The organism is Achromobacter xylosoxidans (assembly GCF_002192695.1).
In the GTDB taxonomy this organism is placed as follows: Bacteria; Pseudomonadota; Gammaproteobacteria; order Burkholderiales; family Burkholderiaceae_B; genus Achromobacter; species Achromobacter xylosoxidans_C.
The window spans coordinates 171,835-228,239 of the sequence record NZ_MTLG01000110.1; the positions used below are offsets into that span (position 1 = coordinate 171,835).

53 protein-coding genes (2 of these 53 only partly in view) are annotated in these 56,405 nt (G+C 61.6%); 25 read left to right on the plus strand and 28 right to left on the minus strand.

Annotated elements, in window-relative coordinates:
* From BRO63_RS26605 to BRO63_RS26620, 4 genes are all read right to left on the minus strand, one after another.
* Nucleotides 1-113: the 5' end (the start) of a LysR substrate-binding domain-containing protein gene (locus tag BRO63_RS26605; protein ID WP_088142653.1), read on the minus strand. Its footprint begins 856 nt before the window's first position; 113 of the gene's 969 nt are visible here — the first part of the coding sequence; its start codon is at nt 111-113; its stop codon lies off the left edge, out of view.
* Nucleotides 114-119: 6 nt separating this feature from the next.
* Nucleotides 120-575: a RidA family protein gene (locus BRO63_RS26610; RefSeq protein ID WP_013396142.1), complete on the minus strand. Its 456-nt coding sequence runs from the start codon at nt 573-575 to the stop codon at nt 120-122.
* Between the two features lie 25 nt (nt 576-600).
* Nucleotides 601-2,058, minus strand: coding sequence for a 2-hydroxymuconic semialdehyde dehydrogenase (locus tag BRO63_RS26615; protein WP_088142654.1), 1,458 nt, complete (start codon nt 2,056-2,058; stop codon nt 601-603).
* 78 nt (nt 2,059-2,136) lie between these two features.
* On the minus strand, nt 2,137-2,691 hold the full coding sequence (locus BRO63_RS26620) for a GNAT family N-acetyltransferase (protein WP_256943409.1): 555 nt from the start codon (nt 2,689-2,691) through the stop codon (nt 2,137-2,139).
* A gap of 148 nt (nt 2,692-2,839) precedes the next feature.
* Between BRO63_RS26620 and BRO63_RS26625 the strand changes: the two genes are divergently transcribed.
* Together BRO63_RS26625 and BRO63_RS26630 are read left to right on the plus strand one after the other, a co-directional pair.
* Nucleotides 2,840-3,676 carry a helix-turn-helix domain-containing protein gene (locus tag BRO63_RS26625; protein ID WP_088142655.1) on the plus strand — a complete coding sequence of 279 codons (837 nt, stop codon included), beginning with the start codon at nt 2,840-2,842 and terminating at the stop codon, nt 3,674-3,676.
* 82 nt (nt 3,677-3,758) lie between these two features.
* Nucleotides 3,759-4,256: a MarR family winged helix-turn-helix transcriptional regulator gene (locus BRO63_RS26630; RefSeq protein ID WP_088142656.1), complete on the plus strand. Its 498-nt coding sequence runs from the start codon at nt 3,759-3,761 to the stop codon at nt 4,254-4,256.
* Nucleotides 4,257-4,267: 11 nt separating this feature from the next.
* Here BRO63_RS26630 and BRO63_RS26635 read toward each other — a convergent pair whose 3' ends face one another.
* The 12 genes from BRO63_RS26635 to BRO63_RS26685 all read right to left on the minus strand — a co-directional run bounded on the left by BRO63_RS26635 (nt 4,268) and on the right by BRO63_RS26685 (nt 20,616).
* Nucleotides 4,268-5,194 carry a YihY/virulence factor BrkB family protein gene (locus BRO63_RS26635; RefSeq protein ID WP_088142657.1) on the minus strand — a complete coding sequence of 309 codons (927 nt, stop codon included), beginning with the start codon at nt 5,192-5,194 and terminating at the stop codon, nt 4,268-4,270.
* Between the two features lie 200 nt (nt 5,195-5,394).
* Nucleotides 5,395-7,035 carry a chaperonin GroEL gene (groL, locus tag BRO63_RS26640; RefSeq protein WP_013396136.1) on the minus strand — a complete coding sequence of 547 codons (1,641 nt, stop codon included), beginning with the start codon at nt 7,033-7,035 and terminating at the stop codon, nt 5,395-5,397.
* 37 nt (nt 7,036-7,072) lie between these two features.
* Complete coding sequence (groES, locus tag BRO63_RS26645) at nt 7,073-7,360, minus strand: co-chaperone GroES (RefSeq protein ID WP_006221616.1); 288 nt, start codon at nt 7,358-7,360, stop codon at nt 7,073-7,075.
* Nucleotides 7,361-8,312: 952 nt separating this feature from the next.
* A complete protein-coding gene (locus tag BRO63_RS34070) occupies nt 8,313-9,086 on the minus strand; it encodes a hypothetical protein (protein WP_143219513.1) in 774 nt (257 codons plus the stop codon).
* On the minus strand, nt 9,076-9,384 hold the full coding sequence (locus tag BRO63_RS26655; protein ID WP_143219514.1) for a hypothetical protein: 309 nt from the start codon (nt 9,382-9,384) through the stop codon (nt 9,076-9,078). The genes BRO63_RS34070 and BRO63_RS26655 overlap by 11 nt, the downstream gene beginning before the upstream one ends.
* 478 nt (nt 9,385-9,862) lie before the next feature.
* The gene (locus tag BRO63_RS26660; RefSeq protein ID WP_088142660.1) at nt 9,863-11,308 is read right to left on the minus strand and encodes a hypothetical protein; all 1,446 of its coding nucleotides are present in this window, start codon (nt 11,306-11,308) and stop codon (nt 9,863-9,865) included.
* Nucleotides 11,286-13,883 carry a hypothetical protein gene (locus BRO63_RS26665; protein WP_088142661.1) on the minus strand — a complete coding sequence of 866 codons (2,598 nt, stop codon included), beginning with the start codon at nt 13,881-13,883 and terminating at the stop codon, nt 11,286-11,288. The genes BRO63_RS26660 and BRO63_RS26665 overlap by 23 nt, the downstream gene beginning before the upstream one ends.
* 71 nt (nt 13,884-13,954) lie before the next feature.
* On the minus strand, nt 13,955-14,491 hold the full coding sequence (locus tag BRO63_RS34075; RefSeq protein ID WP_143219515.1) for a hypothetical protein: 537 nt from the start codon (nt 14,489-14,491) through the stop codon (nt 13,955-13,957).
* Nucleotides 14,492-14,557: 66 nt separating this feature from the next.
* Nucleotides 14,558-15,100 carry a hypothetical protein gene (locus tag BRO63_RS26670; protein WP_088142662.1) on the minus strand — a complete coding sequence of 181 codons (543 nt, stop codon included), beginning with the start codon at nt 15,098-15,100 and terminating at the stop codon, nt 14,558-14,560.
* A 71-nt stretch (nt 15,101-15,171) separates the two neighbouring features.
* The gene (herA, locus tag BRO63_RS26675) at nt 15,172-16,941 is read right to left on the minus strand and encodes an anti-phage-associated helicase HerA (protein WP_088142663.1); all 1,770 of its coding nucleotides are present in this window, start codon (nt 16,939-16,941) and stop codon (nt 15,172-15,174) included.
* Nucleotides 16,938-18,191: a DUF4297 family anti-phage-associated protein gene (locus BRO63_RS26680; RefSeq protein ID WP_088142664.1), complete on the minus strand. Its 1,254-nt coding sequence runs from the start codon at nt 18,189-18,191 to the stop codon at nt 16,938-16,940. Before BRO63_RS26680 ends, herA begins: the two co-directional genes overlap by 4 nt.
* Nucleotides 18,192-19,671: 1,480 nt before the next feature.
* The gene (locus BRO63_RS26685) at nt 19,672-20,616 is read right to left on the minus strand and encodes an AraC family transcriptional regulator (protein WP_179215223.1); all 945 of its coding nucleotides are present in this window, start codon (nt 20,614-20,616) and stop codon (nt 19,672-19,674) included.
* Between the two features lie 290 nt (nt 20,617-20,906).
* Here BRO63_RS26685 and BRO63_RS26690 point away from each other — a divergent pair, with 290 nt between their 5' ends.
* The 6 genes from BRO63_RS26690 (at nt 20,907) to BRO63_RS26715 (ending at nt 26,213) form a co-directional block, all read left to right on the plus strand.
* Nucleotides 20,907-22,127, plus strand: coding sequence for a cytochrome P450 (locus BRO63_RS26690; RefSeq protein ID WP_088142666.1), 1,221 nt, complete (start codon nt 20,907-20,909; stop codon nt 22,125-22,127).
* 6 nt (nt 22,128-22,133) lie between these two features.
* Nucleotides 22,134-22,367, plus strand: a complete 234-nt coding sequence (locus BRO63_RS26695; RefSeq protein WP_013394177.1) for a ferredoxin — start codon at nt 22,134-22,136, stop codon at nt 22,365-22,367.
* On the plus strand, nt 22,360-23,349 hold the full coding sequence (locus tag BRO63_RS26700; protein WP_179215224.1) for a PDR/VanB family oxidoreductase: 990 nt from the start codon (nt 22,360-22,362) through the stop codon (nt 23,347-23,349). The genes BRO63_RS26695 and BRO63_RS26700 overlap by 8 nt, the downstream gene beginning before the upstream one ends.
* 87 nt (nt 23,350-23,436) lie before the next feature.
* Nucleotides 23,437-24,315 (plus strand): fumarylacetoacetate hydrolase family protein, encoded by an 879-nt coding sequence (locus tag BRO63_RS26705; RefSeq protein WP_088142668.1) that lies wholly within the window; start codon nt 23,437-23,439, stop codon nt 24,313-24,315.
* Between the two features lie 70 nt (nt 24,316-24,385).
* Entirely contained in the window at nt 24,386-25,183 is a 798-nt protein-coding gene (locus BRO63_RS26710; RefSeq protein ID WP_088142669.1) for a polysaccharide deacetylase family protein, read from the plus strand.
* A 103-nt stretch (nt 25,184-25,286) separates the two neighbouring features.
* Nucleotides 25,287-26,213, plus strand: coding sequence for a SphA family protein (locus tag BRO63_RS26715; protein WP_088142670.1), 927 nt, complete (start codon nt 25,287-25,289; stop codon nt 26,211-26,213).
* A 293-nt stretch (nt 26,214-26,506) separates the two neighbouring features.
* Here the strand turns inward: BRO63_RS26715 and BRO63_RS26720 are convergent, their stop codons facing one another.
* On the minus strand, nt 26,507-27,403 hold the full coding sequence (locus BRO63_RS26720) for a LysR family transcriptional regulator (protein ID WP_088142671.1): 897 nt from the start codon (nt 27,401-27,403) through the stop codon (nt 26,507-26,509).
* 174 nt (nt 27,404-27,577) lie between these two features.
* Here BRO63_RS26720 and BRO63_RS26725 point away from each other — a divergent pair, with 174 nt between their 5' ends.
* From BRO63_RS26725 to BRO63_RS26735, 3 genes are all read left to right on the plus strand, one after another.
* Nucleotides 27,578-29,107: an MFS transporter gene (locus tag BRO63_RS26725; protein ID WP_088142672.1), complete on the plus strand. Its 1,530-nt coding sequence runs from the start codon at nt 27,578-27,580 to the stop codon at nt 29,105-29,107.
* A gap of 193 nt (nt 29,108-29,300) precedes the next feature.
* Nucleotides 29,301-29,657 (plus strand): hypothetical protein, encoded by a 357-nt coding sequence (locus BRO63_RS26730; RefSeq protein ID WP_088142673.1) that lies wholly within the window; start codon nt 29,301-29,303, stop codon nt 29,655-29,657.
* Nucleotides 29,658-29,965: 308 nt separating this feature from the next.
* Nucleotides 29,966-30,949: a Bug family tripartite tricarboxylate transporter substrate binding protein gene (locus BRO63_RS26735; protein WP_088142674.1), complete on the plus strand. Its 984-nt coding sequence runs from the start codon at nt 29,966-29,968 to the stop codon at nt 30,947-30,949.
* Between the two features lie 51 nt (nt 30,950-31,000).
* Here the strand turns inward: BRO63_RS26735 and BRO63_RS26740 are convergent, their stop codons facing one another.
* Nucleotides 31,001-31,426 (minus strand): RrF2 family transcriptional regulator, encoded by a 426-nt coding sequence (locus BRO63_RS26740; protein ID WP_088142675.1) that lies wholly within the window; start codon nt 31,424-31,426, stop codon nt 31,001-31,003.
* 72 nt (nt 31,427-31,498) lie between these two features.
* Here BRO63_RS26740 and BRO63_RS26745 point away from each other — a divergent pair, with 72 nt between their 5' ends.
* The 6 genes from BRO63_RS26745 (at nt 31,499) to BRO63_RS26770 (ending at nt 36,387) form a co-directional block, all read left to right on the plus strand.
* Nucleotides 31,499-32,476, plus strand: a complete 978-nt coding sequence (locus BRO63_RS26745) for an alpha/beta fold hydrolase (protein WP_088142676.1) — start codon at nt 31,499-31,501, stop codon at nt 32,474-32,476.
* Between the two features lie 143 nt (nt 32,477-32,619).
* The gene (locus BRO63_RS26750; RefSeq protein ID WP_256943410.1) at nt 32,620-33,549 is read left to right on the plus strand and encodes a DMT family transporter; all 930 of its coding nucleotides are present in this window, start codon (nt 32,620-32,622) and stop codon (nt 33,547-33,549) included.
* Between the two features lie 12 nt (nt 33,550-33,561).
* On the plus strand, nt 33,562-33,960 hold the full coding sequence (locus BRO63_RS26755; RefSeq protein ID WP_088142678.1) for a hypothetical protein: 399 nt from the start codon (nt 33,562-33,564) through the stop codon (nt 33,958-33,960).
* Nucleotides 33,961-34,036: 76 nt separating this feature from the next.
* Nucleotides 34,037-34,645 carry a hypothetical protein gene (locus BRO63_RS26760; RefSeq protein ID WP_088142679.1) on the plus strand — a complete coding sequence of 203 codons (609 nt, stop codon included), beginning with the start codon at nt 34,037-34,039 and terminating at the stop codon, nt 34,643-34,645.
* Between the two features lie 142 nt (nt 34,646-34,787).
* Nucleotides 34,788-35,369 (plus strand): SMI1/KNR4 family protein, encoded by a 582-nt coding sequence (locus tag BRO63_RS26765; protein WP_088142680.1) that lies wholly within the window; start codon nt 34,788-34,790, stop codon nt 35,367-35,369.
* A 10-nt stretch (nt 35,370-35,379) separates the two neighbouring features.
* Complete coding sequence (locus BRO63_RS26770; protein ID WP_256943411.1) at nt 35,380-36,387, plus strand: hypothetical protein; 1,008 nt, start codon at nt 35,380-35,382, stop codon at nt 36,385-36,387.
* A gap of 12 nt (nt 36,388-36,399) precedes the next feature.
* On the opposite strand, the gene BRO63_RS26775 is transcribed toward BRO63_RS26770, so the two are convergent.
* Complete coding sequence (locus tag BRO63_RS26775; RefSeq protein WP_088142682.1) at nt 36,400-37,608, minus strand: GGDEF domain-containing protein; 1,209 nt, start codon at nt 37,606-37,608, stop codon at nt 36,400-36,402.
* 331 nt (nt 37,609-37,939) lie between these two features.
* Between BRO63_RS26775 and BRO63_RS26780 the strand changes: the two genes are divergently transcribed.
* The 3 genes from BRO63_RS26780 (at nt 37,940) to BRO63_RS26790 (ending at nt 41,470) form a co-directional block, all read left to right on the plus strand.
* The gene (locus tag BRO63_RS26780; protein ID WP_088142683.1) at nt 37,940-39,121 is read left to right on the plus strand and encodes an MFS transporter; all 1,182 of its coding nucleotides are present in this window, start codon (nt 37,940-37,942) and stop codon (nt 39,119-39,121) included.
* Between the two features lie 148 nt (nt 39,122-39,269).
* A complete protein-coding gene (locus BRO63_RS26785) occupies nt 39,270-40,169 on the plus strand; it encodes an arginase family protein (RefSeq protein WP_088142684.1) in 900 nt (299 codons plus the stop codon).
* Nucleotides 40,170-40,327: 158 nt separating this feature from the next.
* Nucleotides 40,328-41,470 (plus strand): flavin-containing monooxygenase, encoded by a 1,143-nt coding sequence (locus BRO63_RS26790; RefSeq protein WP_218824116.1) that lies wholly within the window; start codon nt 40,328-40,330, stop codon nt 41,468-41,470.
* Here the strand turns inward: BRO63_RS26790 and BRO63_RS26795 are convergent.
* From BRO63_RS26795 to BRO63_RS26825, 7 genes are all read right to left on the minus strand, one after another.
* Complete coding sequence (locus tag BRO63_RS26795) at nt 41,379-42,182, minus strand: ABC transporter permease (protein WP_179215225.1); 804 nt, start codon at nt 42,180-42,182, stop codon at nt 41,379-41,381. The genes BRO63_RS26790 and BRO63_RS26795 overlap by 92 nt on opposite strands.
* Nucleotides 42,183-42,226: 44 nt before the next feature.
* Entirely contained in the window at nt 42,227-43,081 is an 855-nt protein-coding gene (locus BRO63_RS26800; RefSeq protein WP_088142686.1) for an ABC transporter permease, read from the minus strand.
* Nucleotides 43,082-43,083: 2 nt separating this feature from the next.
* Nucleotides 43,084-44,130 (minus strand): extracellular solute-binding protein, encoded by a 1,047-nt coding sequence (locus tag BRO63_RS26805; protein ID WP_088142687.1) that lies wholly within the window; start codon nt 44,128-44,130, stop codon nt 43,084-43,086.
* A gap of 11 nt (nt 44,131-44,141) precedes the next feature.
* Nucleotides 44,142-45,263, minus strand: coding sequence for an ABC transporter ATP-binding protein (locus tag BRO63_RS26810; RefSeq protein WP_088142688.1), 1,122 nt, complete (start codon nt 45,261-45,263; stop codon nt 44,142-44,144).
* A 42-nt stretch (nt 45,264-45,305) separates the two neighbouring features.
* Entirely contained in the window at nt 45,306-46,589 is a 1,284-nt protein-coding gene (locus BRO63_RS26815) for a pyridoxal phosphate-dependent decarboxylase family protein (RefSeq protein ID WP_088142689.1), read from the minus strand.
* A gap of 361 nt (nt 46,590-46,950) precedes the next feature.
* Nucleotides 46,951-48,477 (minus strand): M81 family metallopeptidase, encoded by a 1,527-nt coding sequence (locus BRO63_RS26820; protein ID WP_088142690.1) that lies wholly within the window; start codon nt 48,475-48,477, stop codon nt 46,951-46,953.
* 14 nt (nt 48,478-48,491) lie between these two features.
* Entirely contained in the window at nt 48,492-49,487 is a 996-nt protein-coding gene (locus BRO63_RS26825; protein ID WP_088142691.1) for a Bug family tripartite tricarboxylate transporter substrate binding protein, read from the minus strand.
* Nucleotides 49,488-49,674: 187 nt separating this feature from the next.
* On the opposite strand from BRO63_RS26825, the gene BRO63_RS26830 reads away from it, so the two are divergent.
* Nucleotides 49,675-50,355: a GntR family transcriptional regulator gene (locus BRO63_RS26830; RefSeq protein WP_173145667.1), complete on the plus strand. Its 681-nt coding sequence runs from the start codon at nt 49,675-49,677 to the stop codon at nt 50,353-50,355.
* A gap of 61 nt (nt 50,356-50,416) precedes the next feature.
* Here BRO63_RS26830 and BRO63_RS26835 read toward each other — a convergent pair whose 3' ends face one another.
* Both BRO63_RS26835 and BRO63_RS26840 read right to left on the minus strand, forming a co-directional pair.
* Nucleotides 50,417-51,088 (minus strand): lysozyme inhibitor LprI family protein, encoded by a 672-nt coding sequence (locus BRO63_RS26835; RefSeq protein ID WP_088142693.1) that lies wholly within the window; start codon nt 51,086-51,088, stop codon nt 50,417-50,419.
* 152 nt (nt 51,089-51,240) lie between these two features.
* Nucleotides 51,241-52,140, minus strand: a complete 900-nt coding sequence (locus BRO63_RS26840) for a LysR family transcriptional regulator (protein WP_088142694.1) — start codon at nt 52,138-52,140, stop codon at nt 51,241-51,243.
* 73 nt (nt 52,141-52,213) lie between these two features.
* On the opposite strand from BRO63_RS26840, the gene BRO63_RS26845 reads away from it, so the two are divergent.
* From BRO63_RS26845 to argE, 4 genes are all read left to right on the plus strand, one after another.
* Nucleotides 52,214-53,413, plus strand: coding sequence for a pyridoxal phosphate-dependent aminotransferase (locus BRO63_RS26845; RefSeq protein WP_088142695.1), 1,200 nt, complete (start codon nt 52,214-52,216; stop codon nt 53,411-53,413).
* Between the two features lie 66 nt (nt 53,414-53,479).
* Nucleotides 53,480-55,087 (plus strand): thiamine pyrophosphate-binding protein, encoded by a 1,608-nt coding sequence (locus BRO63_RS26850; protein WP_088142696.1) that lies wholly within the window; start codon nt 53,480-53,482, stop codon nt 55,085-55,087.
* A gap of 74 nt (nt 55,088-55,161) precedes the next feature.
* Entirely contained in the window at nt 55,162-56,130 is a 969-nt protein-coding gene (locus tag BRO63_RS26855; protein ID WP_179215226.1) for a Bug family tripartite tricarboxylate transporter substrate binding protein, read from the plus strand.
* Nucleotides 56,127-56,405, plus strand: partial view of an acetylornithine deacetylase gene (gene argE, locus BRO63_RS26860; protein ID WP_088142698.1) — the 5' end (the start) only. It continues 888 nt past the right edge of the window; 279 of the gene's 1,167 nt are visible here — the first part of the coding sequence; the start codon lies at nt 56,127-56,129; the stop codon falls past the right edge of the window. Before BRO63_RS26855 ends, argE begins: the two co-directional genes overlap by 4 nt.

Consider the following 56,405-nt stretch of genomic DNA (forward strand, 5'->3'; position numbering starts at 1 on the left):
TCGCTGGCGGCGCGCGACAGCGAACGGCATGCCAGCACGCGTTCGAAGACCTGCAGCTGGTGCAGCTTGAGCTTGCGGCTGAGCGCGTTGGGCGTGATGCGGAAGTCCGACATGCGCCGCTAGCGCGCCTGCGGCTTGTAGGCGACTGCCTTGATCTCGATCAGCAGCTGCGGGTGCGGCAGCTGATGCACGGCGACGGTGGTGCGGGCCGGGCCATCGGAGTCGAAGTATTCGCCATACACCTGGTTGTAGCCGCCGAAATCGTTCATGTTGACGAGGAAGGTACTGATTTCCACCACGTCGGCCAGCGTGGCGCCGGCCGTGGCCAGGATGTCGCGGATGTTCTCGATGACGGCGCGGGTCTGCACCCGGATGTCCAGCGTGGCGGTGCCCATCGCGTCGACCTCGGCGCCCGCAATGCGGTTGTCGGGCAGGCGCGAGCTGGTGCCGGAGACATACAGGAAATCGCCAGCGCGCTTGATGTGCGGATACTTGCCGCGCGGCGTGGCCTTGCCGGCGACGACGGTGGCGCTGACGCCGGGCTGGCCGGGTTGGCTTGTCTGGGACTGGTTCATCGCGTCCTCCTTTGCGTGGGGTGGGTCAGAGCTTAATGCAGACGTTGGTGGGTTCGGTATAGAAATGCAGCGAATGGCGTCCGCCTTCGCGGCCTATACCCGACAGGCCGCTGCCGCCGAACGGCGTGCGCAGGTCGCGCAGGAACCAGCAATTGACCCAGGCCAGGCCGACCTTCATGGCTTGCGCCACCCGGTGGCCGCGCGTGAGATTCTGGGTCCAGACGGCCGCGGCCAGGCCGTAGCGCGTGTCGTTGGCCAGGCGGATGGCTTCTTCTTCGGTATCGAAGGGCGCCACGTGGCAGACCGGGCCGAAGACTTCCTCCTTGATGCAGCGGGCGGTCTCGGGCAGGCCGGTCCAGATCGTGGGCTGCACGTAGGCGCCTTCGTCGCGCGCGTCGCCGAACACCGGCACGCCGCCGCCGGCCACCACCGTCGCGCCTTCCTCGCGCGCCAGGGCGAAGTACGACAGCACCTTTTCGCGATGCTCGCGCGACACCAGCGGTCCCATCTCGGTGGCGGGATCCATGGGCCAGCCGATGCGCAAGGCGTCGGCGCGAGCGGCCAGCGCCGCGACGAAGCGTTCGTAAATCGGGCGCTCGACATAGACGCGCTCGGTGCACAGGCAGACCTGCCCGCAATTGGCGAACACCGATTGCGTCACGCCATCCACGGCCGCATCGAAGTCGGCGTCGGCGAACACCAGCGCGGCGTTCTTGCCGCCCAGTTCGAAGGACACTGGTTTCACGCCCGGCGCCACGGCCCGCATGATGGCGGCGCCCGTGGCGGATTCGCCGGTGAAGGTGATGCCGTCGATGTCCGGGTGCGTGGTCATGAATTCGCCCGCCGAGTTCGGCCCGAAGCCATGCGCCAGGTTCAGCACGCCGGCAGGCAGTCCGGCCTCATGCGCGACCTCGGCCAGCAGCGTGGCCGTGGAGGGCGTGACTTCCGACGGCTTCATGATCACCGTATTGCCGAACGCCAGCGCTGGCGCCACCTTCCAGGTCAGCAACAGCAGCGGCAGGTTCCAGGGGGAGATCACGCCCACCACGCCCAGCGGCTTGCGGTAGGCGTAGTTCAGCGCCTGCCTGCCGTCCGGGGTGTCCGTCATATAGCTTTCCATGTCCAGCGTGCGCGCCAGTTCCGCGAAGGCGCGGAAATTGGCAGCCCCACGCGGAATGTCGATCTTGCCGGCCCAGCCCACGGGCTTGCCGGTATCGCCGATCTCGGCCTGCAGGAAATCGTCGAAGCGCCGCGTGATGCCGTCGGCCAGCGCCAGCAGATGGTCGGTGCGCGCGGCCACCGGCAGCCCCGCCCAGGCGGGCAGGGCGCGATGTGCTGCCGCTACCGCGCGGTTGACCTGGTCGCGGCCGGCTTCGTGGACCTGGGCGATCAGGCGCCCGTCCACCGGGCTGTGCTTGTCGAAGGTGGACGCGCCGTCTTCGAAACGGCCGTCGATGTAGTTGCGCAATTGTCGGATCGTCATGTGCAGGGCTCGGTCGGGATGCAAAATAAATACGTATACGTACTATATTTTGGATCATAGACAGCGCCCCGCCTCAAGTCAATGCGATTTCGAAGCCGCCAGCGTCTGCCATTCCTCCTTGCCGATGCGGCTGACATGCTCCGTCCGGTAGTCGTTCATGAACGGGTTGAATTTGTTTTCCTCGGTGTGATGGTGCTTGAAACCGCACTTTTCCTGGGCCTTGCGCGACTTCTCGTTGTCGGCGAAGTAGCCGCACCATAGCGCGTTGAAGTTCAACGTTTCAAATGCGTGGCGCATCAGTTCCTTGACGGCTTCAGGAATCAGTCCCTGACCCCAGAACGGCACGCCGATCCAGTAGGCGATTTCGGCTTCATCATCGGCAATGTCGAAATTGCTGTCCTTCCCCATGAGCAACGCCACCAGGCCTATGGCGGCGTTGTCTTCCTTCAGTGTCAAGGCATAGGCCAGCGGCCGCGAGAAAATCGTCTGGATGATTTCCTGGCTATGTTCGACGCTTGTATGCGGAGGCCAGCCCGCCGCGGGGCCGATCCGTTCGTCGCTCGCATACTCAAATAGGCTCGGCGCGTCGTCGGTGTGCCAGGGCCGCAAGACGAGGCGTTCAGTGCGCAGCATGATTTTCCTTCCTTTCAGCAATGAAAACAGCAGCTGAAATTCTAGGATCCGAGGGCGCAACTGATAATAGACAGGCTTGAGTAGATTAGGTAATTCTGAAAACAAAACTACGTAATTGACGGGAGACTAATTTAAAATTTCCGCATAAATGAAAACTCTCTCGCAGATCTCGGATACAGGCATCGAAGACCTCGCCATCGGCCTCAACAGGTTCGACGCACAGGTGGGGCACCCCTTGGCGTTGGCGTATGTGGTGGTATTGATCTGCCGCGAGGGCAGCGCCGAGTGGGAAGTGAACTTCAAGCCGCACCGGATGAAGAAAAACGATCTCCTGGTCCTGGCGGAAGACTCCATCGCGCTCATCAAACGCAAGTCGGACGACTATTCATGCGCCTGCTATTTGATGAACCGGTCCATCGCCGCGGAGGTTGCGCAGGCCCTGCCCAACAGCCTGTTCTCCTTCTTGAGCCGTTCGCCGTTCTTCGCAGCCGAACAGCTGTCGCCGCAGTATTCAAGGGCCTGGGAAGGCCAGGCCGCGCTGATCCATGAGCAGTGCGCCACCTACCAGCGGACCATGATCGTCAACCACGTCCAGAACCTGTTCTTGTGGATCTGCGAAAAGACAGACGGCCTTGGAGCCGGCATGAGGAATGACTTCAGCAGATCGGAAGCGGTCTGCTGGAAATTCTGGGAACTGATCTCGGTGCACTGCGTGCAACAGCGCGGGGTGGCATTCTATGCAGGGCTGCTGCATATCACGCCGTACTATCTGTCGCAGCTCAGCAGGAGGTTCTTCAACGACGCGCCCAAGACCCTGATCGACAGGCAGGTCGTGCTGGAGATAAAAAAGCGCCTTACCCAGCCCAGGAAATCCGTGCAGCAGATTGCGGAGGAACTGCATTTCGCCGACGCCTCCTATTTGGGCAAGTTCTTCAAGCGCCATACCGGCATGGGCTTGACCGACTACCGGAAAGGCAGGGCGTGATGAAGTCTGAAAGGGGCGTGCGCTATCTTATGGATCTGCGCAGCAATGCCATGACCGCCGACATCCATCACTTGGAAGCCCGATGACCGCTACATCCCGACGTGTCCCCGCCGACTCGGCCGCTCCCCAGGCCTTGCAGGCGTTCGACCTGACCCTGGTCGCGTCCCATCTGCTGCGCCGGGCCCATTTCCGGGCCGAAGCCCTGTTCGCCCAGGCCTTTCCCGACGAAGACCTGACCCCGCGCCAGAAGGCGTTGCTGATCACCGTCTACCAGAATCCCGGCGCGACCCAGAACCGCATCGCCGAACTGATCGCGTTGGACCGCAATTCCTTCGCCGAAATGATCGCGCGCATGACCAAGAAGGGCTATGTGCGCCGCAAGCGCTCAACCCAGGACGGACGCGCCTATGCGCTGGAGATCACGGAAGAGGGCATCGCCCTGCTGGCCCGCATCCTGCCGCAGGACGCCGCCGTGGAGGCGCAGGTGCTGGAGCCCATACCCGAGGACTTGCGACCCGTGTTCCTGAAATGCCTGCGCCTGATGGCGGGGCTGGAGCAACAGGACGATGCCGCAGCCTGACGGCGCCGGGTTCAGGCGTCCGCTGCGGGCGTCGAGTCCGCCGCGACCGGCGTGGGCGGCTTTTGCCTGCCGAAGCGCAGCGCGAACTGGCGCGTGAACACGGCGCCAAAGAAGAAGATCTGCGCCGAATAGTAGATCCACAGTAGTAGCGCGATCAGCGATCCCGCCGCGCCGTAGGCGGACACCGCCGCGCCCCGGCTGAGATAGACGCCGATGCCCCACTTGCCGACCAGGAACAGCGCCGCGGTCACGATCGCGCCGGGTATCACGTCCGGCCATGAAATCTTGGCGCTGGGCAGCAGCTTGTAGATGACCGCGAACAGCGCCACCACGATGGAGAAGGAAAACAGGCTGGAGATCCACTCCGCCACCAGGGCGAAGGACGAAGCCGTCCACAAGTCGCCGTAATAGCCGCGCGCGGCCCCCAGTGCGGCGTTCACCGTCAGCGATATCAAGAGGAACAGCGCCAGCACCAGCACCAGGCCGAACGACAGCATGCGGCTGCGGACCATGCCGTGCAGCCCGCCTTTCTGGTTCGCGGAGACTTCCCACAATTCGTCCAGGCTGGCCTTCAGTTCCGCGAAGGCCGTGGTGGCGCTGAAGATAAGCACGAAAATCGAGATCAATGCCGCGATCCAGCCCTTGCCCGATTCATGGGCGCTGGCCAGCACCGTCTGGATGACTTCAGCGCCGCGCTCGCCGGTCAGCTCGCGCAGCTGCGAGAACAATTCCGAGCGCACCGCGTCCTCGCCGAAAAAGGCACCCGCCACGGCGATCACCAGGATCAGCATGGGCGCCAGCGAAAACACCATGTACAGCGCCAGCGCCGCGCCCTTGCTCGACGCGCGATGGGTGGACCACTGCTTGGCGGAGTCCATCAGCAGCCCGCCGATTTCGGAGGGACGCAGGGCACGCAACAGGGTCGGGGGCAAACGCATGGGACTCGGCTCGTTCTAAGGGAGCCTTCATTGTAGGGACGCATGCTCTGCCGCGAAACCCGCAGATTGTGCGCAAACGTGTTCTTTGGCGAGACCGCGTTGCCTGAAAAAAGAAAAACCCCCGGGGCGAAGGACCGGGGGTTTTTCGGATACTGCATTCCCCGGCCGAAGCCGGGGAGGCCTTGCAAGGGTGGCGGGACTTAGAAGTCCATGCCGCCCATGCCGCCCATGCCGCCGGGCATGGCCGGAGCAGCGGGCTTGTCTTCGGCCAGTTCGACCACGGCAGCTTCGGCGGTCAGCAGCAGGCTGGCGACGGAAGCGGCGTTCTGCAGGGCGGTGCGGGTCACCTTGGTGGGATCCAGCACGCCTTGCTCGACCAGGTCGGTGTACTCGCCGGTCGCGGCGTTGTAGCCGTAGTTGCCCTTGCCGTTCAGCACGTTGCTGACCACGACGCTGGCTTCTTCGCCGGCGTTGGTGACGATGGTGCGCAGGGGCTCTTCCACAGCGCGCAGGATCAGCTTGATGCCGGCGTTCTGGTCAGGCGTGTCGCCCTTCAGGTCGGTGATGGCTTGCTTGGCGCGCAGCAGAGCAACGCCGCCGCCAGCCACAACGCCTTCTTCCACTGCGGCGCGGGTAGCGTGCAGGGCGTCTTCGACGCGAGCCTTCTTTTCCTTCATTTCGACTTCGGTGGCAGCGCCAACGCGAATCACGGCAACGCCGCCGGCCAGCTTGGCCACGCGTTCTTGCAGCTTTTCACGGTCGTAGTCGGACGTGGCTTCTTCGATCTGGATGCGGACTTGCTTGACGCGAGCTTCGATCGACTTGCTGTCGCCAGCGCCGTCGATGATGGTCGTGTTTTCCTTGCCCACTTCGATGCGCTTGGCTTGGCCCAGTTCAGCCAGGCCGGCCTTTTCCAGCGACATGCCGGTTTCTTCGGAGATCACCGTGCCGCCCGTCAGGATGGCGATGTCTTCCAGCATGGCCTTGCGGCGGTCGCCGAAGCCAGGAGCCTTGACGGCGGTCGTCTTCAGGATGCCGCGGATGTTGTTCACAACCAGGGTGGCCAGGGCTTCGCCTTCGACGTCTTCAGCGATGATCAGCAGCGGACGGCTCGACTTGGCAACTTGTTCCAGCACGGGCAGCAGGTCACGGATGTTGCTGATCTTCTTGTCGAAAATCAGGACAAACGGATCTTCCAGAGCGGCAACTTGCTTGTCCGGGTTGTTGATGAAGTAGGGCGACAGGTAGCCGCGGTCGAATTGCATGCCTTCGACGACGTCCAGCTCGTTTTCCAGCGACTTGCCGTCTTCGACGGTGATGACGCCTTCCTTGCCGACCTTGTCCATCGCGTCAGCGATGATCTGGCCGATGGAGGTGTCGCTGTTGGCCGAGATGGAACCGACCTGGGCGATTTCCTTGCTGGTCGTGACCGGCTTGGATTGCTTCTTCAGTTCAGCGACGGCGGCGGCGACAGCCTTGTCGATGCCGCGCTTCAGGTCGATCGGGTTGAAACCGGCGGCAACGTACTTCAGGCCTTCCTGAACGATGGCCTGGGCCAGCACGGTGGCGGTGGTGGTGCCGTCGCCGGCGTTGTCGGAGGTCTTGGAGGCAACGTCCTTGACCAGCTGAGCGCCGATGTTCTCGAACTTGTCCTTCAGTTCGATTTCCTTGGCGACGGACACGCCGTCCTTGGTCACGGTCGGGGCGCCGAACGAGCGCTCCAGCACGACGTTGCGACCCTTGGGGCCCAGGGTGGTCTTGACAGCGTTGGCGAGAACATTCACGCCGCGGACGATGCGCACGCGGGCGTCGTCACCGAACAATACTTGCTTGGCAGCCATTTCTTAGCTTCCTTCGAAAATTCGTTTGAGGCGGGGTTTACTGGACCACGGCGAGGATTTCGTCCTCGCGGATGACGAGCAGCTCTTCGCCGTCAACCTTCACGGACTGGCCGGCGTACTTGCCGAACAGCACCTTGTCGCCAGCCTTCAGGTCGACCGGCAGGATCTTGCCGTCTTCGGTCTTCTTGCCGGGGCCGACGGCCACGACTTCACCCTGATCGGGCTTTTCAGCGGCGCTGTCGGGGATAACGATGCCCGATGCAGTCTTGCGCTCGTTTTCGAGGCGTTTGACGATCACGCGATCGCCCAGGGGACGCAAGGCCATGAGGAACTCCTGTTGCAAAAAAGAGAAGGAAATGATCGGTTAGGCCCGGGAACGCTTGTTAGCACTCACCGGTGTCGAGTGCTAATTATAGGGATGATGTTCTAGGGTTCAAGGGGGAGGGGGCGGGTTGTTACATATTGGGGGGCTGGCGAGCGTCGAACCACACTGATGCCGATGTTCATGTGGAATTTCATTGAGTTGGGAATTTCTGTTGTCGAAGTTCATTCAACTTGAGATTTGGTTCACTGAAGTTGGCGTGTAACAAGTGTGTAGACTGAGGCGGCGTGCGGGTTTGCGACCGAGGAAGGCCAATTTCAGGCCAAAAGGGGCTCGGTGAGTGCTTCGCGCCTGACGAGCTTCCGGATGGACTTTTGGTTCATTGAAGCTGGGAAAATGCCGAAACGGTTCATTCAACTTGGAAACTGAACAAAAAAGTTCATCGAAGATGGGGAAGATGAGTGCCCGCGGAATTGGCGGAACTGCCTGAGCCGACACACGGTCTTCGCAAGTATGCGTCTTTGAGGCCGAAGAGGATAAATCGAGCCATACGGCGGATGGCTCACGTGCCAGTGACGATGATCGGGAAGGTAAGCCTGGATACGCCTTCCATTAAGCCATGCGATGGTCGGAGACTGACGGTCCTCTACTTGGTGCCCCTACCCTGGGGCACTGGCGGCGTTATCGTCTGACTGCTTGCGACCCAAAGCAGAAGTTCGCAGCTTTTTCGATAGTGACCGGAAAAGGCTGATTGCAGTCTTTCAAATCAGAACGACCAATGACTGCTAATTTTCAAAACAGCCAGTGAACTGGCTTCTGCAAAAGTCCGCTGTCGCCTAAAATGGACTACCCAAATTTTCGGCCTATTTACTCTTTAGCATAGAGGCCGTCCAAAAACTAAGCGCTACTAAAAGACGGGGAGACGTCGGATCAGTAATGCTTATCTCGGCAGGTATCAATCAGAGTCGTTGGGCCCGTACCTTTGTTTAAAAGCCTCAAACTGTTGTTCGTCATTGACGTTTTCTTTATGCACGGTTTTATGCGTTTGAGGATTTAGGTTGCGGCCCTTGCTAGGGTCAACGACATCTTCAGGGTTGGTATGCAACTCTTTAGGATTGACATGATGAAAAGCAAAACCAGGCTTTTTCTCTTGCCCAGTGACTTCATCGACATTGACGCCACGCTGATCGCGCAACAATGGCAGAACCTTGGAAGTCAAAGTATCAACTTTGCGCCTCATGTCCTGAGCTTGTGGCGAGTCAGCAATCACAATGAGAGTGTCACGGGAATATTGTAGTAGTGCTTGTTTGTCCGCATCCCGCACTTCTTGCGCTTTGCGATCAGCCAAGCCTACAACGGCAGAACTGTGCGCATACGCTTGTCCGTCTATGTTTCTCTTGTCATCATCAGAGATCTGATGTTCGAAGATGTACGCTGCTTTGGGCTTTGTAGTTTGAAACATTGTAGCAAAGGCATCTTCAGACACATATACAACACCATTGGTGCCGAGTTTGACAGTATCGCTCACGCACGTGTCAATTTTTTCGTATTTATCAGAATTGGTCAGCTCGTTTCTTCTTTCCGGCTTAGCGTAATTAGAGTTAATTGGCTTGAGAGTAACAGGGAGATTACTTGTGTTCTTCGGCGCGCTATTGTCGGAACTTGGTGCTGATTCGACACAGCCATCATCAGGATTGACAGCGTCGTCGATGCCATCATCATTTGGCATGCTTTTTCATCCTTGCATACATCTCATTGACTTTCGCCGTGGCTTCATCAGAAGGCAAATCCTTAAAGCGATCTGAGTGCAGCAGCTTGACCATTTGGCCACGCCATTTCTTTGCCTCAGATAATTTCTCGTACATTTCTTCTGTAATGCCGAGAAATTCAGCACGCTTTTCTTTGTCCACATAGAGCAAAACAAATATCAAATAAGCTTCTTTTGATAAGAAGAATTTTTCAAAAGAAAAATCAGCTTTTATATAGCTATTTTCATCATCAGAAATTTTCGAACTTGACTCTTCCATTAGCACCTCCAAAATTCAGCGCAAAATCCTAAAAACAATCAATCGTAATTGAAAATAGAAATAATTGTTTTTACTTATCAATACTAGTGAAAAAACGCGTTGTTGTAGCGACAGCTGGGTCACAGACTGAGCAGCCGCGAATTAATCGACCAGTAACTTCTTAAAAGGTTAAGGCTTCGCGCAACTTTCGTGAAAGACTGCTGTTTAGCCAACATCAGTCTTTCATGCAGCAAGATCCACAGGCAGCAACCGACCCAAAGTGGTCGCTTATGTGCTGCCACATAGGGAGCCATACGCGGAGGCACGCCCCTCTGAACTGGATCGTCTGGCGCGCGCAGGGCCATCGCAGATGGATGTGCCCTGGCCGACAAGGGTACCGCCCGATTGGCAAATTGAATTTTTGTATCCAAAGCAAACCGCTACTGAAAGCGAGTGGGAAGTCGGACGCTTCACGTATGGAAGCAAAACTGATGCGTTCTTAGCGCGACAACACGCTCGGCCGAGCCAGATTGCCCTGGATAACTAGCACGCAGATCGACAGGGCTCCTTGGGCCTGGGTGCGGATGTCCAGCAATGACTCGGGCGGTACGGCTGCCGTCTTCTTTTCGCTGCTGTCGAGCACGCACAAGATTGCGGTGCGCTTGGATTTGGCGACTGCATAGCTGGCGGTTTGCGCTAGGAAGGAGTCGCACTGGTCCACTGAATTGATCAGAGTGTCGATGGCTTTGAGCTCGATCGGCATACCGCGCAATGACAGATCGGTGATGCCGCCAGCAGCATGGGCGTGCTCGTCCAGATCCGCGCCGATCAATGGATAACGACGCAACTCTGCACGCACGTACCGTTGAAACGTCGCCTCGTCCCAGCGTCCCTTGAACTCAGCGTCCTGAACCGCGCGGCCGGCCAGACTACACAGCGCGGCTAGCACGAGCAGCGCATCGGCGGTTTCCGATTGCGGTACGCCCGGACGGCGACGCAGCGTGTCACGCAATTTGTACAGCGCTTGATCCAACCCTGGATAACCGCAGACCTGCAGCTTAGAGGCGTCGGCACCATCCACGATCAGCGTGCGGTGGCCGACGACTGCCACCGGTTGATCCCCGCGCTCGGGAATGAACTCGGCGGTGTATTTGAACTCGAATGGGCGTGCGAGCATGCCCTGAGGCAGCAGCAACGCGGCGCGGCCGCTCTGCCGCATGGTGTAGGGCGCGTCGCCGTCAGGCCTTTGGAATTGGAAGCAGGGGAAATCATAGGTCGATTTCGGCTCAACGGAGATCGGCGTCAGTCGTAATTCGCGCTTGTCTTGTGGCCAACGCGACACGCGAACTTCGATCTCCAGGTCGTGCACTTCCCGGGCTGCCAGCTGATGCACTTCTGCGGCTGGCAGCCCATCGAACTGGAACTTCAAGAACGCGACGGTCAGGTCGACCAACGGTTCTTCTTTCGGGCGCGTCTGTTCCGCCTGGGCAGTCCAGTCCGGTTTCACTGGCTGCACAAAGATCCCGATGGGGAGCGGCACCGCAGTGAGCGCGCGAGCGATATCGGCGATCTGTTCGGTCGATTCCAGTGTCGCCAGGCCCGAGAGGGCTTCACGCAGTTGCGCTGCGGCCTCACTTTGGTCGTAGTCGTTCAACCAAAGCCGGTAACGCTCGCGGGCGCTGCGCAAATACCGATCGGCGTCCGCCTCGGCCTCGAGCACAGCTCGGCGCCAATGCGCCAGCATGTCGACGATACGCAGAATGCCGCCGAAGGCGTTGTATGCCGTGGCTGCCGCCGCACTGGAAACGGCCGTGGATACCGCGTCTACGGCCACGGCCAGTGCTTTGAGATCGTGGGACGGCCACTGACCATGCGCGATCGTCGCCAAGGCCTCCACGGCCTGCAGTCGCGGTTGCAACGAATCAGAAGAAAGGGACTTTTTCATCGTTCTTTAACAGTTTCTCCAGTTCGTCTTCGGCTTGGATCCAGGCCCGGCCCAGCGCTAGGCCCTCGTCCAGCTGTTGCTCGCTGATCAGATATTCGAAGCGGACGCGGCGCTCGAGCTGTTGCGCCTGCAGTCGCCGAGCGCGTTGGCGCACGGTGTCGGGAAAAGCGGCCACGTGCAATGCGGCTACCTGCGTCGCGCCCTTCCATGCCTGATCGCGCGTGAGCAGTTCCACGAACGTACTGCACAGCTGGAGATTGGTAGAGTCGGTCGCCACTACCCGAAGAATCACCGAAGTATGGGGCGCACACATGCCCGGGGGAAGATCCGCCACCAACTCCAGTGCGTGCGTGAGTTCGTAGTCTTGACGGCACTGGCCAACCCAGCCCAGAACCAACGCCGCCCAACCATTGAGGTGCTGGAACTGCCTGAGGAAGTAGCGGTGTCCGCTGCGCAAGAGTACCGAGGGCCCCAGTTCCGATATGAGCGCCAACAGAACCTGACCTTGCGCCTCGGACAAGAGGCCTTCGCCACGGTAGGTAGTCATTTTCGCCTTGATGCACTCGAGCAGAAACTCCGGATCCTTCCCCCCGCGGTAGGCAACAATGAGGTTGTCCAGGGCCGCGGCCACCATACGGTAGAAGTGGGTTGGAAGCCGAAGTTGGCCCAGCGCGCGAACCCCCGCCTTGTGCACGATGACGTAGGGATCGAAGAGCATCAGGACCAGGTTATCGAGGACCAGGTCGGGCAGATCGGCGAATCGCTGGCTGCCGATGCCCTTGAGCGCGTCGGCGGCTGCCGCGCGACCTGCGGCCGAGGCGCCGACCATCGCACCGTACAGGTAGGGCAGCATGGCCTTTAGCCCGGCACTGGTCGCGAGCAATGGCGCGATCTCCTGCACGATCGCCGCCTCGAACGTATCGCCAAGCAAGCCACGTTGACTGAGAAAGGCCTCGAAGTGCGCTAAGCCCTCGGCATCGGCGAGCGCACCTAGGATGGCCAGCTCGAGCAACGCCGCACGCAGATACCACAGGTTCGAGCGGCGGTTGGACATCTCCATTTCTGCCAACGGATCGGGCGGCGTCAGGACGCCGGTCTTCGGCTGCAGGGCCTTCTGCTTAGAATCCAGGATCGCAGCGGTGCCCAGGAGTAGGTCCATCGCAGCCTTCGCAGCGGGTACGAGTGCCTCACTCGGATGTCGAAACGCGCTAAGAACCTGCTGCGCGACAGCGTCGTTGTCTGAGGTGACTGACAGCGAGGCTAGTCGTCGAATTGCCACGCCGAACGCTTGGGTGTGGTTGGGGGCGCTCTCCGGTTTGACGTCACGATCGCGATGCGCGTGACGCAACACGTGCTCATATACCTCAGCTACGCGGCCTTCGCCATCGGCCGAAGCGCTTTCGAATTGGCGCATTAACTCAGCATCGACTAAGTCAGGGGCGATCAGGAACGCACGGGCCAACGCCTCCTGTAGGTCATGGGCAATCCGTTGCAGCTCAGACTCGTGCTCGATCTCTACAAGTACGTCCAACCGGGACAGGTGGGCCGCCAGCGTACGCAGAAACGGGCGAACCCAACGCTCGTTTCGAGTAATCAGCAAACCCATGGCCCGGATGGTCACGCCCACCTGGAGCCGATCGCGACGGGTGAGCAAGGCGAGCAAGCCTCGCTCGACTGGCTCGGGAAAGCGATCCGCCAGTTGGGTCAGCGGATTCGGATCGCCGCCGTCGTAATGCGAGTGATCAAACTCCGAGCGCGGTGGCGTGGCGACGTACGCCAGACCGATAACTGCTTTAGGGATGTCGGCGGCATCGATGTGGTCCAGTCGCTGCGTCACTGTCGCAGCGGCGAGGTCAAGCGCATACCCTTGGCGCAGGCATTTCATCGCGCAGCAGACCAGGCGCCGCTGGTCCGGGGTGTCGGCTAGGATGGACAGCGCCGCCGCTTCGAGCCAGTGGTCGTCTTCTTCCAGGACCGAAAACAGATACTCGGTGAGCGCCGGCACGAGAATTTCCGGCGCTAGGCGAGCGCTCTCGATCAAGCGGGTCGCGGCTTGCTCGTTGCGTTCGGCGTCGAGACGATCCAGATCGTCCATGAAGGTTTTCGCAAGCACCGGCAAGGTCGCTCGCAACTCGGCGCGGACGACCGCACGCGCCTGCAGAGCAGCCTCCTTGCTGCGTCGCGCTTCTTGCGCACGTTTCTCCGCGTCCTGACGGTTAGCGTCGCGCTGCGCCACCAGCATGGCGAGGTTCGGCAGCGCCACAGGTGTTCGATGCGGACAGCCCACGCAATTCGCGTCATGAAAACGCACCGCAGATTCTTCCAGAAGCCAAGTCGCCATGCCCGAGGCCGGCGCGAAATCGCACACCATGGCGTGGTGTCCGATGGGAAGGCCGGTCTGTATCTCGATCAGGCCTGTGCCGCCGAACTTCTCGACGCGGGCATGACGGCACCAGTTGTGGATCAAGCGTTTGGCGTCCTGGTTGCGCTCGCCGTCTCGGATCGCGCGCTCAATATCCCGATCTCGACTCACCTCATCGCTCCTGTTACGTTTGCCCGTCTCGAAAGTGGCCATTGACGAATGATCGCTTACGGACAAAAAAGTCCGCGCGATGAAGCGGCTTGAATGACCTACTAGGGCCAAACCTAGCGCATTTTCACCGCGCGAATAGACTTTAGAAGGTTCTCGGCAAACCCCGGCATTGCTCCACACTCGACAGCCAGCTTGAAGAACTCATCTGCCGCGCGATGCGGCTCCAGGCGATTCTGACGTACACTTGACCGGCAGTACGGAGTGAGATTAATAATGTCGCTTCCGCTAAGGTGGCCGCCGGAAGCTGCACACTTAAACTTCTCAATAACTTCGGCAGGTAAGTCAGGACCACAAACAAAATACTCTAGATGTTTGAGAAAGTGCGGGTGTCTCAGTATCTCGTCACCCGATGTTCCGTTCTTCTCGAAAATTTCTTGACGCGACTTTCCCCGCCCGCTTGAGTTGAGTTTCGGATTAGTAAAATAGGCAATTCTTACCTCAGGAACCACACCGCGTTCCAGAATGCTTGACGCGAGACCCTCCATAGGCGCCAGCGAGCCCCGCAACTCCTCGTGGTTCCGCCAGTCAAAACGAATCTTTAGGAATAGAGCTTGCTCGTCGGACGTAAGTGCGATGTCCGGATTTCTCATATTTAGCCTCATAGACCTAGTCGCCGAATCCTTGGATCCGGTGAACCGTTTGCTGTGGCCGGCCAGTTACGCGGCCGGGTTGAATGAACGGACTTCTGCGAACGCTTCCATGAATAGTTCTTGCAGGTGCTTAGGGGGCACAGACAAAAAGGCACAAGCCACGGCAGCAAAACCTTCGATCACCTCAATCTGTGATTCGAATTTTACGTTAGGTCTGGCATGCCTCAAGACCTCATAGATTGCGCTCAGATTGTGATTCTCGACTGAGTGATCAATCTTGTGGCCGAATTTATTTCGAATCGTATTCAACTGAATGATTCCAGGCCTTACAAATGCCGCACTGGAGCGTCTCGATGGAAGCAGCTTCGCCTTCTGCGCGAATGTAAGTCGCAGATCATCGAATTCCTCTATTTGGTAGAAACTCGTCAGGAACTGGTCGAGGAAATTTTCGATCACCAGGTGCGCACGAAGAATCCGTCCGATGGGTTCATGATCGATGGCCAGCAACTTAAGGAATCGTTCGTTATGGGAGTTGAAATCAGCCTCAATTTCCCGCCAATATGGTTGAAGTGTGGCAACAGCTTTTTCGATTCCTTCAATGTCATTCATAACGCATGCCTCATGCCATCCATGTTCACTTAGAGCTCACAACCGAAAATGTTTTAGATGGGGCCAGAGGCTCACTCCTTTAGCCAGGTCTTCTTAATTCCGGAGAAATCAAGACTCTTCCATTCCTCTTTCCAAAGCTGATAATAAGGAATGTCGGTAGACGACGGGGCAGGGCTGCAGCGAGCAACCTTGACAAGCGACGGCATAACCACGGCTTCACCAATGAGTAAAGCCTCTCCTGCTCCCAGGGTAGGAAGCTTGTCGCAAAGATTGCCGAGAGTGTCGGGAAGCAGGCGCGAAACGTAACTCTGGTCGCTGGGATTGGTAAGCCGCATCGCTAAAAAGTTACTACATTGAGAAAAGATAGTCTCGGATATCTCGGACGGCCGCTGACTTGAAAGCAGCAAAGTAACTCCGTATTTTCGACCCTCTTTGGCGATGCGCTCAATCGAGAATTTCGCGGAGCGGAACCGCGCAAGGTCGCTATTGGGCACGTACTTGTGAGCTTCCTCGTAGACGAGGAGGAGCGGCACATCAGTGTTGATCGTCTCCTTCGCCCGGGTTCTCATCACCTTATAGTGATACGCGTACTCGAACAGGATGCGCGAGATCAGCGACACGGTAATGCTGAGCACTTCGAACGGCACGCCACTTAGGTCCACGATGGTGACGTTCGACTGCTTGTCGCCGTAACCGATAAGGCTTTTGAGGGTGCTCTCGAGTGTGGCCGTGTCCGCGGCCGGGCCGAAGAGGAATTCGAGCCTGTCCTGCCCTACCTTCGATTCGAATCGCGTGAAGAACTTGTCAAGCGACTTGTCGGCGTAGCTGCCGGCGGTGATGTTCTGGTTTTTTGTAGGATGGAATTCGAGTCGACCTGCAAAGTACTTGTCGAGCCTCTGGTCCGCACTTAATTGCAGCCCGTGGGATGGTTCCGTCTTGCCATCGGAGGGCAGGACGTAACTGGGGTCCACCACCATATACCGCGACTCGTTCTTCGAATTTACCGTCTCGTTCTTGACGTTGTATAGCGCGTTCAGGACCTCATGGATATCGAATTTCAACGGACTGTCATAGAAAACGAATTTTGAAGTGGGATTGTGCCGCTTCTTGTTCTCCGTGACGAGTTGGCGAAAAACGGCCGATTGATTGTAGTTGTCGCGCTCACCCGTATCCAGCAGCACTTCCTCCAACTCCTCGCTGTTGAGCAGCCAGTAGGGTAGGGTTAGTGTGCTCGCGTCCAGAAAGTTCGCATCGGGAAACGCGGTCCTGTACTCGGAATGGATATCAAAGATGACGACGTGAGAATTGTTCAGGGAATACTCGGCATTCTTCGAGCCAATCGCTGTTTGAATAATCTTCGCGATTGTGTGGGACTTGCCGGCGCCCGTGGATCCAACTACGGCGATGTGCTTGTTGAAGAAGCGGTCTCCGTCAACCGGCACGTTGATCTCTTCATTGGACACCAGCGCGCTGAAGACAAACTTTTGGGACGGTACGACGGAGTCTTCAAATATCTTCTTAATATCGTCTTCCGTCGCCGGCATCACGCCGGTTGGAGGAATAGTCAGCGTGTCGCCGCCTCGGATAAATTTGCCGTCCGCGATGATCCCCAACGGCATCGCTTCGATGACGTGGCGACGCTCGGCCTTGTCGTTCACCTCGATACAGAAGTTCTCAATGATTGCAATGAGCGCGCAATCCTCGCTGTCGGTAATGCGCAGATAGGAACCCACCTTGAGACTCTTCTCATTGGAGAACGAGGCGATATTGCCTACGGAGACTTTCACCTTGTCTGGAAAGACCGCAATAACTTCTGCCTTGATGTCGTTGGAGTCGCTCATGCCTGCATAACCTCCTGAAGCATATAGGAATTACTACACTTGATCGCATGGGCGATCTTGTTTTTGGGGATGTTCGCGCTGTCCAGCGGCGTCGTCTTGTAGAAATCGTATATCTCGACGACAGAACAGCCGACAGCCGCTATGGTGAATGCCAACTGATCTTCACTGGGCACAAATTTGATCCGCCAGAGTTGTTCCCTAGTGGGATCCAACGCAAGTGTTGTAGCCGAGAAATCCGCGCCAAGGAACTTATACCCGTCGTTAAAGTCGACTCCTTGGCCCGAAAGGCTCCTTTTGAGTTCCGCTAGTTCGGCAGTCGTTACCCCCCGTAGCAACACGTAGGGGCAGAACCGGTCCGTCGATGGGGTCCTCACGAGTTCCTTGTGGGAGAAGAAGTTGCCCATTCGAACCAGCATCTCCGTGGCCTTGTTGACGTCGTATTCGTCAAACAGATCAATAATGAAGAATCTGGAAGCCTTCGGAATTTTCGTTCGACCGAAATGGAAGTGCTTTCGCCGTATCGATCGTGCATAGTGTACGGAGCCAAACTTTTGCAGCAGCCAGGCGTTGAACACAACATCCTTGCGATTGACCTCCCGGAGGAACCGTTCCTTATCGATCTTTCGCTTCGACTCGTCGGCCTGAATCGCGAGACCTTGGATCACATTGATCGCGCTCGGATAGTAGAAGACCAGTGCATCGACGTCGCTGCATCCAGGGATGGCCGATTTCAGCAACTCAAGCAGCTTTGTTTGCTGGTCATCGTATGAGAGCGCATTTACATCAATATCAAGCAGTGTTAGAAAGGCTGCGAGCTGTGGCCCAGTGACCCCGAGTTCGTCGTGGACCTTGTATTCCACCTTGCCCCGATCGTCCTTGCCGTCCTTCTTGTACGTTAAGAAATTCGCCTTTAGAAAGTCTTCAGTGAAGGGGAGCGTAAGCTTGTTTTGACCGCTCTTATAGTGCCCGTAGAGCCGATATTTGAAGGCCTGACCACTAGGACATCCAGCTGCGTGGTAATGCCGCAGCATGTGAATTACCGCCTCCTTGATCAGGGAGTGGTTGTATTCCGATCCTTCGTAATACTTGCACTGGACGTAGGCACTATCATTCCCATCGTCAAGATCGATATCTTCGATCCCCTCCACTGTCACACTCGCGTGCTTCGAGCCTTCCAACAATCGCGTGATCGTCTGGTCGAACTGGTAGAAATAACCCTTGATGGTCGCTGTGGCGCTGCGGTCGATCATGGTGAATCCTTGACACTTATTGAAGCGGTGAGCACGGCAGGGTCCATTGGGTCGGGTTGCTTATGACGGCCCTACGGCTTGGCAAAACCTGCGCATGGCGACTGACGATGGGAATTCGTTGCCGCATCGTGGCGTCTTAGGGTAAGCGCCTCGTCGGATCGCGACACTTCATTTCGTGGCGTGGTCCGGGCCGAAAAACGTGAGCTTCCGACCTCCTTAAGTGCCTTGCCATATGGCCTGCCGTCGCGGCCCAGTGGAGATTGACGTGAGTATACTTGTAACATTTTGAATTATTGAGGTTGCTCACGCCGTCTGGGAAAGCATCGGTTCAAGAACCAGGTCGATAGCGACATTTAGGTTCCCACCTAACGATCGATCCTATGTGAACCCGCTGAGGGAGCGACCAGCGCGCGATGAGAACACGATCTCAGCCTCTGGGACTTCATCGTAATCCGAGAGAAAATCCGTTCTTGGCCGAAAGATGCGGCGGCTCATCGCTCGGCTTGTGGATGACCGAAAGGTCAGTAGTCTTGGGGCGCTTTGGATGTGAAGAAACAATGTGGCGTCTAAGTTCAATGAACTTTCTGGGGAAAACAACTAAGTTCAATGAACCAGGAACACCATAGCGAATGAACCAAATCCTGCTAAGTCTTTGATTTGGTAGGCCATCAGTGTTTGCCTTTCAATGAACTTCGACATCTGTCATTGAGTTTGGAACTCAATGTGCCTCAAGAGCCAACACAGGTGTGCGTTTGGACATATAAGCATCGCACTCATATGTGGCACTCCGAGTTCAGCTAAGGGGGGCTCGACGTGGGGCACGGTCTTCGAAGACCTGGCGAATTTGAAGCTGGAGAGGTTGAGTCTGGCGAGCGGCCGTGACCGTCCTTAGAAAGAGGGCATGGGTACACCGTGGAGTAAGCGCTCCGGCGCTTGCCGGAAGATGGCCGGAGACTGATGGTCTTCCACACCCCACCCCTCGGATGACGGCGCTTACGTCTGGCCGCTTGCGACCCAAAGCGGCCATTTACCTTGCGCGCGAAAATCTCCTTCAGAGCTGAAGCTACCTGCTGCGGGGATAGAGCTGATGCCTAACGTGCTGCCCCAGCGAGCCGCGCGTCGGACGCTCGGTGCCCGCGAGGGCATGGAGGCGGCGAATGCGGCTAAGCCGCGCGCGACAAGCGGCAGTACGTCCATCCACAGGGCCGACGGCGCCAGCGGTAGCAGGGAAGTTGGCGGCGCAGGATTGCGTCGGTCTCAGCAGCCGGACGTGGCAAGGGCCGTTCAAGTCGACCAAGCTGACGGTCACTGAGATTACGCTGCTGCAGGCGAGTACGTGGGAATTGAACACCACTTTTAGCTCGACTGGCGCGCCGCTCTGAGCCTGGCTGATGGAAAGCTCAGGGCGGGCCAGATGAAGCGGAGCTGAGCGAGCTGAGAGGTCAGCTTGGCGCACAAATCTTGTGCAGTTAGCATCGGTCTACCGTAGCGCGAACGGCCGTCGGTCGCCTGCACGGAACTGCCTCGGTTGCTCGCCGCTGTAGCGCTTGAACGCGATCGAGAACGCCGCTTCAGATTGGTAGCCCACCTGCCAGGCAATCCGGCCCACCGACATCGAAGTGTCCACAAGCAGGCGCGCGGCTTCCTGCATTCGGATGCGAGTCATGTAATTGAAAATGCCCGCGCCCAGCTCCCGTTGCGCCGCGGCGATCAGCCGCGAGCGCGAGGTTCCGGCAGCGCTGGCCAGCATTTCCAACGTCCAAGGCCGGGAAATGTCGCGGTGGAACTCGCGCAGCGCAAGCGCCACCCTTGAATCGTCGGGCAGCGCTATCCATGCCGGCAGTAACGCCGTGTGCGCAGCGATGTAGTGCCGGATCAAGTGGATCACGACCAACTCGGCCTGGCGCAACGCCACGGCGCGAAAACCTGGGCGCTGCGAAGTCAGTTCGTCGCGGATGGATTCGGTCGCGCGGCACAGCCACAGCGGCAGTTCGTCGAAGTCCAGTTGCAGCACGTCGGGCAACGCGTCGAACAGCGCCGTGCTCGTGCCCTTGGCCGGCGCCATGCCGGCGTAGAACGTCGACGTGACGCCCGTATCAGGCGACTCGCCGAACGTGAGCGTACGGAAGCGGTCGGCATTGGCGGGATTGCGCAGATCAACGGGTTGGTTGGGAGAGGTGTGCAACGCATCCTGGACGATATGTTCCTGGGCGCGCAGGATCAGGCACACGGTCTTGTCGCGCACCGCGTTCTTCTGCCCCGAACGGGTCATGAGCAGGTTGCAGCCCGCGCCGGTGAACACATATAGCGACACCGGCCAGACGCCGCCGGGCATGTGCACGGCCCATGGGCTGCTTGATTCAGCCTGGCCCGCCTCGATCTCGGCGAGGCGGCAAGCGTCAAGCGCGGCGCTTATCGGGTCCATCTGTGTCTTCCATCCATTTCGACCCTCCGGGGAGGGGCATGTGGCACCAATTTTTGCTCGAGGGGCCATGCCGGAAGGTAAACACTGTCGGACGGCCGCGCAATCCGTGAATCCCCGAGCATCCGGACAGCCCCCGCCGGTGGCGCTTTTGCAAAAGGAAACGGGTCCCTTGCACGGCGGCGCGAAACCATACTCCCACCAGACCAACGCGCAGACGTTCCGAGCACAGGAGACACTAGGCTGGACTCAAGACGCGCGGCGGATCGTTCACCCATTTCAAGAAGAATGCGATGCGCTCTACCGACCTCCCCGATCTCAAGTCCGCGGCTTTCCTCGCCGACCGATATCCGACCTATCGCCGCCTGCAAAGCGACTTTCCTCATTTCGAGATGGACATCAATGGCGAAGAGTGCATCGTCCTGACGCGTTACAGCGATGTGGACGAAGTGCTGCGCAATCCGCTGGCGACCGTGCAGCAGGCACCCGGCGTGTTTCCCGAGCGCATCGGCCAGGGCGCGGGGGCACGCTTCTATCGGGAGTCGCTACCGAACATCGATGCGCCCGACCACACCCGCATCCGCCGCATCGTCACCCCTGCGTTCAATCCCAAGACCGTCGCCAACATGCGCGGCTGGGTGGAAAAGGTCATCGTCGAGCATTTGGACAGGCTCGAGGGCCAGGATGAAATCGACTTCGTGTCTTCGTTTGCCGACCCGGTGCCCGCGGAAATTGCCTGTCGGTTACTGCACGTGCCAGTGTCCGACGCCCCAGAGTTGTTCGCGCGCCAGCATGGCCTGAATGCGGTATTGAGCGTATCGGACATCACGCCGGAACGTCTGGCCGAGGCTGATGCCTCGGCAGCCTTCTACTACGAGTACATGGATGACGTGCTGGACACGCTCAAGGGCAAACTGCCCGAGGACGACTTCGTCGGCGCACTGATGGCAGCCGAGGGCGGGGACAACGGCCTGACGCGCTCCGAGCTGGTGACCACGCTGATCGGTTTCCTGGTGGCCAGCTACCACACCACCAAGGTGGCGATGACCAACACGGTACTGACCCTGCTGAACCACGATGGCGAACGGGCGCGGCTGGTGGCTCAGCCCGACCTGGCTCGCAACGCCTGGGAAGAGTCGCTGCGCTATGACTCGCCGGTGCATTTCGTGCACCGCTACGCGTCCGAGCCGCTCACGATCGGCGGCCAGCCCGTCGCGCAGGGCAAGCGGCTATTGCTGGGGCTGCATGCGGCGAGCCGGGACGAGAACCGCTTCGCGCAGGCCGATCACTACCTTATCGACCGTCCCGACAACCGCCATCTGGCGTTCGCGGGCGGCGGCCATTTCTGCCTGGGGTCTCAGCTGTCCCGGCTGGAAGGCGACGTGCTGCTGCGCACGATCTTCCAGCGATTTCCCGCCATGCGGCTGACGGAAACGCGCTTCGAGCGCGTGCCGGACCTGACCTTCCCGATGCTCCTGCGCATGACGGTCTCGCTCCGCGCCGGGCAAGGTTGAACGGCCATGAGTCAAATCACTGTCCAGATCCTGAACGGCATGTGTTGCGGCTTCGGCAACTGCGCGGCGCTGTGCCCCCAGGTCTTCGCGCTCGACTACGACACGAACCGGACGCGAATCGTGCCTGACGCGCCGCTGGCCGACTATGCGGCGGCGATCTCGCAGGCCGCCAGCGAGTGTCCGACACAGGCCATTTTCTTCAGCGCGTCCGACGATCCAGCGCGGGCTTCGCATGGTTGAGCACGCTCCGGGCCGCGAGACCGCGGATTGGCGGCCAATGCTGCTGGCGGGGCGCCAGCGGATCGCCGAAAACATCTATGCGGTGACGCTGGCCTGCGCACAGGGCGCGCCGCTGCCCGACATCGCGCCGGGCGACCACATCGAAGTGCAGGTGCCGGGCGGCACGCGCGCCTACTCACTGTGCAATCCACCCGACGCGCGGGATGGCTACCACTTGGCCATCCATTGCGCGTCCGCGCACGGCGTAGCGCATTATCTGTGCGAGACGCATGCCATCGGCGCGCCCCTGCTGGTGCGAGGGCCGCGCAATCTTTTCGCGCTGTCGCCCCGACATCGTCGGGTTGTGCTGGTCGCGGGGGGCATCGGCATCACTCCCATCATCGCGATGGCGGAATACCTGGCGCGGCGCGGCCTGGACTTCGCGATGCACTACTGCGCGCGCCGCCGCGCCGCCGCCGCGTTCCTGGACCGGCTCGATGCCGGCGCCTGCCGGCACCAGGTGCGATACCACTTCGATGACGAGCCCGAGGACGGGCGGTTGGACCTGGACAGCCTGTTTGCCGACCTGGACGCGGACCAGCACGTGTATCTATGCGGTCCGAACGCGATGCTGGCCGACGCCGTGGCTTCGGCCGAGCGGCATGGCCTGGCCGGCCGCCTGCATTACGAGCGCTTCGGCGCGAGCCGGCCGCCAGCGGCACAGGCGGCGGCAGAGGGAGCATTCGAAGTGGTGGCGGCGCGCAGTGGCCGGCGCGTCGACGTGCCGCCGGACTGCTCGATCGCCACCGCGCTGGCCCGCGCCGGCGTGGAGGTACCGCTGTCCTGCGAGCAGGGCGTGTGCGGCATGTGCATGACGCGGGTCCTCGACGGCATCCCCGACCATCGCGATGACGTGCTGTCGGAGGCCGAGCGCGCGTCGAACAACCTCATCTTGCCCTGCGTTTCGCGCGCAAAGTCGGCGTCGCTCACGCTGGACCTTTGAGTCGGCGCGCGGGGGCAATCGAACATCACTTGCACCCGTCATCCGGTTCGCTGGCGGTCGGGCGCCACAACATGCCTAGGAGATAGGATGAAACTTGCCATGTTCCACGAGGGCGGCCGAGACCGCCTGGGCGTCGTCGAGGCGGACGCGATCATCGACGTGACCGCGGACCTACCGGCGTTGTCGCCCGATCTTGCCGACTGGCTGCCAGGGCAGGGCACGTCGTGGCGGCTGCTTGCGCTGCTGGCGCGCGAGTCCAGAGCGCGCCTGCCGCTGTCCGCCGTGCGGCTGCTGCCGCCGCTGCGGCGGCCGTCAGCGTTTCTGGCCATCGGCGGCAACTATGCCTCGCATCTGCGGGAGATCGCCCGTTTGAACGTCAGCGTGGGAGAGCACCAGATCTGGTTCAACAAGCAGGCCTCCTGCATCACCGGGCCGTTCGATGACCTGATCATTCCCCCGGGCATGTCGACGCTGGACTACGAAGTGGAACTGGCGGTGGTTATCGGCCGGCGTTGCCGCAACGTGCGAGCCCGCGACGCCATCCACTACATCGCCGGATACACCGTCTGCAACGACGCCAGCATCCGCGAACGCCATCACCGCAGTCCGACCATCACGCTGGCCAAGTCATTCGATTCGCTGGGCCCGCTGGGACCGTGGCTGGTCACGGCCGACGAGATCGCCGACCCGCACGCGCTCCAGGTCCGCACCTGGGTCAATGGCGAACTGCGGCAAGACGGCAACACGGCGGAGATGCGCTTCAACATCTTCGATCAGATCGAGGAGCTGAGCAGCGCCATGACACTGGAGCCCGGCGATGTGTTGGCCACGGGCACGCCGGCGGGCATCGGCGCCGCGCGCCAACCGCCGTTGTTCCTCGCGCCGGGCGACGTCGTTCGCATGCATATCGAAGGCATCGGCGACATCAGGAACCGCGTCGTGGCCGCACCGTCCGCGCAGGCCTGAACGGCGGCGTCACATCCGGCACCACCGTCTTGATGGTGGCGCCCGCACCTTCCAACCAGGACTTCCGATCATGCTATGCATCACGTTTGACAACTTCGGTAGCGCGGCCGGCGACGCGCTGCCCTGGCCTTGCCCCGCCAGCATTCCCGCCGCCGAATGGGCGGCCTACAACCAAATCGGCCTGGAGTTGGGCCATCCGCGCATCCTCCAGCTGTTGGATGAATTACAGATCCGCTGCACCTACTTCGCCGAGGGCTATGCAGCCCTGCGGTATCCGGATGAGTTGCTGGCCTGGCATGCGGCGGGGCATGAGATTGCCATGCACGGCTGGAAACATGAAATGTGGACGGGCATCGCCTCGCGCGAAGAAGAAGACCGCCTGATCCAGCTCGCCGTATCGAGCATCCGCGGGTTGACAGGGCTGGCGCCGGTGGGTTTCCGGCCGCCGGGGCTGGCCATCAATCCCTGGACGGACGAGGTGCTGGCGACGCACGGCATCCGCTATGTGTCGCTGGCGCTGCCTGGCGGGACCGACGCGACGACGATGCCGACGCGGGTGGCGGTGCTGCCTACCGATCCTGCGCTGATCGACGGCGCGGTCATCCATCCACGATTCGGCGGCATTTTCGGCACGCTGGACGCGACGGCAGCCTATGAGCAGTTGTATCGGTCCGCGCTGGCCCACGAGACGACGCCTCCCGACGACCCCTGGGTGCTGGTCGTGCATCCGTTCACCTCGGGCAACCGGGCCTGGTTCGGCTTCGAGGATTTCATGCGGCGCCTGGCCTTGGCATTCGGCCCCGCGCGTTTTGCGCTGGCGAAGGACGCGGTGCCATCAACGACGCACGCCCGCGCGCCCCTGGATTGATATCAGACCGTCCGTCTGTGCATCGGCGTGGGCCGGCAGGCCGTGCGGGCCCGCACCATTTAAGCAGCAGTCACACACAAAAGACATATAAGGGAGACAAATCATGAGGCATTTCGTTTTCATCGGCATCCTGCTCTGGGCCTGTGCGGGCAACGCGCTGGCGGCGCAAGGTGTGACCTATGGTGGTCCGGTCGGGGGCACCGACATACAGAGCGCCTACTTGCCGCCGTATCCGGGCTTATATGGTTCGGCCATTGCCGTGGGCGCGTTGGGGGAAAAGTTCTATGACAACGCCGGGCAGAGTTCCACGACTTCCGGAAGGCTGCCGGGCGGAATCGCACAATTCGGCCTTCTCTATGTCTATCCGCACAAGTTTTTCGGCGGCACGCTGGGCAGCTCGATCTCGACCGGCTACGGCTGGGGCAGTATCACCGTCAACGGCAAGCACCAGAACTTCAAGGGCATGAACGACATCTATACCGACGTGCTCATGTGGAGCAAGCACCTGGGCTCCGTCGAGGGAGGACGGTCGCGCGGCTTGACGATGAAGCTGGGATACTCGATGGTGTTGCCCACGGGGAAGTACAACGCGAAAGATTTGTACACGACGGGGCGCAATACGCTCTATTACATCCCGAACGGTGCATTCACCTATCTGACCGGGCCGAACTTCTTGGGCGACGGTACCGAGTTCAGCATGAGCTATTTCCTGGACATTGCCCGCAAGAATTCTGCGACCGGCTACCAGAACGGGATGGTGGTGGATGTGGACATGGCGATCAGTGAGGTCATCGGTCGATGGCAGTTGGGCGTAGCGGGGTACTACGCGCGCCAAATCGCCGACGACAGGCTGAACGGGCAACGTGTGTCGGGTAACCGCTTCGCCAGCGCGGCGGTCGGGCCGGTCATCGCGTACAACATGCCGGACTGCAAATGCAGCGTCAAGTTCAAGGCACAGTTCTCCGTGTTCACGCGAAATTCACTGGCGCCCAACGCCGCCTATCTATTCTTCAACAAAGCATTCAACTAGAGCGAATTATGAATATGACGCGGTCTTTCGGCGATAAAACCACCGCTTGCTGCGTTGGGCAGTAGCTGGAATGGTGGGCGAGGCTCCCAGCGTGTACGGTATAGCCATCGGATTAGGTGGCCGCGTGGCTTTTGGAGGTACGCCAGGAATAACTCGAAACTGGGAGATCGCGGTGTTCAACTTAGGTGAATTTTCTTGGGAAGATACGTAAGTTGAGTGAATCGTCGATTGCAAATTGAATGGACCGATTGGTTTTAAGTCAATGATTTAAAATGAATTAGTTTTCAACTTGACTAATCTCCAACATCGGGAAATAGATTCTCGGCCATGAAATCCACAAATGCCCGGACCCGGGGGGATAGCTGCCGATTGGACGGCCATAGGACCCAAAACGTGCTGGAACTACCCGCCCACCGTTCCAGCACACTCTGAAGCGCGCCACTTTCCAATGCCGGTTGAACGGCAAAGTCCGGCAGGCAGGCAATGCCGTGGCCCTGCACCGCCATATGCAGTAGCGTCTCGACGTGGTTGCTGGTCATGCTGGTCGTCAGACGAATCGCCGTTTCCGATGGGGGGTGGATCAATGGCCATTTCTCCAGCGTGCCGGTAGTCGGAAATCGGTGCATCAGGCAGGCGTGTTGCGTCAGTTCTTCCGGATGCAGCGGCGTACCTCGTTGTGCGAAGTAACCAGGCGCGCCGACATACACGAAGCGGCTGCTGCCCAGGCGCTTGCTCAACAAACGGGAGTCGCTGAGTTCGCCCGTACGCACCACGGCATCGAAGCCTTCGGCTATGACATCCACTAGCCGGTCGCTGAAGTCCAGGTCCAGCTCAATCTGGGGGTAGCGATGTGCAAAGGCCGATAGCGCCGGCAGCATCAGACCGCTGACCAATGGCAGGCTCACCCGCAGGCGGCCTTTGGGACTGGCGGTTGTGCTGGCCAATTCATTCTCCGCCGCGGCGATTTCAGCCAGGATCCGTCGACAGCGGTCAAGGAACAGTGTGCCTTCTGGTGTCAAGCTGACGCTGCGGGTACTGCGCTGAAACAGGCGCACGCCGAGCTTTTCCTCGAGCCGGGCTACCCCTTTGCTGATTGCCGACGCGGAGATGCCCAACTGGCGCCCGGCAGTCGCGAAGCTACGCACCTCAGCGACCAGAACAAAAATTGTCATACCGCTCAGGCTATCCATTTCGCCTCCAATAAGTGACAAATTAGTCATGTCAGCGATGAATTTACCCGTATTTTTGTCTGATTGATTCCTATGTAGCATTAATTGGGAGTGCCACAGCAGAACTCCGTCCACGCCTTAGCCAGCGGCGGCGTGAGGATTCTGCGTGGCTTTAGCCTATTACCTGGATACCCGATGACAGCCATCACTTCAGCTGCAGGCTCGACAGCCTGCAAAGCGCCACTAATCTTGACTGGCTGCCTGACGGCAGCGGTCATCCCGTTGAGCATCGCCGGCCCCGCTGTGGTTGTGCCCTCAATCAATCAGGCTCTTGGGGGGAGCGCCGCTGAACTTACTTGGATTATCAACGCCTACATCCTTACCTACGGCAGCGCGACTCTAGCTGCGGGGAGTCTGGCGGACACCTATGGGCGCAAGCGGCTTTGGTTGGCTGGCATGGTGCTGTTCGCGCTGGTAACGGCTGCAATTCCTTTCATGCCATCCGTTCTGTGGATCGACATTTTGAGGTTGATCCAGGGGCTGGGGGCAGCTGCCGCGTTCGCGGGCGCAATGGCCGCCTTGACACAGGAGTTCGACGGCCACGGGCGCACTCGTGTTTTCAGTTTGATCGGGACGACCTTTGGTGCGGGAGCTGCATTTGGTCCGTTCCTAGCCGGACTCTTGATCGATACCGTGGGTTGGCATTGGGTGTTTCTACTGCCGGCATGGGTTGCATTGCTTGCTGCCGTCCTGATCTCGCTATTCGCACGTGAAACACGTGATCCCGAAGCCACAGGGTTGGATTGGCCCGGAGCTATCACCTTCACTATCGGGCTCGCTGTGCTCACCTATGGCCTCATCCTTGCCCCCGAGAAGGGCTGGGGCCACACGTCGGTACTGACTTCTTTGGCGAGTGCCGTCGGACTGTTGATGGTCTTCGTCTTCATTGAACTGCGGCAAGCCAAGCCTATGCTCGACCTCTCCCTATTCGCTAACGCGCGCTTTGTAGGAGTGCAGGTGTTGGCGGTTGCGCCGGCCTATGCGTATATCGTGCTGCTCATCATCTTGCCCGCCCGATTCATCGGGATGGAAGGCTACAGCGCGTTGGCGGCGGGGCAGATGATGATTGCGTTGTCTGCGCCATTACTGGTGGTTCCTTTCATCGCAGGCCAACTGGCGCGCTGGATCAACGTTGGAGTGTTGTCAAGCATTGGCCTTGTCATCGCTGCGGCCGGTCTGTCCTGGTTGGGTTACGGTATCGCTGGCGATGTCCAAAGCAACCGCTTGGGCGCGATGCTGCTGATCGGCGCGGGTATCGGTTTGCCATGGGGCCTGATGGACGGTCTGGCGGTCAGCGTGGTACCCAAAGAGCGGGCCGGCATGGCGGCGGGGATCTTCAACGCCATTCGTCTGGCTGGGGACGGCATCGCTATCGCAGCGGTCGGGGCCATCCTGTCTGCTCGGATTCTATCGGGCTTGGCAGCTGCGGTGGAGGATGGCGCGTCAGGTCACATGAAAACGAGCGAGTTGGTGCAGGCTTCGAATCGGCTAGCGATGAGCGATCTGCAAAACGCCATGGCCCACCTACCAATGGTGGAACAGATTTCTTTGCTGCAGGTGTATGAGAGCGCCTTTCGGTTCCAGCTCCTTGTCCTGGCGGCTGCTGCGGCAGCGACAGCAGTATTGGTGTTTCTACTGTTGGGAAAATCGAAGATGCACAACTGAGTCGGAGCAAAATATGGTGTCATTTCCACTCATGTTGAACGCCGAGACTTGCCGACTTCGGCCGCCCCGGTGCGCTGCGATATCAGCCATAATCAATTCAGCCCTGGCCCCGAGTGACGGCAGGAGTTCAGTTTTGGCTCCCACATAGACCGGTAGCGGGTGGGCCGTAGCGTACTCAGTGCGGAGTATCTCCATGACGACACCGGAAACGCCAGACGACGACTTGGTGCGGACCCGCAGCCATAGGCCACGCGACCTGCCCCAGGGCTATCGGGCTGGATTGATTACGGCCATCACGGTATTGCTGGGCTTTTCGCTGGGTTTCCTGCGCTACTGGGGCTTCGACGCGCCAGGCGATTGGAGCGTGTTGTCCGTGCTGCCGGGCGTGTCCTTGTTCCTCGCCAGCCTGCTGCAGATCATTGCTCTCTACCGCTCCTTGCGTTTGGAGGATGAAGCCGAGGATGAATACCGGAAAACCGTGCGATGGTTCATCGCGTCGGCGGTGCTGTTGTTGCTGGGGCTGACAGCGGCGTTGTGGGAGGTGGCGTAGTAAGAGAGGGATTGGAGCGGGGCGCGACCAGTGCTGCCAATACGCTAGGCGGCAAACCTTGTAGTAAGAACGGGAGGCTCGAATTGGAGCCATCCCGTTTTTTTTTTCCGGATTGAAGTTGTTCCGAGACGCCGCCCTTGCCGCCGGAGAATTAGGGTTATCCGGGATTCTTTAAGCCTAAACTTTTGTGAAGAATGAGCGGCAGAGACGGACCGCCGCCGCATGAGGCATCGAGGCGGTTCTCCGTGGTGCGGCATGTGACGCACCGTGAGCGGAATCGCGGGGTGACCCCCCATAAGGAGAATCGCATGCTGTTGCGTAGACGTTGTCTGGCCATGATGATGCTGGCGCTGACTGGCTGGGCGACCGGCAGCCATGCGCAAACGCCGTCTCAGGCCTGGCCCGTCAAGCCCGTGCGCCTGGTGGTGGGGCTGGCGCCCGGAGGGCTGGTCGACGTGCTGGCGCGCACAGTGCAGCCGCACTTGGCCGAGGCCTTGAAGCAGACCGTCATCGTGGAGAATCGGGGCGGTGCGGGCGGCAACGTGGCGGGAGCCGAGGTTGTGCGCAACGGTGGGGACAACCATACCTTCCTGCTCAATCCATCGACGACCGAATCGGTCAACCCGCTGATGTTCGCCAGCATGCCGTTCGATCCGCAGCGGGACCTGCGGCCGGTGGCCTTGCTGGCCAATAGCCAGTTGTTCCTGTTTGTCCGGTCCTCGCTTGGCGTCAATACGCTCGAAGAGTTCGTGGCATACGCGCGCAAGCAGCCCGCTCCTCTCAATTACGGTTCGGCCGGAAACGGCACGACGCCGCATCTGGCCGGCGAGCTGCTCAAGCAGGCCACTGGCATGCAGGCCACCCATGCGCCGTATCGCGGCGTGGCGCCGGCGATACAAGACCTGGCAGCAGGCCAGATCGACTTCGCGTTTGGACCCGCCACGGTCTTTCCCATGGTGCAAGCGGGCAAACTGAAGGTACTGGCGGTGGCAAGCCGGCAACGCGCCGCCGTGGCGCCCGACATACGAACCTTTTCCGAGGTCGGCATCGACGGTGTTTTCGCTGACAGCCTGTTCGGCGTGTATGCCGCCGCTGGCACCCGCGATGACGTGGTCGATCGCATGAACGCCGAAATCAACAAGGTGCTTGCGCGGCCGGAGATCCAGGCGCGCTTTCTGGATGCGGGCGCCGAGGCGCTACCGCTGAGCGTGGCCGACTATGCCTCGCGTGTGCAGGACGAAAAGAAATTGTTCGCCCCGTTGATGAAGTCGTTGGGGCTGAAGGAACAGTAGATAGAACAACGATAAAAGCGCCGCCTGCGTAGCTCATTCAACGCGACGGCGTCATCCTTCCTCGCGCGCCGCAATCCCCGCGGCTAGCTCGGCAAGCGATACCGCGCCCAGGCGTTGCAGCAAGGCATGTTCGCCGTCGCGCAGGGAATCCGCCACCAATTGGTTCGCGGCCCGTTCGACGGGGCAAGCAGGATTGTCGTCGGCTGGTGCGATGGCAAAGACCGTGCCATGGGCGATGGCTTCATGGACATCGCGCGCGGTGATGGTTTCCAGTCCCCTGGCCAGTACCCAGCCGCCCTTGCGCCCGCCCGTGGAGGTCACCATGCCGGCGGAGCGCAGCGCCGCCATGGATCGGCGCACCACCACCTCATTCGTATGCAGCATCTGGGCCAGCGTTCCAGAAGTGGTGGTGCCGCCGCGCAAATGCATGTGGATCAAGACGTGCAGCAGACGGGCAAGGCGGGTGTCATTGGCCATGGGATCGAATTACCGTAACTACAAGTGTTACGATATTATAGCTGCACTGGATACTTCCTGTGAGCTTCCCCGATGATCGACCTTGAAACACGCGATGTGACCGTCAACGGCATCACGCTCAATGTCACGGCCCAGGGCGTAGGCCCCCTCGTCGTGCTGTGCCACGGTTTCCCCGAGACCGCTTATGCCTGGCGCCACCAGCTTCCCGCCCTAGCCCGGGCGGGATTCCGCGCCGTGGCCCCGGATTTGCGCGGTTATGGCGCCAGCGACAGTCCGACGGATGTGGCGGCGTTCACGACGCTGGATGTCATAGGCGACCTGGTCGCGCTTATTGAAAGCGAGGGAGCCGACGAAGCGGTGATCGTGGGGGGCGATTGGGGTGCCAGCATTGCATGGCAGGCAGCCCAATTGCGTCCGGACCGCTTTCGGGCCGTCGTCGCCCTGGGCGTTCCCATGATGCGCAGAGCGCCGGTTGCGCCCAGCCGCCTCTTCCCCAAGAACGAGTCCGCCGCGTTTTACACGCATTACTTCAACGAGCCGGGAATTGCTGAAGCGGAATTCGAGCGTGACATCAGCGCAACCCTGCGCGCCGTCTACTTCGCGGCATCGGGCGACGCCGGGCCGCGTGACGACCCCGGCACGCCCAATCCGTTTGGCATGGTAGCTGCTGGCCGGGGCCTGCTCGATTCGCTGCCTGTCCCTCAGACGTTGCCGGCCTGGCTCACTCCGTCGGATCTGGCTACCTTTGTCCAAAGCTATACCACCAGCGGCTTTCGTGGCGGCCTCAACTACTACCGGAATCTGGACCGCAATTGGGCGCTGCAGGGGGCCTTGGAGGGAAAGACGGTGGATGTGCCTGCGCTCTATCTGGCAGGGGAAAGGGATACTGGCCTGGCGCTTCCCGGCATGGATCAGATCATCGCCGCCATGCCGGCCCTCGTTCCCCAACTGCGCGCCACTGAAGTCATTCCCGGCGCGGGGCATTGGTTGCAACAGGAAGCCCCCGAGGCGGTCAACAAGGCGCTCGTCGATTTCCTGAGGGGCCTTTGACGGTGCGAAGGAGTCATATTGCAATGCCGCTGCCAGCTAAAATCCCGCATGCGCACTGACGGCCGTCACGGAAGGACAACCTCGACGCCTTGCGTTTTTGCCGTCGCCTCGCGCGACCACCACGCCTCACCTTCGAAGCACAGATGAAAAATACATTGATGGCCACGCACCTGCGCCTGGTCGGCATGGCCGCGCTCTGGGGCGCGTCGTGGTCCTGGGGCAAGGTCGTCGCCCAGGCCATGGCGCCATTGGCCGCGGCCAGCCTGCGGTTCCTGTTTGCCAGTGTGGTGTTGGTTCTGTGGATGCATCGCGCCTCGGCGTTGCGGGGCCTGAAGTCTCTGACGCGCAATCAATGGCTCGGCCTGGCCGCCGCCGCGCTGGCGGGCGTCTTCGGCTACTCCAGCTTCTTCATGTTGAGCCTGCAGCTGGTGCCGGCCGGCAAGGCCGCGATCGTGGTGACGCTGAACCCCGGCGCGACGCTGTTGCTGGCGGCGATCCTGTTCCGCGAACACCTCAACCCCGCCATCCTGGCCGGCATGATCCTGTCGGCCATCGGTGCGTACATCGCCATCGGCGGCGGGGTTTCGCAAGCCGCGGCCGGCTCTGGCGTCGGCATCGGCGAACTGCTGCTGCTCGGTTGCGTGGCCTGCTGGGTGGCCTACACCCTGATCGGCCGGCTGGTGCTCAAGGGCGTGGACGCCCTGACCACCACCACGGTGGCCACCGTGATCGGCGCGCTGATGCTGCTGCTCACCAGCCTGATCGTGGAAGGCACTCCCGCCTGGGCGAAATTGGGACAGGCCCCTGCCAGCGCCTGGGGCAGCCTGCTGGCCCTGGCGTTCGGGGCGACAGCGATCGCCTACGCCTGGTATTTCGAAGGCGTGAAGGCGCTGGGCGCCGGCGCGGCCTCGGGCTACATCACGCTGGTGCCCGTCTTCGGCGTGCTGTTCTCCAGCCTCTGGCTGGGCGAAGCCACGCCCGCGAATCTGTTCATCGGCGCCGCGCTTGCGATCTCGGGCATGGCGATCATGCACTTCGGCCGGCGTCGCGCCGAGGCGCGGCAGCGTCGATAGCCGGTCTTCCCCATGCAGCCCTACATCCACGACAACCTGCCGGCTCAGGAGACTTGGCTGGACTGCGCGACCGCCGACGGCGGCCGGCTGCGCGTGGTGCTGCTAGCAGCCGATCCGCTGGCGGCGGCGCCGCTGCTGGCGCGGGCCCGCTCGATCGCTCAAGCGCTGGCCAGGCGCCGCGATGCAGCGTTGCATTTTCTCTGGCAGGCGGGACGCGACAGCGGCGACCCCGAAGATCCCCCCACGACGTTCCTGGAACACTTCACGCCATCGGACCTGATCGTCGCAGCCGATGCGGGCTACGTGCTGCACCTGGCGCCGCGCGACGCGACCTGGTTCATGGATGGCTATTGGCCGGCCGTGCGCTTTGCGGCCGACGACCGGCCTACGGACTGGTTCTGCGAATCTTGACCTCAGGCGCATGATTACACTCTGATGGTGACACGTGCGTCATTCCCGGAGAAGTCGACATGCAATTACCTCAAACATGACCAGCAACGAAGGGATCCAGGCCTCGGTCTATACCCGATGGCATCAGTTGTCGGTGCCCTTGGCCTTCGCCTTGGCAGTGGGCAGCTTCATGCTGGTGGTGTTCAACCGTGGGCCGATTGCTCTGGCGGCCGCGCTGGCGGTGCTGGGGTTGCTTTTGCCGCCTCTGGTGGCGTTCAAGGGCTTTCCCACACGCAATACCGTCAAGGTGACGTCCGAAGGGCTGGAGTTTTCGCGCCGCTCTCCCGTCGCCTTCGCTCAATTGTCCCGCTGGGGCACTGACGATTATCTCAAGCTGGTTCGTCCCGGTCTGCCGACATTGCTGGTCAGCGCAGTGGACCTGCCCAGGCGCGAACGTCTGTTGCGCGAGTTCGAGCAGGCCTTGGCGGCGTGGCAAAAGCGCCAGCCCGCCGGTACGCAGGCGGCGCGCCGCACACATTTCTATGGTTCCACGGCAGGGCGCCTGGTGGGCTTGCTGATTATCGTACTGGGGGCGGGCGCGGCGGTCATGGCGCTGAGCTTGCGCGAGCCGTCGATGTCGCTGGCTATCGTTGGCGGGCTGGGAGCGCTGTTCGGATTGACGATGCTGTTCGGCCGGCAAGGCTGAACGGTCATGGCGGCCAAGCAGGCCGAGGCGTGCGCGCAGGCCGTGGAAGCGCTTGCTGCCGCAATCAAAGATATAGTGGTGCGCTCTCAAGGTTCCCGCCTTTGCGGCGAACCAGGACTTCTCTTAGCTTCAGGATGCTCGCATGACCATGACCGCCGAACAGTTTCATCAACGCATGTGGGAAATCCTGGATCCCGTGGACACCGAATATTTCGAGGTTGTGGCCGCGCCCGCGCCCGACGCGGAGGCGATTGCCGGTCTGGAGGCCGCTGCAGGCTTCCCGCTGCCGGCGGCGTTTGCGGCCTTCTGCCAGCGTACCAATGGCCTGTGCGTGATGGCGCGCGAGGAAGTCTGGCCGCAGGCGAAGGAGTTCGAAGTCGGCCCCGCCTGGACTTTCTGGCGCGGCCTGGTGCTGCTGGGCGTCGATGCGCCGGAGTTGCCCGAATGGGCCAGCATCTCGGTGCAGCAGCGCCAGCTCGCCGAGGCCGGTTTGCCCGGCATCCTGCCCGTGCTGAAGATCGTGGGCGACGGCAGCCGGATCTGGGGCGTGGATCAGGCGGGGACGGTTGTGGCGATCGATGACCTGACTGATGTTGAGCCGCTGGCTGGCGACCTTACCGACCTCTACGCCGGGCAGATCGCCGACCTGATGCAGCGCCAGCAGGATATGGCGCAGCGGCTGGCCGAACGCGCGGCGCGCAAGCAGGGCAAGCTGCCGGGCTAGCATGAGCGCAATGCTGCAAGTCACGGAAGAACCCCTGGCCGATGAGGACATCCTGCTGCTGCGCCGTGGCCGCCGGGGCAGGTCGCTGACGGCGGTGTTCGCGGGGCTGATGTTCCTGCTGCTGACTAGCGGCGTTGTCCTGTTCGTCATCCTGTTCGCATTCGATCGCAGCCTGCGCCGCAGCGCCGACGGCGTGGTGATGCTGGTGTGCACGGTGGCGATGGCCGCCTTCGCGGTCTTTCTTGGGCGCAGGTTGCTGCGCCTGCCGCAAGCCTGGCGCCGCTTCAATCGGGTGTTGAAGGGGCGGGTACCCAAGCAGATCGTGTCCGGACACCTGACCGGTTTCGGTCCGGCCGGGAGTCCCGGCATCCGCTACGTCTTTGGCGAACAGCGCGTGGACGTGGCCCTGCCGTTTTGGAACGAGATCGCCAGGGACACTCGAGAAGGCTTCCGGCCTGTGACGGCCGCGGCGCTGACGGATCTACCCGTGCGCCTGCATCTGCTGACGCTGGACCCCGACGCGCCACCCGTGCTGTTGCGGGCCGAGTACCCGATGAGCGCGCAGGCCTGGAATTCGGTCGAGGAAGTCAGCGATGCCGACCGCGAGGCCGTGCGCAAGGAAGAACTGAGCCTGCGCAAGTTCTTCTACGCGGTGGCGCTGGCGCCGCTGGTCGGCAGCCTGTTCCTGGGGCCGTTGATCCTGCTGGCAGCATTTTTCGTTCTCACGGGACTCGTGCTGGGCATGCGCAGCCCTAGGCTGAAGCGCGCCCGCTACAAGCACGGGGTGCGCGGAGTGGTCGAGGAAATCGTGACCTATCGCGTGCGCGCATCCAACTCGAACGTTTCCACGCTGGTCCACAACTATCGCATCGGGGGCGCGATGTACCGGGTCGAGCATTTCGGGCAGGCGGCCGCGCCGGGCCAGCGCGTCGCCTTCGAGTATCTGGACGGGACGGGCATCATGGGGCCGAGCGCCTTGTTCTTTCGGATCGAAGACGAGCCGGTCATGACGCTATGAGCGCCAGCGGCTTCATGCCTGTGCGCAAGACTCCTGAGTGCTTGCGTTGTCGCCAGGCGCGCGGCGGCCATGCCTGGCGTCGGCCGGCGCCACGCCCGCAACCGTGCAGTTCCGTCCTTGTCGCTTCGCCTCGTAAAGCAGGTCGTCTGTCCGCTTCAACGCGCTGGCGAAAGACTCTCCTGCCTGTACGAGGGTCACCCCCATGCTGGCAGTGAAGCGGGAATCTGGAACCTGCGGCGCCCAGCGCTGCGTCACGAAATCGGCACGGATCTCTTCGGCGATTGCGGTGGCGCTTTCCAGACTTGCCTCAGGCAGCAGCAGCAGGAATTCTTCTCCTCCCAGCCGGGCCGCATGGATGCGGGCGTCTGCTTGTGGCTTGAGCAGGGCGCCGAATCGGGCAAGCACCATGTCGCCAAACGCGTGGCCGAAGACATCGTTGATGCGCTTGAAGTTGTCGATGTCGGCCATGATCAGCGCGGCCGGCGCCGCCGCATCCGAGAACAGGCGCCCGGAGGCAAGCAGGCTATCGAGTCCCTGGCGGTTCAGCAGGCCCGTCAAGGCGTCGGTATGGGCATGGCGACGGTACTTCTCTATGGCGTCGTAGCTCGTCGCGATGAAGACCGCGAAGGTCAGGACTATGCTTCCGAGTAGCCCGGTGTATTGGATCAGGATGCCCCAGACCGACGTTCTCCATTCGCCCATTGCGAGCGGCGGTATCGGGGCGGCAACGTACAGGATGCACTGGCCCGTCAACACAAGCGCGATGAAGAGGAACGCGGCGGTGAGCACTCTGTCCGACGTGGTCACGGCCTGCCTGGCGAAGGACAGCGTGGCGCGCCAGGTCACGAGCGCGCAACAGGCCTGCACGAAGAACGACTCCAGTTTTGCGCTGGCAAAAAGCACTACCGAGGCGACTACCATCGCCGTCGAGGCGAGCAGCACCGCGACATCGAAGTAGGGGGGGATCTGGCTGCTGCGGCGGCTTTGGAGAGCGCGACAGGCCAGGATGACGCCGCCCAGAATGAAGGCATCCTCGACGACCTGTTTATATGGAGAAAGCTCGCTGGCCTGCACCAGCATGATGGCGTAGCCCGTGCCCAGGCATGCCAGGGCGCAGCCCCACCGGAGCGTATTGAAGCCAATGTAGCGGGCGGCGCAGAGTCCGATGGCGCAGATCAGGATCGCCGCGGGTACGGACCATTCAAGGAGGGTTGCGGGCATGGACAGGCGAATACATGGAACAGCACCCAGTCGAGCGCATGCTCGGCCGACACAATTGGTGTGGAAAAAGATTACAGTGTGTTGCAATGTATCGCCAGGGTTCAACAGTCAAGGATTGTCAAGCGATGCGGCGGTCTTCGCCGGGAAGCGAAAGCCGGTGTCTGCCGGACGCTGAACAGCGGACGGGGGATGCGGCAGCTGTCAGCTGGCCGACAGGCGGGCGTGGGAGGCTCCAGCTACACTTTCGGCATCCCACGCCGATGGCCGCCGGACCGGTCCCGTGCCCTGCGGCAAGGCGGCGGACAGGCGGCCGATCTCCCAGTCTCCCGCCATGTCGCAACCCGATTCGTTCAATCTGAAGCAGATCGCCGTGCCGGCGTTCGGCCCGTCGCTGCTCTACGGCATCAGCAATGGCGCCATCCTTCCCGTGATCGCGCTCACCGCGCGCGATCAGGGGGCGTCGATAGCCACCGCCGGACTGATCGCCGCCCTCATCGGGGTCGGCTCGCTGCTTTCCAATATCCCGTCCGCGCTGATCACCCATCGCTTCGGCGAGAAGCGCGCCATGGCCGGCGCGGCGGTGTTGAGCGTGGTCGGCCTGCTGCTCGTGATCTGCGTGCCCAATCTCTGGGTGCTGGCGCTGGCCATGCTGATGCAGGGGTGCGCGCAGTCTGTGTTTCAGCTGGCGCGCCAGAGCTACATGATCGAGGTCGTGCCGCTGGCGTACAGGGCGCGCGCCTTGTCCACGCTTGGCGGCACGACACGGATCGGCACCTTCTTCGGCCCGTTCGCGGGCGCGGCGCTGATTCATTTCCTGGGGCTCGACGGCGCCTATTGGATTGCCGTTTGCGCCATGCTCGGCGCGGGACTCATCGCCATCAAGGCGCCCGACATCGAGCCCTCGGGTGGAGCGGGCGCGGGAGCGCCGCGCGCGCGCATGGGCGAGGTCGCGCGCGACCATCGCGGCGTGTACGCCACGCTAGGCGTGGGCGTGATGCTGATCAGCGCGCTGCGCGCGTCGCGCCAGGTGGTGATACCCCTGTGGGCAGATCATCTGGGTCTCGACGCCGCCACCACCTCGCTCATCTATGGGCTGGTCGCCGCAGTCGACATGTCGGTGTTTTATCCCGCAGGCAAGGTGATGGACCAGCGCGGCCGCTTGTGGGTGGCATTGCCTTGCACCTTGCTGATGGGGCTGAGCCTGATGGCGATCCCGCTGACCAGCGGGGTGGCGAGCTTCATCCTGGTATCGGCGCTGCTGGGTTTCGGCAACGGCATCGGATCGGGCATCGTGATGACGCTGGGCGCCGATGCCGCGCCGGCGGGCGCGCGCACGCAGTTCCTCGGCATCTGGCGTTTCATGGCCGACTTGGGCGCAAGCGGCGGACCCGTGGCGCTGTCGATGCTGACCGCCCTGGTGTCGCTCGGCGGCGCATCGTTCGGTGTCGGCACGTTGGGCTTGGTGGCGGCCGGGGTATTCTGGCGCTGGCTGCCGCGCCGCGCGCAGGCTTGAGCGCCTGGCTCCAGGGCCCGCACTTGCTGTGGGAGCCATCCGCGTCTCGGTAGGAAAGCGGAAGATTGGGTGTCGGATTGAGCTTTCGCGCCGTAGTTTGTAGTCTGACATCATATTTTCTGCGGAATGGCCGCCTGCGGAGACACTGATGCCGACTCTCTCCTATGCAATCCTCGAAGCTCCTTCCACGTTGGGGCTGGCGACCGACGGCGTGGAGCGCCTGCCTGATCAGCTCCTGGCCCACGGCCTTGCAGAGCGTATCCATGCGCGCCACGGTGGGCGACTGGCTGTGCCTCCCAAGGATCCGGCGCCCGATCCTGACACCGGCACCCTGAACGCCAAGGCCATTGCAGCGTGGTCGCCCAAACTCGCCGACGCGGTGGAAGCAGTGCTGGACGCGGGCGAATTTCCGGTTCTGTTAGGCGGTGATTGCACAATCCTGCTGGGTTCGATGCTCGCGTTTCGCAGGCGCGGCCGCTACGGCCTGCTCTTCATCGACGGCAATGCCGATTTTTTCCAGCCCGAGGCGGAGCCCAATGGGGAAGGCGCCTCGATGGACCTGGCCTTCGCCACCGGCTACGGTCCGCCGCTATTGGCGGACATCGAAGGGCGCGGCCCTTTGGTCCGCCCTGAAGACGTTGTTGCGTTCGGGTATCGCGATCATGAGGACCAGGAAGAGTACGGCAGCCAGCCGCTCCCTGAAGCGCTCAAGACGCTTGATCTCCCCGCAGTACGTTCGATGGGCATTGAGGCTGCTGCGCGGCAGGCAGTCGATCATCTGACGCGAGCAGAGCTGGACGGTTTCTTTATCCACGTCGACGCAGACTGTCTTGACGACGCCATCATGCCAGCCGTCGATTTTCGCGTGCCCGGCGGCTTGTCGTGGGAAGAGCTGACGGTCGCGCTGCGGATTGTGCTGTCGAGTGGCAAGGCCGTCGGCCTTGAGATCACTATCTACAATCCGCATCTCGATGAAGATGGCAGCGCCGGGCGCGGCCTGGCCGATTTGCTGGCCTCGGCCCTCGGAACGGCAGTGTCGTCGGTGTAAACATGGTTACAGAAGGAGGCGCTGAGCGGAGAGACCATCGGCCGCAAGAACCCTCTGCGCTTCGGCTCGGGTCGCGAGGCCCAAGCGTGGCATGCTGATTGACCTTGAAGCTGCTAGAGGCCCTATCGTGGCCGACAGATCAACTGAAAGGAAGAACAGTGTCTAGCGCGTTGGAGTTGCCCCGTTTCGTTCTGGTCATCGGTGGCGGGCAGGCGGGATTGGCCGCAGGCTACTGGCTCAAGCAACAGAATATCCCGTTCCTGATTGTCGAGACCAGCGCCAGGATTGGCGATAGCTGGCGACAGCGGTATGCATCGCTTTCGTTGTTCACTACGAGAGCGTTCAGCGCATTGCCTGGTATGGCCTTGGAGGGAGACGCCGACGGTTATGCCGGCCGTGATGAGTTCGCGGCTTATCTCGAAGCCTATGCGCACCAATTTGCGTTGCCCTTGAAGCTGGCGACGTCGGTCGAGCGCCTGCGCGCAGGCTTGGATGGGAGCTTTCTGGCTGACCTGTCGGACGGCGGCACTGTTGCCGCCACGCATGTCATCGTCGCGACCGGGGGTTTTCAGGTACCGCTGAAGCCGTCGATTGCGCGCGGCTTCGGCGCGCAGGTCGTGCAGTTGACGCCGGAGAGTTTCGGCGCCGGCGAGTCGCTGCCCGACGGGCCTGTGCTGGTGGTAGGAGACGGGGCCAGCGGCCGCGATCTGGCCGTGTTGGCCTCGACCACGCATCCGGTGATGCTGGCGACGGGCAAGCCCAGGAAGCTGGTTCCCGAACGCGTACTGGGGAAATCGATCTGGTGGTGGCTGCGCACCCTGGGGCTGATGCGGGCGCCGACTGCGTCCTTCATCGGACAGGCATTGCGCCGCAGGGATCCTTTCCCCGACCGCGATCGCGGCTTGGCGAGCCTCGCGCGGCGCGGCGTCGAACTAAGGCCCAGGCTGACTGGAGCCAATGGCGACACAGCGCTCTTCGCCGATGGCGCGCACCGCAAGGTGGCGTCGGTGGTGTGGGCGGTCGGCTATCGAGACCACACCGACTGGATCGAGATTCCGGACGCCGTCGACGAGCACAGACGCTTCCGCCACAGCGAGGGCGCCTCTCCCGTGCCGGGACTGAGCTATGTCGGCCGTCCGTGGCAACGCAACCGTGCGTCAGCGCTGATCATGGGGGTGGGCGAAGACGCACGGCGCGTCGTCGAAGCGATCAAGCGCGAGGTTGCGGGCGTCGCATCAGTGCGGCAATTGCCGCGACCATCAGAATGGAAACCGCGACCAGCATCGTCGCCACCGCGGTAATGGTGGGATCTATGCGTTCGAGAAGCTGAGTGAACATGCGCTTGGGTATCGTGTCGTGCGTCCCGGCCAGAAAAACCGTGACAGTGATTTCGTCAAAGCTGATCATGAAAGCGAATAGCCATGCCGCGAACAGATGGGGAGCCATGTTTGGCGCGACCACCCGCCAAAGTACAGTTGTGCGCGATGCGCCAAGCGTGTGCGCGACCTGCTCGACACGGACATCGAGCGTGGCCAGGCCGGTTGATATCACTAGTACAACATAAGGCGCGGCCAGGACTGCGTGCGCGAGTATGAGCCCGCCTATGGTTCCGAGCAGACCTATGTTGGCAAAGAAGATATAGAGCGCAACGCCTGTGATGACGTGCGGAACCACCATGGGCGCGGCGAAATTCAACTCGAGCAGAGACCGGCCACGGAACCTGCCGCGAACCAGTCCGTATGCGGCGACGCTGCCGAGGCAAAGAGCGATAAGGCTAGAAAGCAGCGCAATGAATACGGAGTTCCGGAGTGCTTCGATCCATCGCGGATCGCTGAAGAATGCTTCGTACCATCGCAACGAGTAGCCAGGCGGAGGGAACTCCAGGGTGCTGGAACTCGAGAAGGACATCGGCACCACGATGACGACGGGAATGCAAATGAAGAACAGGACAAGAGATGCATATACGGCCAGTACGGCGTGGCCTGGCTTGCGGACTTTCTTGATGTCCGGCATAGCCTGGGATTGTTCCACTAGAAGCCTTGACGACATGGGAGACCTTATGACGAACGTGGATTGAGCCGCCCAAGCCTTCTGCTTGTGGCGTACAAAGCCAGGCAGGCAAGCAGCAGGGCGATGGAAATGGCGGATGCCAGGTTCCAGTCGGGCATGCGGTTGATCAGCAAATCAAGCATGTTGACCAACATCGGCACGCGTCCGCCGCCGAGAATCATGGGCGTTACATAGAAGCCGAGAGCCATCAGGAACACCAACAGCCCTCCCGCTGCGAGCGCGGGTAGAGTCAGCGGCAAGAAGATTCGCCAAAATGCCGTCCGTTCCGTCGCTCCCAGGGAGCGCGCGGCATGCAGGAGTCTCGGATCGACTTTGCGCATTGCCGCGTATAGGGGCAATACCAGAAAGGGCAGCAGGGCATTGACCACGCCGAGGGTGACGCCGCCGCGGTTGTACAAGAAGGCGATCGGACCGTCGACCAGTCCCCCGGACTGCAACAGGCCGTTGACGATGCCGGCATTGCCCAACAGGATGATCCACGCGTAGGTACGGATGAGCACGCTAACCCAGAATGGGATGACCACGAGCGCAAGGGCGAAGAGTTGCGCTCTGGGACTCAGGCCGTTGATCCAATATGCCAACGGATAGCCTAGCGCCATGCAGGCCAGCGTGGCGAGCGCGGAGATGATGAAGGTATTGGCAATGACCTTCATATACAGCGGCGAGCCGAGTAGCTCGCCATAGTGCGCCAGCGTCGGATGCGGCCAGCCAAAACTGCGGATCAGTGTGTCGAGTAGCGGCAGGTTGAAAGCCAATACCATCAGCATGAGTAGCGGTGCGACCAGCTTTAGCTCCGCCCGGCTGTTGCGCTGCCGTGCCGCGCTTTTCTTCGTCGGGTGCATTTTCAAAGTCCCAGCTTGAAGAGTTGCCACCGCTTTTCGACCACGGAGGCATGGGCGGCCCAGAATGCTTCATTGGGCAGGACCTGTACCTCCCGATTGGCGCGGCTTGTCGGGAACTGCGCCAGCTTGTCCTGCGGGAGCAGCTTGTCCAGGTAGGGACTATTGCCGGTATAGGGGATGATCTTCGCCGCCTCCGCCTGGGAAGCTGGCAGCGTCATCTGATGGAGCAGGCCAAAGGCGGCGCTGGCTTGGGCTGGTGCAGCGCCTCGCGGCATGACGAAGTAACCGATATTGAGCAGCCCCTGATTGAATTCCAGCCGCAGCTTTGGGTTCCCCGCAACGCGGCCCGAATAGGAGGCGGCGTAGCGGACTTCGTTATCCAACAGCAATTGCGCGGGCTGGGCGCCACTGGACCACCATACCGGTACGTGCGATTTGATCCTCTCCAGGCTGGCGAAGGCTCGATCGAAGTCGATGGGATAGAGGTTCTCGGGCGCCACGCCATCGGCAAGCAGTGCGATGGGCAGGGAGTAGTACGGGATATCGGGCAATGAGCGCCAGCCCGGAAACTTCGTTGTATCCCAGAAATCCTTCCAGTTAGCCAACGGAGCGGCATCGGCCCGTCCGGATAGCGCGACCGAGAAATACTGATATCCCATGCCATGTGTGTGCCGGGCTTCGGGGAACATCGCGGCGGGATCGATCTGTGCCCAGTCCAAGGGCGCAAGCAGGTTGAGCGCCATGGCTTGGGCCAGGGCGGGGCCACCGATTTCGTGCAGCACGGCGTCGATGCGCCCGGATTCGACCATCGCCCGCAGTTTGCCCAGGGGCGTTCCGGTCGTGTCTTCCCGTTGCACTGTGATGCCGGTGCGCGCGGTGTAGGCATCGATGTAACCTCTTTGGAGAGCCTCGCCGGACTGGCCCCCGGCCGCGATGATGCGTATGGACTTGACCGTTGCCGACGCTGATGCTGCGGCACGCACCAGGGTGGGGGTGGCGCATGCGCCCATGGTAGCCAGCGACGACTTGATGAAAGTACGACGTTCCATGAAGGACTCCGTTAGTGCAGGTGGGTGACAGTGGCGGGGGGATGCGCCAATTCGGCGGGGTGTTTCTCCGGAAGCAGCCAGACGGCGTCTTCAGGCCATGAGAGAACCACATGGTCTCCAATAGCGAACCGGACTTTTTCGTCGCTGGCGGCGACTATGAACGGACGCGCCTGGCTGGTTTGGACGTGATAGCGTATGGACTGCCCCAGATAGACAATGTCCAGGACGCGCCCTCTGAGGCCTGCGTGCCCGGCAGATGGGGCGGATAGTGTGGCCCGTTCGGGCCGGACGATCGCCTGCACGAGATCGCCGTCCGTTGGTGGCTGTGATACGCCCGAGGGATGGACTACCAGCCTCTCGCCTTCTCCAAGGTCAAGAATGAGCTTGGAGTCTGCCGTCGCCAGACGGCCGCGCAGGAAATTGGCGGTACCCAGAAAACCGGCCACAAACGAATTGCTTGGCCGCGAGTAGATTTCCTGCGGCGACCCGACCTGCTGCATCATGCCATCGGCCAGGAGCATCACCCGGTCAGACATGGACAATGCCTCTTCCTGGTCGTGGGTAACAAGGATGGTCGTCGTACCCAGAGAACGCTGCAGGCGCCGCAATTCGACCTGAACCTCTTCGCGCAGTTGTTTGTCCAACGCTCCCATGGGTTCGTCCAGCAACAGGATGTCGGGCTGGAAGACCAAGGCTCGTGCGAGCGCCACGCGCTGTTGTTGGCCGCCGGATAGCTGCGCAGGGCGACGGTTGTGCAGACCATCCAGGCGCAGCAATGCGAGCACTTCCTTCACTTTTTTGTCTATTGCGCCGGCATCGTTGCGCCGGATTCGCAAAGGAAACGCGATGTTCTCGCGCACCGACAAATGGGGAAAGAGTGCATAGCTTTGGAAGACAAGGCCGATGTTGCGCTGTGCTGGGGGGAGTCGGGTGACGTCGCGCGGGCCGAGGAGGATCGCTCCTTCGCTGGGCAGCGTAAGCCCGGCGATCAAGGCCAGGGTAGTGCTCTTGCCGGAGCCGCTTGGGCCGAGGATGGTCAGGAACTCTCCTTGTTCCACGTGCAGGTTCAGATCGCGCAAGGCTGCCGTGCCATCGTAGTGCTTGGACAGTTTGGCAATGGTGATTGCTGTCATATCGACTCCCCTATTCTTGTGGGCGCTACCGTGCTTGGGTGCTCAGTAGGTATGGGCGTTGGTTTGCGCCGTCAGCTTGTTGTCGCGTACGTTCTTGACGGCTGCGCGCAGGTCGTCGAGGTACCTTTCCATGATGGATTGGTGCACCGGATTCACCATGAAGTGGATCGCCACGGGATCCACGCCGACGCCGACAAACCATCCCTTTTTGTCCAGTTCCTGGGCGACAGCGTTGATGTCGACCGAGGGATCTCGCGATCGATAAAGCACGAAAGAGAGCTCGCTATGAGGACGGAGCACTTCCAGGCCCTCGATGTCCTCTATCCCTTGGATCATGCGATTGCGCGTATCGGCCACGATCTTGGCGATACCCCGATATCCCTCGGTGCCCAAGTAGTTCAAGACCGCCCAGGCCGAGGCGACGGGGCTGGCCGGGCGTGTACCCAGAAAGGTGTCCGTCTCGTAGTGGCCACGCGGCCAATCGTCGAATTCGAAGCGTTGGTGTTGCTTGAAGATTTCGTTGCGGTACAGAATCAGCGAGGCGCCTTTCGCGGCGAATCCGTACTTATGGATGTCGGCCGAAATGCTCGTGACGCCAGGCAGCGAGAAATCAAAGTCAGGAATGGGTTCGCCATTGAGCTTCATGAACGGGCCGAGAAAGCCGCCCACGCACGCGTCCACATGCAGTGGAACTTGGTGCTTCAACGCGACCTCTGAAAGTGCGGCGATCGGATCGTAGACGCCATGCGGATATGCAGGAGCGGAACCCACGATCAGTGCCGTGCGCTCGTCAACGGCAGCATTCAGCGCCTGGACGTCGACCCGGAAATCGTCGCCGATGGCAATGCGCTGTACGTCCATATCCAGGTAATACGCGGCCTTGTTGAACGCCGGGTGCGCTGAACGCGGGACCACGATCTTGAGCCGTTCATGGCCGGCGGCGGCCCCAGTCGCCCTTTTCAGGCTACGCGCCGATTTCACCGCCTGGAAAATGCTCTCGGTACCGCCCGAGGTGAAGCTGCCTGCGGCGCCAGCCGGAGCATTGAACAGGGAAAGCGCCATGTCGATGACTTCCGATTCAAGGCGCTGGACACTGGGGAACGCCTTGCGGCCAAGGCCGTTTTCCATGAAGTACTTGGCCGAGGCGTTCTTCGATACGGCGCCGAGCGCGTCATCCAGCCAGTAGACATAGAGCGCCATCCTGCCTTCGTCCCAGCGGTAGTCCCCATTTTTGGCGTCATCCAGGCGCTTCTCCAGCGCGGGCCAGGGCGTGCCGGTGGCTGGAAATTCGATTCGCGGGGATAGAGGGGAATGAGGCGTGGTCATGGCAGGTGCTTTATGTGAAAGTGAATGAGAAATTAAGATATCACGAATGATTAAATTTGTGATCACAAAAATGGATCGGGAATTCCCGTATGAGGCCAGGACGATCCAGGTTGATCCGCTAAATTTCTGTGAGCACGCCCAGTTCCATGGGCGCGCGTAGGCCCGCCGGAAGGTCGACGTCCAATGTGATCGGGTCTTTTGCGAGAAGGCCTATCGGCGAGGCATGAAAGATGCCGCGTTCCGACAGCGCGGGGCGGCAAGACGGACTACCGTGGCGAGCGCTTGCGTCGATGCGGCGGGCCGCAGCGACAGCAGCCGGCCCGATACGGGCGCGCCATGCGCCGCGATATGCCGCGCCGGCTTAGGCGAAACGATCGATCGAGTACCACGGCCCTAGGAGGGGTGCCGCCGTCACGTCGTGCTCGGGCCAAATCCGACTGTCACTCCAGGCGAAATGGCGGGGAGCGTAAATGCTGAGGCCTGGGGTGGCGACAGCGAGCGCTGTCCCGATGCCCGCAAAATTCAGCTTGAAGTGGTAGCCCGACTTGATGCCGACAAAATCGAATTCGCCCGGTTCGACGCCATGGCTGCGGAACCCCTGCGGATCGTGAATCAGTCCAGGCTGGCTGGTGGCGATGACGACGGAACCGTCGGGCAGGCGCAAGGTCGCTGTCAGGCCAAGTTGAATCAAGGTCCCGTGCTTGTATGGCCCGCTCACAACGTAGCTGCCCGGTCCCAAGGCGATGACCTCGACCTCGGTTTCCAGTGACGACAGGCCAGGCGTATCAAGGCCCCCGAGTCTGGCGATGAAGCGAGCGCCGACGCCACGCGCATGCGCATCCTGGACCGCTATTGCATCGCTCACTGTGACGGCGCCGCGCAGCGGCCGCTGGCGATGCTGGGCATGGCGCAGAATTTCAATGCTGTCGCCAGGCGCTCCAGCAAGCACGCGATCTCCCATATCCGCCAAAAGAAACGGGCGTTCATTGGGACTTTCCTGGACCTTGTCGAGAGCTGCTTCCGTGGTCGGCAGCGTATCTGGAAATTCATCACGCCGAAGCCAGAAATCGCCCGCCAGCTTTGCGGACAGCTTGGCGGCGAGCACGGCATCGCCATCGGCGATGACCAGCGCGCCTTGGCCCATGGCCTGGCCGTTGGCGTAGGGAAAAACGTTGAGTAGGGAAATATCCAGTACCGCTGGGTGTTGGTGCAGCATCTGGCGGGCTTGCTCGTGCAGCGCCTGGAGCGGGCCCGAATTGGTGTCGGCATTCCCTGGCAGAATCATGCGAGCCTTGGTGAGCACCGAAACCGGCCTGATCTTCTTCTGGATTGCAGCCTCCAGCAGTTGGACGCAGCGGCGCCCGCAGTCCATGACGTCGCGATGCGGGTTTTCCTTGCAGGCGCTGACAATGTCTGCCGCCGTCAGCATGTCGGCCGTTATGTGGCAATGGAGATCCAGACCGACGGCAATTGGCACGTCCTCGCCCACCCAGGCGCGCAAGAGTTTGAGGAAGTGGCCTTCGACATCGCTAATCGATGCGGTGGCCATGGCGCCATGCAGCTCCAGCGCGATGCCGTCGATTCGTCCAAAATGGTCCAGAGCGCTTGCTATGCTTGTCTTGAACCGCGTTACGAGGTTCTCGTACACGTCTTCATCGACGGGGCCGCCAGGCGCCGCTTCGGCGAAGAGGGCCGGTATGGCCGTGTGTCCCCGCTGTGTCAGTTCCGAAACAATGCCTCCCAAGGTCGTGCCCGCGCCTTGCATCTCGGATATGAGCTCGGGGCCTTCGAGCCATGCAAATGCAGTTGCCGTGGTTCGGCGAGGACTGAACGCATGTGTCTCGTGGAAAAAGCCGCCAACAACAATTTTCAAGGATTCGGTTTTCATGCCAGTTCAGACGCTCAGTTGACTCGCGGCATTTGCGTGTCGCGGATCATCTGCCCCATTTCCTGGAGACCCTTTTTTAACTGTGCGGCATATTCGGCGCCGTTCAGCGGCATTGCGTCCATGCCCAACTTGTCGAATGACTCGAGCGTCGCGGCATCACGGACTGCTGCGATGACTGCATCCTGCAAAATGGCAAGCACCTCGGGCGGAGTGCCAAGCGGCGCTGCAAGCCCGATCGAGGCGTCGATCTGTACCGGCCAGCCGCTCTCCCGAAGCGTAGGTACGTCTGGGTACTCGGGCCAGCGCATCGGACCCACTGACGCAATCATTCGCAGTTTGCCGGCTTGCATGTGCGCTAGAACGTCGGAGGGGTTCGCGACGGTGACGTCTATTTGCTTGCCCAGGAGGGCGTTAACCGTCTCGGTGCCGGACTTGTACATGACTTGTTCGAACTTGCCTCCGGTCTGGCGACTGAGCTCGAGCACCGCGAGGTTGACTGCAGCGCTGGCTGAACCGAGAAAAACGCCATCTCCCTTCTTTGCGTTGTTCAGCAGGTCTTGCAGGGTGAGATAGGGGGAATCGGCCCGCACCACGATGCCGTAACGGTACCGTCCGACGCCAGCCACAAAGGCGAAATCCTGATCTGCATAGGGGAGCTTCATCAGGTGCGGCAGGATCGCCTGTGTGGAATAAGTGACCACGCCGACGGTGTAGCCATCTGGCGCCTGGCGTGCGACGTAGCTTGGGCCGAGCGTGCCGAGCGCACCAGGCTTGTTTTCGACCACCACGGGTCGGCCCAGTCTCGCTTCCATGCCCTTGGCCAGAACGCGCGCAGCCACATCGGTGCTACCGCCAGGGCCGTAATTTACGACGAGGTGAATTTCGTTCTTGGGAAAGTCTGCCGCCGCGGCGGCTGTCCCCAGGCTGGAGAAGGCAAGGAAGGCGGCGAGGGCTATGCGCGCGCATGGGCTGGCATCGATGCTGCAATTCTGGGACGTGGTGTTGGCCATGTCGAATCCCCGGAGTGTCGGTGTTGTTCTGTTAATGTATCACCAATTAAATAAAATGTGATCACAAAATAGCGCTAGGGAATTCCCTTGCCACCTGGCCAAGCAATGACGCCGGGGTGCGCCGCGCGAAATTCTGGGAGAATTGGCCCTGTTTTATGTCACATTCAACTCCGCCATGCAGCGTGCCATGTCCGAAGCAACCCCAGAAACCGCTATGCGCGATAGCGTCTATCAAGGCATTCGTGGGTCTCTGATCTGCGGGCGTTTCGCGCCTGGAGAAAAACTGCTGCTGCGGCAACTCGCGTCGGAATTCGAGGTCAGCCTGACCCCGGTTCGAGAGGCGCTGCACCGTCTCATTGCGGAAGGCGTGCTGACGCAGGAGCACAGCCGCTCAGTGCGTGTGCCCATATTGTCGAAAGCACGGGTGCTGGAGTTACGGGACATCCGCCTTTCGTTGGAAGGCCTGGCTGCCGAACGCGCCGCCGCGAACGCGACGGCGGCGGATATCAAGGTACTGGAGCGGTTGGCGGGCGAGGTTGAGGCAGCCCGTCGTGCAGGTGATATCGCAAAGGACACACAAAAGGTGGCCGAGTTTCAGGTCGCTCTTTACCGGGCAAGCGAAATGCCTGTACTCGTGCGGCACATCGAAATGCTATGGCTGCAGACCGGGCCCTACATCCGGCTGCTGCATCCGGATTTCATCCGCATGGTGCAACAAGTGCGCGCAGGATGGCGCTATGAGCTATGCGACGCTTTGCGTGAACGCGACGGCGGCAAGGCGCGGCAATTGATAGAGACCGACATTTCCGAAGCCCTCACTTATTTGGCAAATCTCTTCGACGCGGCCGCATTGATCAACCACGCTTGAGGGCTTCGGTTGCTGAGCGTGGAGTGATGGGGCCGCGTCGCTCTCTAACGTGCGGAGCGGCTCAGCGCAGCGCGAACCAGGCCCCCTCCAGGCTGCCATTCATGCCGCAGAACGGCGGACCAAAGCCGTCGTTTTCCACCCCGGCGGGCCGCGTTTCGCGCACCGCCAGCACCGCGCCGCGGCGCGTCAGGTCCAGGGTCCAGGGCGGCCCGTCCTGGTAGGTGACGATCAGGCTGTCGCCGACGGCGACCGCCTTGCCGCTCAGATCGCAGACCCAGCGGCCGTTGTAGGGCTGCGCCGAGTTGGCGGCCACGAACAACTGGCCGTCGGCGGCCCGGGTGATTTCGATTTCGCCTTCGAGGTTCTTCCACTTGCCGACAAAGCCGGCAGGCGGCTGCGGGTTGATGGCCTTCAGGAATTCCAGGCGGTAGCGCATGCTGGCGCCGATCTCCTTGACCGGCGTGCTGCCCGAAAAGGGCTCTGCATAGATATTGTCCCGCACGCCCAGGAAATAACGTTGGTCGGCGGTCAGCGATTTGACCGCCTCGGCGTCGAGCTTGCCGCGCACCGCCTTGTACTGCTGCGCGATGGCCGCGTCCTGGTCGGCCAGGGCTGGGTGGGCGCAAATGGCTTTTTCGACCGGAGTCGCGGCCTTGGCGCAGTTGAAGGAGGGGGCAGCCGCGGCGCTGCCCGCCATGGCCAACGATGCTGCAAGGACCAGATGACGGATCATCGTGTGTAGTGCTCCAGGTTGTGTACGCGTTCGGCTTGTCGGCCGGCGTCGAGGTGACGGACATGCGCGGATAACGGCGCAGTTTACCGGCGGCGCCGTTGTCGGCGGCGTGGCGATAGCGTTGCGTTCGCTGCCGTACGCGCCGCTGGTTCTCATTTTTTCTTCTGGCTGGTCTTGGCCTGCTTCCAGAACGCCGCTGCCGCGGGAGACAGCCGGTTCTCGTTCAGGCATGCCAGTCCGACGCGCCGTGCCGTCTTGGGCAGCAAAGGCCGATAGACCACGCCGGGATAGGCGTCTGGCAATGCCATCGATGCCACCACCGATATGCCTTCGCCCTTCTGCACGAACGCCAGAATCGACAGCATCTGGGTCAGTTCATGCGAGATTTTGGGCGCGGTGTCGGCTCGCGCGAACATCTTGGCGACCAGGCTCTGTGAGCCGGCATGGGTCAGGATCAAGGGGTAGCGGCCCAGATCGCGGATGTCGATGGATGCCGCCGCGGCCAGCGCATGCCCTTCCGGCAGGACAGCAACCAATTCATCCTCGGCCAATTGCAGGGTATCGAAATTGCTTTTGGGCAGGGTGACGACGCCGATCTCCAGCCGGCGCTCGATCAAGTCCTGTTCGATCTCGGCATCGGCTTTCTCGAAGACGCGTACATCGATGCCGGGATAGAGCTGCCGGAAGCGCTGCAGCAGCGGCGGCAGAAGCTGCAGCGAGGAACTCAGGCCGAACGACCCCAACCGCAGCATCCCGCTGTCGAGGCCGGCGCTTGCGCCCGCCGTTGCCTGGATGAGATGCATCGCGGCAAACAGGTCGCGCACGTGGGGCAGTATCTGCTGCCCGGCATGGGTGAGTTCCAGCTGCGGCGCATTGCGATCGATCAAGTCAGTGCCCAGCGTGGTTTCAAGCGCGCGCAGCACGTGGCTGGTGGTGGACGGCGTCATGCCTATCTTGGAGCCGCCGCTGGCGATGCCATCCGACGCCGCAAGCGACAGGAACAGCTCCAGTTGACGCAAGGTTGGCGCGTTGGGTCCAAGCGGAGATGTCATATTGAATTCAAATTCAATTGTTGTTGAATCCTTTGAATTCTAGACTTATTTCCGTCGTCACCGGAAAAAGTCCATGCTCTCGCCACTCATTGCCACTCTGCGTTCCTCTCCCATCCAAGTCATGGCGGAGCAGACGCGCCAGGCCATTCAGCAGGGCCGCAGCGTCATCGACATGACGCTGGGCGAACCCGATTTCCCGACGCCTGCCCATATCTGCGAGGCCGCGGCGCGCGCCATCGCCGGCGGCCAGACGCGCTACACGCCGATCAACGGCACCCCATTGTTGCGCGAGGCGATCGTCGAGAAGTTCCGCAGCGACAACGGCATCGAATGCACGCCGGCGCAGATCAATGTGGCGTGTGGCGGCAAGCAGGTGATCTATCAGGCTTTCCTGGCCACCTTGTCGCCTGGCGACGAGGTGATGATCCCGGCGCCGTATTGGGCGTCCTACAGCGATATCGTGTCGATGAATGGCGGCGTGCTGCGCCCCTTGGCGACGACGCCGGACGAGGCCTATGCGCTGCATCCGCAGGCGCTCGAGGCTGCCATCACGACGAAGACCAAATGGCTGGTCCTGAACTCGCCCAGCAACCCCAGCGGCACCGCCTATGCGCAATCGCAGCTGGAGCAGTTCGCCGCCGTCATCCGGGCGAGCCGCAATCAGGACTTCCTGATCATGGTCGACGACATCTATGAACACATACTCTTTGACGGCAGGACTTTCGTCACGTTCGCACAGGTCGCGCCGGATCTGGCGCACCGGATACTGACCGTCAACGGCGTGTCCAAGGCTTACTCGATGACGGGCTGGCGCGTGGGTTATGCCTGCGGTCCCAGGTTCTTGATCGATGCGATGACGAAAGTGCAGATGCAGATCAACTCCCACACGTCCTCGGTGTCGCAGGCGGCCGCAGCCGCCGCGCTCGCGGGGCCGCAGGACGAGGTGCGCCGCCGCTGCGCCATCTTCCAGCAACGCCGCGATTACCTGCTGGCGCAGTTTGCGCAAATCGACGGGCTGGCGACGCCCCGGCCGGAAGGCGCGTTCTACCTGTTTCCCGACATGCGCAGTTTCATCGGCCGCAAGACGCCTGCAGGCCTGCGCCTGGAGGACGACGTTGCGCTGGCGTCGTACCTGCTGGGCGCGGGCGTGGCGGTCGTGCCGGGTTCGGGATTCGGCATGCCGGGATTCATGCGCCTTTCGTACGCGACCTCCGACGAAAACCTGCACATCGCCGCCGCCCGCATGGCCGCCGCGCTGGGCAATCTTCAATAGCCGCGGCGCTTGCCGCCGCCATTTTTCAAGCACTCGTATCAGAGCTTTCCTAAAGGGGAATGTTGCATGTCCACGGTTTCGCAGATCATCGGTAAACGCCTGTACGAGGCGGGGTGCCGCCACGCATTCGGCATTCCTGGCGGAGAGGTCCTGTCCGTCATGCGCGGACTGGACGATGCAGGGGTCAGGTTCACGCTGGTCAAGCATGAGAACTCCGGCGGCTTCATGGCGGAGGGCGTGTTCCACCGCACGGGCGCGCCGGGCGTGCTGGTCGCCACCCTGGGGCCCGGCGTGGCCAATGCGGTGAACGTGGTGGCCAATGCGCTGCAGGACCGCGTGCCCATGATCTTCCTGACCGGCTGCGTCGACGAGGACGAAGCCGCCACCTATACCCATCAGGTGTTCGATCATGCCGCGCTGATGCGGCCGATCACCAAGGCCTCGCTGCGCATGACGGCGGGCAATGCCGAGGCCGTCATGGACAAGGCGCTGGCCATGGCGATGGACGATCCTCCCGGGCCAGTCCATGTCGACGTGCCGATCAGCGTTGCCATCGCCGAGGCCGCGGTGGCCAGGGGCGCGCGGCGCGTGCAGCCCGCCCCGGCCGTCCCCGCGCATACCGGGCAGCTCGAGCTGGCACGGTCGTGGCTGAGCAAGGCCAAGCGGCCCGTCATCATCGCGGGCGTGGAGGCCCTGCACCATCGCGCGGAGGAACAGATCCGCGCGTTGGTGCAGAAGCACCGGATCCCGCTGATCACCACCTACAAGGCCAAGGGCATCGTCGACGAGCGCGACGTGATGGCCGTGGGCGGCATGGGCCTTTCGCCGAAGGCCGACCATATCGTGCTGCCGCTGATCAAGGAAGCCGACGTGGTGCTGCTGCTGGGCTATGACCCGATCGAAATGCGGGTGGGCTGGCGCAACATCTGGGAAGACGGCGCGCACGTGATCGAGCTGTCCTCGAACCGCAACACGCACTACATGCACCAGTCGGCGATCAGCTTCGTGGGTGACATCAAATACGGAACGGAGGTGTTGGCCGACGGCTTGCGCACGGCGTCGGAATGGAAGGACGACGAGGTCCGGGCCATCAAGCATGCGCTGGCGGGCATCTACCGCATCGACGAAGAATGGGGCCCCGGCGCCATCGTGGATGTCGCGCGCGCGGAAATGCCGGCCGATACCGTGGCGTCGGTCGACAGCGGCGCGCACCGGATCCTGTTGTCCCAGACCTGGCAGTGCTACGAGCCCCGCACCCTGATGCAGTCGTCGGGCCTTTGCACCATGGGTTGCTCCTTGCCCCTGGGCATAGGCGCCAAGCTGGCCGAGCCCGGACGCCCCGTGGCGGTATTCACGGGCGATGCCTGCCTGGAAATGACCCTGGGCGAATTGGCGACGGCCCGCGATGCCCAGACCCCGGTCATCGTCTTCGTGTTCGCCGACGAATCCCTGTCGCTCATCGAGATCAAGCAGCGCGGCACCGGACAGCCGAACCTGGGGGTGGATTTCCCCGGGACGGACTTTGCGGCCGTGGCCAGGAGCATGGGTGGCCTGGGCTTCGACGTGCAGGACCGCGCGGGCCTGGCGCAGGCGATACGCGCGGCCCTGGCGGCAAAAACGTATTCGATCATTTCCTGCCGCATCCCGCGCAAGGCGTACGACAACCGGATCTGAGGCACGCGCGGGACGGATTGCGGCAACCAGGCAGGAAAGTGCTTCCAGCTTCAAAAAACCAAGGGGAATGCCCAATGAAGCGACGCTGTTTTCTCAAGGTATGTGCTGTATCGATGGCCGCGGCGCCCGTGGTGGCGCGGTCCCAGGACCGCATCATCAGGATCGTGGTCCCGTTCGCGCCAGGAGGCTCCGGCGATCTGATTCCACGCATTGTTGCGCCGGCCATGTCGGAACGGCTGGGCATGACGGTGATCGTGGAGAACCGGGCCGGCGCCGGCGGCGTGATCGGCGCGACCTATGTGGCGCGCGCGCCCGCCGACGGGCTCACGCTGGGGGTGGCGACCGTCAGCACGCATGCGATACAGCCTGCGGTGCTGGCAAAGCCGCCGTACGACCCGCTGAAGGATTTCGCGCCCATCTCCAACCTGGCCCGGGTGCCCAACGTGATCTCCATCAATCCGGGCTTGCCGGCGCGGGACATGGCCGAGTTCATCAAACTGGCCAAGCAGCGCGGTGGCGATATCACCTACGGGTCGCCAGGCGTGGGATCGCTGGGGCACATGATGGGCGAACTGTTCGCCCAGGCCACGGGCGCACCCATGCGGCATATTCCATACCGCGGGGCCGGCCCGGCGTTGCAGGACGCCATCGCGGGCCACGTGGACGTGCTGTGCGACAACCTGCCTGCGTCATTGCCGCATATCCAGGGCAAGCGCCTGCGTGCGCTGGGGGTGGCCTGGCCTGGCAGGGTAGAGCAGTTGCCGGACGTTCCCACCTTTGCGCAGGTCGGTGTACAGGCGCTCAATGATCCTGCCTGGTTCGGGCTGGTTGCGCCCGCGGGAACGCCCGCGGAATTCGTGCAACGTGTCAGCGCGGCGGCCGCGGCGGCGCTGAAGCAGCCGGAGGTGGCAGGCCGGATCAGGCAATTGGGCGCGGTGCCTCAAGGTGGCCAACCGGAGGCATATGCGGCCGATATCCAATCCGAACTGGACAAATGGCGCCGTGTCGCCAGCGCCGGCAACATTTCCCTGGAGGCCAATTGACTGATCAATTTCCTGATTGCTCCAGCGAAACGCTAGCCTGGCTGGAATCGCTGATCGCCTGCCCCACCGTATCCGGCAGCCACTCCAACCTTGAACTGCTGGCGCAGGCGGAATCGTTCCTGCGCAAGATCGGCTTCGCGGTGCGCTACACCTACAGCGAGGACCGCAAGCGCGCCAACCTGTACGCCAGCCTCGGAGGCAGCGTGGGTGGAATCCTGCTGTCCGGCCATACGGATGTCGTGCCGGTGGCGGGGCAGGACTGGACCCGGGATCCA

Excerpts from the sequence above, each read along its gene's own strand:
- BRO63_RS26610 (WP_013396142.1), bottom strand. The coding sequence starts at position 575 with ATGAACCAGTCCCAGACAAGCCAACCCGGCCAGCCCGGCGTCAGCGCC.
- BRO63_RS26615 (WP_088142654.1), bottom strand. The coding sequence starts at position 2,058 with ATGACGATCCGACAATTGCGCAACTACATCGACGGCCGTTTCGAAGAC.
- BRO63_RS26620 (WP_256943409.1), bottom strand. The coding sequence starts at position 2,691 with ATGCTGCGCACTGAACGCCTCGTCTTGCGGCCCTGGCACACCGACGAC.
- BRO63_RS26625 (WP_088142655.1), top strand. The coding sequence starts at position 2,840 with ATGAAAACTCTCTCGCAGATCTCGGATACAGGCATCGAAGACCTCGCC.
- BRO63_RS26630 (WP_088142656.1), top strand. The coding sequence starts at position 3,759 with ATGACCGCTACATCCCGACGTGTCCCCGCCGACTCGGCCGCTCCCCAG.
- BRO63_RS26635 (WP_088142657.1), bottom strand. The coding sequence starts at position 5,194 with ATGCGTTTGCCCCCGACCCTGTTGCGTGCCCTGCGTCCCTCCGAAATC.
- groL (WP_013396136.1), bottom strand. The coding sequence starts at position 7,035 with ATGGCTGCCAAGCAAGTATTGTTCGGTGACGACGCCCGCGTGCGCATC.
- groES (WP_006221616.1), bottom strand. The coding sequence starts at position 7,360 with ATGGCCTTGCGTCCCCTGGGCGATCGCGTGATCGTCAAACGCCTCGAA.
- BRO63_RS34070 (WP_143219513.1), bottom strand. The coding sequence starts at position 9,086 with ATGCCAAATGATGATGGCATCGACGACGCTGTCAATCCTGATGATGGC.
- BRO63_RS26655 (WP_143219514.1), bottom strand. The coding sequence starts at position 9,384 with ATGGAAGAGTCAAGTTCGAAAATTTCTGATGATGAAAATAGCTATATA.
- BRO63_RS26660 (WP_088142660.1), bottom strand. The coding sequence starts at position 11,308 with ATGAAAAAGTCCCTTTCTTCTGATTCGTTGCAACCGCGACTGCAGGCC.
- BRO63_RS26665 (WP_088142661.1), bottom strand. The coding sequence starts at position 13,883 with ATGGCCACTTTCGAGACGGGCAAACGTAACAGGAGCGATGAGGTGAGT.
- BRO63_RS34075 (WP_143219515.1), bottom strand. The coding sequence starts at position 14,491 with ATGAGAAATCCGGACATCGCACTTACGTCCGACGAGCAAGCTCTATTC.
- BRO63_RS26670 (WP_088142662.1), bottom strand. The coding sequence starts at position 15,100 with ATGAATGACATTGAAGGAATCGAAAAAGCTGTTGCCACACTTCAACCA.
- herA (WP_088142663.1), bottom strand. The coding sequence starts at position 16,941 with ATGAGCGACTCCAACGACATCAAGGCAGAAGTTATTGCGGTCTTTCCA.
- BRO63_RS26680 (WP_088142664.1), bottom strand. The coding sequence starts at position 18,191 with ATGATCGACCGCAGCGCCACAGCGACCATCAAGGGTTATTTCTACCAG.
- BRO63_RS26685 (WP_179215223.1), bottom strand. The coding sequence starts at position 20,616 with ATGGACCCGATAAGCGCCGCGCTTGACGCTTGCCGCCTCGCCGAGATC.
- BRO63_RS26690 (WP_088142666.1), top strand. The coding sequence starts at position 20,907 with ATGCGCTCTACCGACCTCCCCGATCTCAAGTCCGCGGCTTTCCTCGCC.
- BRO63_RS26695 (WP_013394177.1), top strand. The coding sequence starts at position 22,134 with ATGAGTCAAATCACTGTCCAGATCCTGAACGGCATGTGTTGCGGCTTC.
- BRO63_RS26700 (WP_179215224.1), top strand. The coding sequence starts at position 22,360 with ATGGTTGAGCACGCTCCGGGCCGCGAGACCGCGGATTGGCGGCCAATG.
- BRO63_RS26705 (WP_088142668.1), top strand. The coding sequence starts at position 23,437 with ATGAAACTTGCCATGTTCCACGAGGGCGGCCGAGACCGCCTGGGCGTC.
- BRO63_RS26710 (WP_088142669.1), top strand. The coding sequence starts at position 24,386 with ATGCTATGCATCACGTTTGACAACTTCGGTAGCGCGGCCGGCGACGCG.
- BRO63_RS26715 (WP_088142670.1), top strand. The coding sequence starts at position 25,287 with ATGAGGCATTTCGTTTTCATCGGCATCCTGCTCTGGGCCTGTGCGGGC.
- BRO63_RS26720 (WP_088142671.1), bottom strand. The coding sequence starts at position 27,403 with ATGGATAGCCTGAGCGGTATGACAATTTTTGTTCTGGTCGCTGAGGTG.
- BRO63_RS26725 (WP_088142672.1), top strand. The coding sequence starts at position 27,578 with ATGACAGCCATCACTTCAGCTGCAGGCTCGACAGCCTGCAAAGCGCCA.
- BRO63_RS26730 (WP_088142673.1), top strand. The coding sequence starts at position 29,301 with ATGACGACACCGGAAACGCCAGACGACGACTTGGTGCGGACCCGCAGC.
- BRO63_RS26735 (WP_088142674.1), top strand. The coding sequence starts at position 29,966 with ATGCTGTTGCGTAGACGTTGTCTGGCCATGATGATGCTGGCGCTGACT.
- BRO63_RS26740 (WP_088142675.1), bottom strand. The coding sequence starts at position 31,426 with ATGGCCAATGACACCCGCCTTGCCCGTCTGCTGCACGTCTTGATCCAC.
- BRO63_RS26745 (WP_088142676.1), top strand. The coding sequence starts at position 31,499 with ATGATCGACCTTGAAACACGCGATGTGACCGTCAACGGCATCACGCTC.
- BRO63_RS26750 (WP_256943410.1), top strand. The coding sequence starts at position 32,620 with ATGAAAAATACATTGATGGCCACGCACCTGCGCCTGGTCGGCATGGCC.
- BRO63_RS26755 (WP_088142678.1), top strand. The coding sequence starts at position 33,562 with ATGCAGCCCTACATCCACGACAACCTGCCGGCTCAGGAGACTTGGCTG.
- BRO63_RS26760 (WP_088142679.1), top strand. The coding sequence starts at position 34,037 with ATGACCAGCAACGAAGGGATCCAGGCCTCGGTCTATACCCGATGGCAT.
- BRO63_RS26765 (WP_088142680.1), top strand. The coding sequence starts at position 34,788 with ATGACCATGACCGCCGAACAGTTTCATCAACGCATGTGGGAAATCCTG.
- BRO63_RS26770 (WP_256943411.1), top strand. The coding sequence starts at position 35,380 with ATGCTGCAAGTCACGGAAGAACCCCTGGCCGATGAGGACATCCTGCTG.
- BRO63_RS26775 (WP_088142682.1), bottom strand. The coding sequence starts at position 37,608 with ATGCCCGCAACCCTCCTTGAATGGTCCGTACCCGCGGCGATCCTGATC.
- BRO63_RS26780 (WP_088142683.1), top strand. The coding sequence starts at position 37,940 with ATGTCGCAACCCGATTCGTTCAATCTGAAGCAGATCGCCGTGCCGGCG.
- BRO63_RS26785 (WP_088142684.1), top strand. The coding sequence starts at position 39,270 with ATGCCGACTCTCTCCTATGCAATCCTCGAAGCTCCTTCCACGTTGGGG.
- BRO63_RS26795 (WP_179215225.1), bottom strand. The coding sequence starts at position 42,182 with ATGCCGGACATCAAGAAAGTCCGCAAGCCAGGCCACGCCGTACTGGCC.
- BRO63_RS26800 (WP_088142686.1), bottom strand. The coding sequence starts at position 43,081 with ATGCACCCGACGAAGAAAAGCGCGGCACGGCAGCGCAACAGCCGGGCG.
- BRO63_RS26805 (WP_088142687.1), bottom strand. The coding sequence starts at position 44,130 with ATGGAACGTCGTACTTTCATCAAGTCGTCGCTGGCTACCATGGGCGCA.
- BRO63_RS26810 (WP_088142688.1), bottom strand. The coding sequence starts at position 45,263 with ATGACAGCAATCACCATTGCCAAACTGTCCAAGCACTACGATGGCACG.
- BRO63_RS26815 (WP_088142689.1), bottom strand. The coding sequence starts at position 46,589 with ATGACCACGCCTCATTCCCCTCTATCCCCGCGAATCGAATTTCCAGCC.
- BRO63_RS26820 (WP_088142690.1), bottom strand. The coding sequence starts at position 48,477 with ATGAAAACCGAATCCTTGAAAATTGTTGTTGGCGGCTTTTTCCACGAG.
- BRO63_RS26825 (WP_088142691.1), bottom strand. The coding sequence starts at position 49,487 with ATGGCCAACACCACGTCCCAGAATTGCAGCATCGATGCCAGCCCATGC.
- BRO63_RS26830 (WP_173145667.1), top strand. The coding sequence starts at position 49,675 with ATGTCCGAAGCAACCCCAGAAACCGCTATGCGCGATAGCGTCTATCAA.
- BRO63_RS26835 (WP_088142693.1), bottom strand. The coding sequence starts at position 51,088 with ATGATCCGTCATCTGGTCCTTGCAGCATCGTTGGCCATGGCGGGCAGC.
- BRO63_RS26840 (WP_088142694.1), bottom strand. The coding sequence starts at position 52,140 with ATGACATCTCCGCTTGGACCCAACGCGCCAACCTTGCGTCAACTGGAG.
- BRO63_RS26845 (WP_088142695.1), top strand. The coding sequence starts at position 52,214 with ATGCTCTCGCCACTCATTGCCACTCTGCGTTCCTCTCCCATCCAAGTC.
- BRO63_RS26850 (WP_088142696.1), top strand. The coding sequence starts at position 53,480 with ATGTCCACGGTTTCGCAGATCATCGGTAAACGCCTGTACGAGGCGGGG.
- BRO63_RS26855 (WP_179215226.1), top strand. The coding sequence starts at position 55,162 with ATGAAGCGACGCTGTTTTCTCAAGGTATGTGCTGTATCGATGGCCGCG.